This is a genomic window from Maricaulis alexandrii (genome assembly GCF_005871165.1).
Taxonomy (GTDB): Bacteria; Pseudomonadota; Alphaproteobacteria; order Caulobacterales; family Maricaulaceae; genus Maricaulis; species Maricaulis alexandrii.
Window position 1 is genome coordinate 1 of the sequence record NZ_SWKP01000008.1, and the last position, 55,011, is coordinate 55,011.

The window sequence follows — 55,011 nt, forward strand, 5'->3', positions numbered from 1 at the left end:
AAGGTGCCCACGACCCGTCCGACGCCAAGCCTGTCTGGCGGTGGTGCGCCAGACAGGCTGTCCCGGAAGACAGCCCAATCTAGCACCCAACTCACATACAAGGTGCCGCGAAGCGGCGGATGAGGGGCGGCGCGAAGCGCCAGAAAACTCCTAAACCGCCTCAGCGAGCACGGCGAAGCTCGTCGGCATGTAGGCGTTGAGCCGGGTCGCTTCGTCGGACCAGTCATCTTCGTAGAAGCCGATGATGCGGAAACCGGCGCGGATGAGACCGCCGATCTGGGCGTCGAGGCTGTGGGAGAATTCGAGCGCTTCGCCCTGGTCGATGCGGGCCTCGGGATTGTGGTCGAGATCGGAGAAGGGCAGCTTGAAGCGCACTTCCAGCGGGCCGCCCTTGTCCACGTCATCATGGTCGAACAGGAAGAAGGCCGGGTTCATGGCGCCGGTCATCAGCCGGCCGCCGGGACGCAGGACGCGGCGGCACTCGCGCCAGACCGGTTCCAGATCCGGCACGAAGACGGTCGACGCGGGATTGAAGACCCGGTCGAAACTGTCATCAGCAAAGACGGACAGGTCGGCCATGTCGCCCTGCTGCGTGACCAGGTCCAGCCCTTCCTGCTCCGCGACCAGCCGGTCGCGGGCGAGTTGTTCGTCCGAATTGTCGAAACTGGTGACGCGCGCGCCGGCCGCAGCGAGGACCGGAACCTGCTGGCCGCCACCGGAAGCCAGGGCGAGGACATCCCGGCCGCGAATCTCGCCCAACCAGTCCCCCGGAACCGTCCTGTTCGGCGTCAGGATGACGGACCAGTCCCCCGCGCGGGCCTTCTCGATCACCGCGCTGGACACCGGCAAGGTCCACTCGCTTTCACCGGAGCGGGCATAGCCATCCCAGGCGGTACGGTTGTGTGCGACGATATCCATGGCGGCCCCCTTGTGTATTTTGGCGTGCCACGCGCCGATTGAGCGCACAAGCCATGTTGACAGGGCCGGAAGCCTCCAGTATCTCCCGCGCTCCTTTGAATTCGCTTGTTAGACCCTAGAGGCCGAACGATGAAAGTCCGCAGCTCGATCAAATCGCTGAAAAACCGCCACCGCGATTGCCAGGTCGTGAAGCGCCGTGGCCGTATCTATGTGATCAACAAGACCGACCCGCGCTTCAAAGCCCGCGCCGGCTAGTCCGTCGCTGGTTCGGGGCCGAGGTTATTCCCGCCCCGCACGCGCATCGCAATACGCTTGTCGCATAGCCCGTGCACATCGTGCGCGGGTTTTGCGTTATGGAGGAACCGTCATGACGACCCGTGCCGTCCTGTGGGATCTGGGCAATGTCCTGATCGACTGGTCCCCCCGCCGCCTCTACGAGAAACTCTTCCGCACGCCCGAGGAAGTGGACCAGTTCCTGTCCGAGGTCTGCACGATGGACTGGCATGCCGCCCATGATCGCGGCGTGTCGATGGCAGAGAATCGCGAACCGCTGATCGAGGCCCACCCGCATCTGGAAGACGCGATCCGCGCTTGGGAAAGCGGATTTGAAGGCATGGTCGATGGCACGGTCGACGGCACCGCCGAAGTGATGGACGCCCTCGCCGGTCAGGGCGTGCCGCAATATGCGCTGACCAACATGCCGGCCGAATGGATGGAACCGGTCAACCGGCTCTACCCGTCCATGCGCCATATGCGGGATGTGATCGTGTCGGCCCATGAAGGCGTCATCAAGCCGGACCGGAAGATCTACGAGATCACCGCCGCCCGCCTGCCCCACGAACCGGGCGAGGTCCTGTTCTTCGATGATCGCGAGAGCAATGTTCTGGCGGCCCGGGACTTCGGCTTTGATGCCGAGATCTTCACCGGGGCCGACAGCCTGCACACCGCCCTGGCATCCCGCGGCCTGCCGAGCCTGGCCCGCGTCTGAGCCCTGCCGCGCCTGACGGTGCGCAAACCGGCCCCATCACACCCCATACCGCTTTCCCCTAGCGTCAAGCCGGGCTGCGCCGCACTGCCGCACTGAATGCTGCATCTGCGCACTATTCACATCCCCTGCTTTTGGCCTAAATACATACCCAGTCATCGAAACGGTCCGAAACGCCATCAGAGCGGGACCGGGTCGTAGCAGACAAGATGCGGTCGACTAGGGCGCGAGGAGACAGATATGGACCTGAATTACACGCCGGAGGAGGAGGCCTTCCGCCAGGAAGTCCGCGACTTCCTGAAAGAGAACCTTTCCGAGGAACTGGCCACCAAAGTCCGCAATGGACGCGAGCTGAACCGGGACGACATGGTCGGCTGGCACGCCACGCTGCAATCGCGCGGCTGGCTGGCGATGACCTGGCCTGAAGAATATGGCGGCCCGGGCTGGGACGCCGTCCAGCGCCACATCTTTGAAGAGGAATTGGCCCTGGCCAACGCGCCGCGCACTGTTCCCTTCGGTCTGGCCATGCTGGGCCCGGTGCTGATCAAGTTCGGTACGGAAGAACAGAAATCCACCATCCTGCCGCGCATCCTGGACGGCTCCGACTGGTGGTGTCAGGGCTATTCGGAGCCGGGCGCCGGTTCGGACCTGGCCAGCCTGAAGACGCGCGCCGTGCGCGATGGCGACCACTATGTGATCAATGGCCAGAAAACCTGGACCACGCTGGGCCAGTTCGCCGACAAGATTTTCTGCCTCGTGCGCACCTCCACAGAAGGCAAGCCGCAGCAGGGCATTTCCTTCGTGCTGGTCGATCTCGACACGCCGGGCATTGAAATGCGTCCGATCAAGCTGATCGAGGGCGGTTATGAGGTGAATGAAGTCTTCTTCACCGATGTCCGCGTACCGGTCTCCAACCTGGTCGGTGAAGAGAATATGGGCTGGACGATCGCCAAATATCTGCTGGGCCATGAACGCACCAATATTGCCGGCGTGGGCGCCTCTTACGAAGCGCTGAACCAGCTCAAGGCCCTCGCCCGCAAGGTGAAGCGCCATGGCCAGCCGCTGGCCAAGGATCCGCTCTTCGCCGCCAAGGTGGCCGAGGTGGAGATCGACCTGGAAGCCATGCGTCTGACCAATCTGCGCATGCTGTTCGGCTCGTCCGACGCCCAGGGCTCGGTGTCCTCCATGCTGAAGATCAAGGGCACGGTGATCCGCCAGGCGCTCAATGACCTGTCGCGCCGCGCGCTGGGTCCGGCTGCAGCGCCCTTCCCGTCCGAAGAAGTGATCGGCAATTACAGCGTGGCGCCGCCGGAAGCGGCCAGCAATGCCGCCAATTACTTCAACAACCGCAAACTCTCGATCTTTGGTGGGTCGAACGAGATCCAGCGCAACATCATCACCAAAGAAACCTTCGGAGCCTGATCCATGGATTTCACGCCGACAGAAGACCGCCGGATGATCGCGGACAGCTTCCGCCGTTTCCTGGCTGACAAATTCCCGGCCGAACGCCGTAACGAGATCGCCTATGAGGGGGCCTGCCACGATCCGGACGCCTGGGGCGGCCTGGCCGAGCTGGGCATTCTCGGGGCCCTGGTCTCCGAAGAGGATGGCGGGTTCGGCGGTGCCGGTTTCGACATCACGACCGTGTTCGAAGAAGCCGGCCGCGCCCTGTGCCCGGAACCGCTCCTGGGCAATCTCCTGGCCCTTCGCCTCTATGCAGCCCATGGCAAGGCGGATCGTGTCGAGGCCATCATTGCCGGTGCCGAGCGCGCCGCCTTTGCCGTCGACGAGACCGACAGCTTCGGCGATCTGGGCGAAATTTCCGCCAAGGCCGAGGGTGACACGCTGACCGGCCGCAAGACCGTGGTCTATGGCGGTCAGGCCGCCGACTGGATCCTGGTGGCCGCCAAATCGGCCTCCGGCAAGCTGGGCCTCTATGAGGTGAAGGCTTCGGATGCGGAAGTCCTGTCCTACCCGATGATCGATGGTGGCGGTGCTGCCGAGATCGTCCTCGACAAGACCCCGGCCACCTGCCTGTCCGACGATGCCGAAGCGGCCATCGAAGCCGCGCTGGACGCCGGCCGTCTGGCCCTGTGCGCCGAAGCCGTGGGCGCCATGGACGTGCTCAAGGACATGACGCGCGACTATCTCATGCAGCGCCAGCAATTCGGCCGCCCGATCGCGACCTTCCAGGCCCTGCAGCACCGTCTGGTGGATTTCTCCATCGAGATCGAACAGGCCCGGTCCATCGTGATCTATGCCGCCGGCAATCTGGAAACCGGGGACCGCGCCCTGTCCGTGGCCAAGGCAAAGAACCTGATCGGTCGAGCCGGCAAGCTGGTCGCCGAGGAATGCGTGCAGATGCATGGCGGCATCGGCATGACCTGGGAATATGCCGGGTCGCACTATGCCAAGCGCCTGATCATGATCGACCACCAGCTGGGTGATACCGAGGACATGCTGCGCAAGGTGATGGCCCTGACGGACATTTCCGTCGCCGCCTGATCCCGCAGAACACGTCGACAATCGCAACAGGCGCCACCCCCGGGTGGCGCCTGTTCGCATTTGCAGCAAGATTGGGGCTTATCGCAGCGCAGGAATTGGTCTTTTGTGTCGGGTGTGCAGGGACTGTCCAAACCGAGCTCCGACCTGACGAACATTCCGCGTGTCCGGATTGCCATCGCGCTGGGCATCGCCGCGGTGTGTCTCGGCGAGATTTCGGTCTATCTGTCCGTGCCGCCGGACCGGTTCGTGCCGGTCTGGATTGTTGCCGCCCTGGCCGTGACCCTGCCCTGGATCTGGGGCCGCGTGATGGCCCTGCCGCTTGCCCTGGGGACAGGGCTGGTCGGACTGGATCTGTCCCTCCGGCTCTTCCACATGGATTGGCCGCCCGCCCTGATCCTGTCGGCCTGCCTGACGCTCTCCAGCCTGATCCAGTCCGAGCTCGGCCTGCAGCTGCTGCGGCGCAAGGATCGCGGCCGCTACGCGCGGCAGGACCAGCTGAATGACATCGCCCACCTGGTCGGCATTGTCGGGCCCTTGTGCGCCCTGCCCATGGCGGTGCTGTTTCCAGCCGGCGTCGCGCTGGGCCCGCTCGTGCCGGATGCCGGTTATTGGGGCATCGGTTTTCGCAGCTGGCTGTCCAGCTTGCTGGGCATTGTCGCCTTCGCACCGCTGTGCCTGGTCATATTCGGCCCGGCCCCGAATGCCTGGCGCCGGAAGCTCGCTCTCGCCCTGCCCACCGGCATCCTTCTGATCGTGCTGACGATCGTTTTCGCCTTCACCCGCATGGACGGGGTCGGCGACCGGCGCGAAGCCTTCCGGGCCCTTACGGCAGAGGACCGCCAATCCCTGGAGGATGAGCTCAACGGGGTGGAACGGCGCCTGCTGGAACTGGGCGGATTGTTCGAAGCCTCCGAAACCGTGACCGCCGAGGAATTCTCCACTTTCGAGAGCATCGCCTTTGTCGGCCTGCCGCCGGACCGGATTGTCCGCTGGGCGCCGCGCGTGGAGGCGGCCAACGCTCCACAGCATGATTACAGGGTGCCAAGCGGCCCCGGTGACGGCGTGGACGAGCAGGACATTCCGCTGGATCCCTCGTCGGCCTATCCGGCCTTGCGCACCGGTCTGCAGGCGCAAGGCAGCCGGGATCTGGTGACACACGTGGTCAGGACCCGGCAAACCCGGGCCTTGGCGATACCGGCACAGGGTGAGGCGGCGGCGCGGCTGGTCTTGGCGGTCCCCACCGTCCGCCAGACAGCGGACGGTGACAGCGTGCTGTCCGGCGTGGCCAGCGCCGAACTGTCCTGGCCAGACATTTTCCTGCTGGCGACACCGCGCTCCTCCCACGCCTATCGCCTCACCCTGGCCGATGCGAGCCAGTCGCCACCGCGCCTGCTTCTGGGCGGCGCCGCGCCGCTCAACGATGTTCAGGAGAGCTATGCGATCGAGCTGGGCGGACAAACCCTGGTCCTGACCTACAGCGCCACCTACAGCTTCATGTCCGAACACCAGAGCCTGACCGCCTGGTTCGTCCTGGTGTTCGGCCTGCTGTTCGCCGCCCTGCTCAACGCCCTGACCCTGATCAGTACCGGCCGAACGGAATTCGTGCAGCGCCTGGTCGAGCTCAAGACCGAGGAAGCCGAAAGCCTGGCCCGTGACCTGGCCACGATTGTGGAGAGTGCGGCCGACGGCATTTTGAGCCTCGATGCGCAGGGGCGGGTCCGGACAGCCAATTCCGCCGCGGCCCGCCTGTTGGGGCAACCGGTCAGCGCCCTGACCGGACAGCCCGTCCGCGACCTGCTGGGCGATGAATTGCCGGACGGGATCGGCGATGCGGCTGCGGACCGGATCGACAATGCCTATACCCGGTTCGAGCAGGCCGGCGGCCCGGCCTTCCCGGCGGAATTCTCCTGCGCCCCGATTGCCGGTGATGACGGCGCGTCCCAGGGCCAGGTCATCGTCTTTCGCGACATTTCCGAGCGCGAGAACTTCATCGCGGAACTCTCCCGCGCCAATGAGGAGCTGGAGCGCTTCGCCTTTGCCGCCAGTCATGACCTGCAGGAACCCCTGCGCCTGATCGCCAATTTCAATGCCCTTCTGGAGCGGCGCTATGGCGATCGCCTGGATGAGGATGGCCGCACCTTCATCCAGCACTCCATCGACGCCGCGACACGCATGCAGACCCTGATCGCGGACCTGCTGACCTATGGCAAGGTCGAGCACGAAGCCCAGTCGCCAAGGTCCCGCGTCGATCTGGGCGGGGTCATCGCGGACGTGCTGAAAAATCTGGAAAACACGCTGAACACGGCCGAGGGCGAGGTTCGTGTCGGTGAGATGCCCGTGGTGTCGGGGATTCCCAGCCAGCTCAACCAGGTTTTCCAGAACCTGATCGGCAATGCCCTGAAATACCGTCGGCCCGATACCCAACCGGTCATCACGGTGCGCTGCGAGGACGCCGGCGATGACTGGAAACTGGAGGTCTGCGACAACGGAATCGGCATCCAGCCGCAATATGCCGAGATGATTTTCGAACCCTTCAAACGCCTGCATGGGAAGACCGAATTTTCCGGTACCGGCATGGGCCTGGCCATCTGCCGGAAGATCGTCGAGAGCCATGATGGTGTGATATGGGTAGAGGCGAATCCCGAAGGCGGCAGCTGCTTCCTTTTCACATTGCCGAAGGCCGACACGGACTCAGATGCCCCAGAACAAGACCCAGACCAAGCCGCGCATCCTTCTCGTCGAAGACAATGAAGGTGATGAATTCCTGATCCTCGATGCCTTCCAGCATGCCAGCTATCCCTATGAGATCGAAGTGGCGCGCGATGGCGAGGAAGCCCTCAACCGCATCCAGCGCACCAATGGCTTTGCCGACGCGCCCCTGCCTGACCTGATCCTGCTCGATCTCAACCTGCCCAAGGTGGACGGACGGTCCGTGCTGAAAACGGTGAAGACGGATGAAGGACTGATGCAATTGCCGGTTCTGATCCTGACCACGTCCTCGTCCGAGCGGGATATCGAGGAGTGCTATGAACTGCACGCCAACGCCTACATGACCAAACCGTTCAAGGTCGAGGATTACGAGAATATCGTGGAATCGATCGGCTCCTTCTGGTTCCGCGCCGTGAAATTGCCGGCCCACTGATCCGGCCCACTGATCCGGCCCGCCTAAAATCGCCGTCATGTCTGCCGCTGCCTGCTGGACGTGGCGCGCGTTGAAGCTATCCTCGCCGGCATGAGCATGATGAGCCTTCTGGCCCTGGCGGCCCTGCTTTCCGCCCAGGATGCCCCGCCCTCGGAACCGGCCGATCTGACCGTCGCCCCGCAGACCGAATTCCGCACGCCGGAAGAACGGCTGAACGAGCGCCTCGACGCCCTCGCCGAAACGGAAACCATGCGCGAGGCGGCGCCGCTGGTCGACGAAATCCTGGCACTGTGGGCGCATTCCGGATCCGACACGATCAGCCTGCTGATGGACCGCGGCCAGGCCGCCGAAGTGGCGGGCAATGAAGAGATCGCCGCGCGCATGTATGACCATGTCACCCGGCTGGAGCCGGATTTCGCGGAAGGCTGGCTCGCCGCCGGTCGCATGGCTGCCCAGTTCGAGGATTGGGGCTATGCACTGGAAACCCTGAACACGGCCCTGACGCTGGAGCCGCGCCGCTATGACGCCTATCTGACCCTGGGCCGCGTGCTGGAACGGGCGGAGCGCTATGAGGCCGCACTGGAAGCCTATGAGGCCGCCCTCGCCATTTTCCCGGCCCATGAGGATGCGCAGGAAGCCCGCGACCGCATCCGTTCCGCCCTTGCCGGCCGCGCCCTTTGAGTGAGCTGATCGCGTCCCAGCCCGGGCTGGCCGCCGGTATGGCCGGACTCGTCCTGCTGGCGGTTCTGGCGTTGGCCGCCTGGATCAATGTCCGCCGGATTGAAAAGAGCCACCCGCCGGGCGGGGAGTTTGTCACGGTCGACGGCGTCCGCCTGCACTACCGCGCCACCGGCCCGGGCAACGGACCGGTCACGCTGGTCCTGCACGGTGCCGCCTCCAATCTGGAAGAGCCCCACCGGGCCATGGGCGAGGCCTTTGCCGGAGAACGCGTCATCTGGCTGGACCGGCCGGGCCTGGGCTGGTCGCAGCGTCCGCGCGGACCTTGGTCACCCCAGCGCGAGGCCGACCTGATCGCCGCCTTCCTGGATACGCTCGACATCGGGACCGCGACGGTGATCGGCCATTCCTGGGGCGGGGCGATCGCCATGCGGCTCGCCATCGACCATCCCGAGCGCGTGGACGGGCTGGTCCTGCTGGCCCCGGCCCTGTCGGCCTGGATCGGACGCGCCGCGTGGTTCAATGCCGCCAGCTACTGGCCTGTGCTGGGACCTCTCATCACCCGCATCATCGTGCCGCTGGCGGGGCCCTCCCAGGCCCGGAGCGGCGCCGTGGCCGCCTTCCATCCGGAACCCATGCCGCCAGACTATGTCAGCGACACGGCCCTCGGCCTGTTGCTGCGGCCAGCCAACTGGCGCGCCAACGCCTGGGACATGGCCCAGGTCAACATGCACCTGGAAAAACAGGAAGCGCTCTACGAAACATTGGACCATCCGACCGTGGTGATCGCCGGAAAGTCGGACACTGTGCTCTGGTCACACCGGCATGGCGGCCATGTTGCCAAGCGGATGCGGTGCGCCGAGATGCGCTGGATCAGCGGCGCCGGACACAATCTGCATCACCATCACCCGTCGGCGGTCCTGCAGGCGGTCCACGATGTGCGCGACCAACTGCGCGAAACCGGGGCAAAAGCTGGCGCAGCGGGTTGAGGCCCGACGCGCCGGGAATTAGTGTCGCGCCCGGTCCTTCAACGAGGTTTTCGACATGGCTTTCACCGACACTGCGCCCCATTCCGACGGTCCCATCGATCAGTCCGACGCTGTCGGCGGTGCCGCCCGCGAACAGATCAAGGCTTTCGTGGCCCGGATCGAACGCCTGGAAGAAGACAAGGCTGCCGTCATGGCCGACATGAAGGAAGTCTATGCCGAAGCCAAATCCATGGGTTTCGACACCAAGATCCTTCGCAAGGTCGTGTCCCTGCGCAAGATCGACCGCCGCGAGCGCCAGGAAGCCGATGCCCTTCTGGAATTGTACTTGGGCGCTGTCGAAGGCTAATCTGACTGCCTCGGCTTGATGAGGCAGCATGACGCGCAAGATCGACGAGAAAAAGACGAAACGCGCCCTGCGACGGCTTGAGCGTGCGCGAAAGGCGGCCGAGGACTCCGGCACGCCCGAGCGTGAGCTGTCCGAATGGGAAGGCGAATTCCTCGGCTCTCTCGAAGAACGGCTGGAAACCTTCGGCTCGGCCTTTGCCGACCCGGACAAGGGCAATCCGGACGAAGCCCTGTCCGCGCGCCAGGCCATCAAGCTCAAGGAAATCGAGAAGAAGGCCAAGGGCAAAGCCCGCAAGCCCATGTCACGCGGCAAGGGGTTTCGCAGCAAAACGCCCCCGCGTGTCTCGCGCAGCCGCGACATCCATGACGATATCGACGCGGAGGGGCCGGAGGCCCCGCCATCCGCCGCGACACCCCCGGCGGATGAAGCCCCCGAAGCCCGGCGCGCCCGCTTTCACATCGTCCCCGGCACTCCCGCCAAGGATGACTGAGACCGGTCAAGGGCATGCTGTGGAGCACCGCCCCGTCAGCGCGCGCCAAATCGCTGCCAAGCCGAACTCACCCGCCTGCACTCGCCTCTGACCGGTGCATTAGGACAGGATTAAACCTGATACCGGTTCGAGCGCGATCCGGGTCCGCGGATTGGCTATTCTGGTCTTCAACCAGAACCGGAACACGCCATGGCCCGTCATCCCGATTGCCTGAAAAACCTCGAAGCCGAATTGTTCGACGCCCTGGATGCCGCCGAGAAGGCGGGTCTGGACAAACCGGACGGGCATTTTGCCTTTCAGCGCGGCATGACGGCCCTGGACCTGGTGACGCTCGAACGCGCCGAACGGATCTATGAACCCCTCTCCGCCGACCCGGTCACCCGGGATTATGTTGTGCATCTGGACAATCAGCTGCGCGGACTGGTGGAGCGGATCGATGTCCTGCGAACCCGGATCGAGGTGAGTCTGGAAGCCGAGCTGGATGATCGTGCCAGCCTGTCCCGGGAGCTTCACCGCCTGGCCGCGCAATTGAGGGCCCGCTTCCGCCGCGAGGCTGCCCTTCTGCCCGTGTTCAAGGCCTGGCAGGAACGTCAGGACCGGCTCTCCGCCTGAGCTTGACAGCCGCACCCGACTGACTGCTCACTCCGGCCCGGACCGGAGGCGCACATGACACCCGAACAATCAAAGGCCTGGCAGGCCTTCTGCCGGGAGACCGGCCATCAGGGCGATCCGGTCTATGCAGGACCCTTTGGTGACGGGCCGGAACTGGCGGACACGCTGGTGAATCTGATCCTGGCCGATGAGAAGACGGCCACTTGCAGCCGCAAGGCCTGGTATGAGGCGCGGGGGGAACCCCTGCCTGCCGCTGGCGATCTGTGTTTGCTGCTCGATGGGAAGGGCGAGCCCCGCTGCGTGATCGAGACCATCTCGGCACGGATTGCGCCCTTTTCCAGCGGCGATGCGGAATTCGCCCGCGCCGAAGGCGAGGGTGATCTGAGTTTCGAATGGTGGAGCGACGCCCATATCGATTATTTCAGCCGCGAAGCCGCCCGCGAGGGCCGAACCTTCGATATGGACGAGGATATCGTGTTCGAGCATTTCCGCCGGGTCTGGACCTGTCCGGCCGAATGAGAAACGGGCCGGCCCCGAAGAGCCAGCCCGTCCATCCCCGCCCGCTAGTGGAGCGCGGTGCCGTCCCGTGGCAGGGAGGCCGATCTGCTTGTCCGGTCAGCCGGCGGCGCGAACGCCGTCGACATCCAGATCATATTCCCGGACCTTGCGGTAGAGCGTCGAACGTCCGACGCCGAGACGGCGGGCCACTTCACTCATCCGGCCGGCATAGGTCTCGATGGCGAACTCGATCAGATCGCGTTCAATGTCCTCGAGCGAGCGCAGATTGCCGCCCTCGTCCATGATCTCGACCGGTCCGTGGACGCCATTGGCCGCCAAGTCCAGGCCACTGCCCGGCAGCGGCATGACCATGTCCGGCACATCCGTGGCCGCCGGTGCCGCCAGATCCGGCGTCATGCCGGAAATCTGTGGGAAATCCTCCGGCTTCAGCACGTCGCCATCCGACAGGATGACCGCGCGGAACACGGCGTTCTCCAGCTGGCGCACATTGCCCGGCCAGTCATAATTGGACAGCAAGGCATGGGTTTCCGGTGCCGCATCCTGGATCGACTTGTTTTCCTGGGCGTTGAACCGCCCGATGAAATGACGGACCAGGTGCGGAATGTCGTCCTTGCGGGCCCGCAGGGAGGGCACTTCGATCGGAAACACATTGAGACGGTAGAACAGGTCTTCGCGGAAGGCACCGGCAGCGACCTGTTCGGCCAGGTCGCGGTTGGTTGCGGAGATGATCCGCACATTCACCTTCACCGGACGCTTGGAGCCGACCGGATCGACCTCGCCTTCCTGCAGGGCGCGCAGCAGCTTGACCTGCATGTCGAGCGGCAGTTCGCCGATCTCGTCGAGAAAGAGCGTTCCGCCATCGGCTTCCTGGAACTTGCCCATATGCTTGCCGACCGCCCCGGTGAAGGCGCCCTTTTCGTGACCGAAGAGGGTGGATTCCACCAGGTTTTCCGGAATTGCACCGCAGTTCACGGCGACAAAGGGCGCATCGGCACGCTTGGAGGCGGCCTTGATGGAACCGGCCACCAATTCCTTGCCGACACCGCTCTCACCCGTGATCAGGATCGGAATGTCGGACTGCGCGGCGCGTTCACCCAGGCGAACCACTTGCTGCATGGCCGGAGCGCCGGCGATCATGTCGGAGAAGCCCAGCTTGTTGTCCGCCTTCTTGGAGAGGCGTTGCACTTCACCCGACAGGTTCTGCACCTTGAGCGCATTGCGGATCGACACGGCAATGCGTTCCGGAGAGGCCGGCTTCACGAAGAAGTCGCAGGCCCCGCCGCGCATCGCAGCGACGACGGTTTCAATCCCGCCGCTGGCTGTCAGCACAATCACCGGGAGGTCGATCTGCTTGCGCTGGATCGCCTCCAGCGTCTCCATCCCGTCCATGCCCGGCATGATCAGGTCGAGCAGCATGACATCAATCCCCGGCGATGCCACGCGTTCCAGGGCGGCCTCGCCGCTTTCCGCGGTCTCGGCCCGATAGCCCTGTTTTTCAATTACCGCCTGAAGAAGGCGGCGTTGGGTCGGATCGTCATCGACGATCAGAACTGTCTTCACCATCACCCACGCCTTTTCGGTCGCTTCGTTATCCCCGCCGGGCCGTTTTCCGGCCTCACTACCTGTTGCGGTAGAGCGTCTATGCGCACCGTTATGGGACACTCTTCTAAATTTGACGTTTAAGCGTCGGCAACGACCGGTTAAGCATAACGCTCCGAGGGGGAGAGACATGCCGCATTCAGCCACATCCATGGCACGGGCATCCGTGCGCTGGCCGTTCCGGCCACGGGATGTGTTCTATAGCGTGACGGAGCCAGACCACCGTCTGGCGGTCATTCATTCCCTGCCCGGCATGCTGGTCTGGCCGATCCTCCTGATCGTCATCGCCTATGGCTTCCAGTTCGCCATCCTGTCGGCCTGGGTCGAGCTGGGTGGATTTGATCTGCCGGTCAATCCGATGACAGCCAGCTTCGCCGCCATTATCGCCAGCTATGCCTGTTTTGCGCTGATCCTGTGGCATCAGTTCAAACAGTCCGGCATTCATCGCGGGGCGTTTTCCATCCTTCCCCTGCGACCGGGCGAGATCGTGGCCGGCTGCCTGATCCTCGCCTTCATGGTGCTGGCCGGCGGCCCGCTGACGCGGATCCTGCATGACCTCGCCATGGCCGATCCCAGCCTGACCCTGTCCGGCGGGGCCGAGCTGCAGGATGTCACCAATGTCGACGACTTCTCCCAGAGCGGCGCCTCGCTCTGGGCCGTGATCGCCCTCACCCTGATCGCCGCGCCGATCGTCGAGGAAGTCCTCTATCGCGGCTGGATGCTGCCCATGATGATGGCGCGCGGCGTTCCGGCCGCCTTCGCCATCATCCTCTCGGCCGGAGCCTTCGGCCTGCTGCACATCACCCAGGGACTGGGCGTGATGATTTCCACAACCCTTCTCGGCCTGGCCCTGGGTCTCGCCCGCGTCATGACGGGCCGCGTCGCTGCCCCGGTCCTGGGCCATGTCGCGAACAATGTCTGGGCAATCTTTGTCGCTCCGATGCTGATGCAGGCGGGGCCGGGCTGAGGCCGGCCCGAGATTGACCCGTTCGAAGTTCGGGTCTAGCGCTATCTCATGAGTCAGAACGCTGCCGCCTCCCCGCGCCCGCCCGCCCCGCTTGTCCAGTTCTCCGGAGCCAAACCGCCCGCGCCGGACTGGTTCGAAAAAGCGGTGTCCGTGCCCTTCGAACGTGGCCAGAGCGAAGTTGACGGCGCGGCGATCCACTGGAAGGCCTGGGGTGAGCGCGGCCAGCCGGGTCTGGTGATGGTGCATGGCGGTGTCGCCCACAAGGATTGGTGGGACAGTATCGCGCCCTTCCTCGCCCCGACACGGCGGGTCGTTGCCCTGGACCTGTCCGGCATGGGCGACAGTGATCATCGCGAACGCTACCGGATGGAATGCTATGCCCGTGAAGTGCTGGCCGCCGGCCGCGATGGCGGCGCGTTCGATGCTGGCAAACCCTATGTCGTCGGCCATTCCTTCGGCGGTTTCGTGTCGCTGACGACGGCGATGAATCATGGCGAGGAATTGCGCGGCGTGGCCGTGCTCGACAGTCCGATCCGGCCCGCCGAGCAGCAACGCCGCTCCTCGCCGCCCAGCCGGGGCGGGATGAGCTATCCGACTTTCGAGGCGGCGCTGTCGCGCTTCCGTCTTTTGCCGGAACAGGACTGCGCCAATGCCTATCTGCTGGACCATATCGCCCGGCAGAGCCTGAAGCCCACCACACGGCCGGATGGCAGCGAGGGCTGGACCTGGAAGTTCGATCCGAAGCTCTGGGACAAGATGGATTATGACCGGCCGGCCCCGGCCGACCTGGTCGGCGGGCTGAAAACCCGGGTCGCCCTGTTCCGCGGCGAGAAATCGCGCCTGGTCACTGACGAGATCTGGGATTTCATGCGGGAGATTTTCGGGCCGGAAACGACCATGGTGTCGATCCCGGATGCCGAACACCATCTCATCCTCGACCAGCCGATCGCTGTCGGGGCCGCGCTGGAAGTGCTGACCGGACCGGGCTGGGGCGGCTGACGCCCCCTATTCGGGGTGGTTGTCGAGTTCCTCGGCGACATCCATCGGGATGTCAGCCGGCCGCGCGGTGAAAGCCTTGCGCACGGCCGAGATCACGCCGATCAGGATGACCAGGCCGACCCAGATGCCGCCGATCAGGGCTGCCTTGTCCCAGACCGGATCGAAATACCCGAAATCGCGATAGGCCAGGGCGACCATTGCACCATAGGCAGCCAGGGCCAGAACAGCGGACCAAAGGGCAAAGGGTATTCTCATGACAGCACTCCCACTCATGAGAACGCTTAGCAAGTGACGCGCCAGCTCACAACCAGCCCCGCTCCCGCGCCAGCCGGGCGGCTTCGATCCGGTTTGCCGCGCCGAGCTTGGAAATCGCGCTGTGCAGATAATTACGCACCGTGCCGCGGGCGAGGCCTTCCGCCTCGGCAATCGCGGGACTGTCCATGCCGGCTTCGGCCAGACGCAGCAGGCGGCGTTCCGTATCGGTCAGCGGATCCTCTGCACTCCAGGCCTGTTCCGCCAAACCGGGCGCAAGGACGCGCTCGCCAGCGGCAATCCGCCGGACCGCATCCGCCAGCTCGGTGGAGGGCGTGTCCTTGAGCAGATAGCCGCTCACCCCGGCCTCCAGGGCGCGGCGCAGATAGCCGGGCCGGTCGAACATGGTGACGATCAGCGTGCGGGTCGGCAGGCCGTCCCGCTTGATCTGGGCGGCCAGTTCCAGCCCGGTCAGGCCGGGCATTTCGATATCCGTGAGCAGGATGTCGGGCTTGTGCTGACGGACCAGGTCCAGCGCCTCCCGGCCACTGCCGGCCGCGCCCGCAATCTCGATATCGCTTTCCAGCGACAGCAGCGTCGCCAGGGCATCCCGCAGCATGGTCTGGTCTTCGGCAATCGCGACGCGGATCATGACATGCGGCCCTTGTCTGTCTCGCGCGCCGTCAGCCCGGCGCCCTTCCCGTCCAGCCCTTCGCCGAGCGTGAGAACGAGCCCGGCTCCGGCAAGCCGATCCCGCAGACCGTCCAGCCCGCGTCCGGCATAGTGGACACCGCCCTGCCCGTCATCCAGCAAGCGGCCCTCGAGCGCGCCGCCCTGCCGCCGGATATCAATCACCACCCGGCGTGCCCCGGCATGGCGCAGGATATTAGTGGCCCCCTCACGCAGGAACATGGCGAGAGCCTGTTGCAGCCCGTCCTCAAGGTCATCACCCGGTTCCAGGACCAGGCTGACCTCCAGCCCGGCCGAGCGCAGGCGGTCAGCGGTTTCATGGGCGGTCTCGGACAGGGAGCGGTGACGCAGGCCCACTACGGCTTCCCGGACCTCTCCCAGCGCATCCCGGGAAATCGTCTCGATATCCGACAATTCCTGCCGGACACGAGCGGGATCCGTCTCGAACAGGCGCTGGGCGATCTCGGCCTTCAGCGTCACGACGGACAGGGTGTGGCCCAGCAGATCGTGCAAATCGCGGGCGATCCGCTGGCGCTCGGCCTCTACGGCGAGGGCGGCGGCGCGTGCCTGGCGTTCGTCCTGTTGGGCATCCCGGTCCTCGCGCAGGGCCGACCAGGCCGTGGCTGCAGCGACCAGACCGCCAAAGGCCAGGAAACCGGCAGGATAGACCAGGGGCAGTCCCAGAAGGGCTGTACCGGCCACAATGCCCAGCGCCCAGGCGACCAGGCCGCCCTGCATCAGCCGCCTTTGGCGGATGCGGGCGACCATGGCAGCGGCATAGATCAGGAGCACGGCGGCGCCCGGATTGACCGGCATCAGCACGAAGCCGGTCACCATCACCCCGGCCGCCGCCGGCAGGGCCGTCCAGTCCCGCCGGATCATGGCCACGAAGAACAGGACCAGGAAGAAGCCGATGGCGAGCAGGCCGGAGACCAGGTCCGTCCGTTCCGGCGTCCGGTAGAACCAGGGCAGGAAATACAGGACGAGATAGATCAGATAGAGCCAGGGCTGGTTGGGCGAGGCCAGCCGCAGCCAGCGGCGATATCCCGGTTCCGGCTTGCTCATGATTACGCGATGGCCTCTGCACTGCCCTGGATGACACCATCCTTCTTACGGCGCAGGCGCAGGATTTCCCACCGCATACCGGCGGCGGCGAGCAGATAGAGGGCGGCCACGGCCAGCGGCAAAATGTCGAACCGGCCCTCCGGCAGGGCAAACCAGAGCACGCTGACCACGGCCGCACGAACGAAGGCATGCACGATCGCCACCCGGCTGCCATAGGTCCAGCCGATCACCGGCCAATGCAGGGTCATGCCCAGGGCCAGGGTCAGGGGCGCGGCTTCCGGAGCCGCATTGAAGATGACGGCATGCACCGGCCAGAGCAGGTTGATCGAGGCGACCGACAGCATGGCGGCACCGGACAGGGGCGATTTCGCCTTCATGAAGGGCGAGGCCAGCGGCTTCTGGAGCAGCAGGCCGAGCGGGAAGATCATCCCGGAAAAGACGGCGGCAATCATGGCCCAATTGGCCGGATCGAGATAGTTCGACGCCACGGCCAGGCCGATCCAGTAGATTGCTCCGGCGACCGGCAGGGCGATACCGCCACCGGCGGCGACGAAGTAGCGGTGTTTTTCGGCGCGCAATTGCGCGGCAAGATCGAGGGTCATGTCAGCTCTCCAATTCGATGTTGGCAGCAAGCTGACAGAGCCCGGCCGTCCGCGGCAGAAACCGGGGTCACCCTTTTGACATGACACCTGTCATGCTTGCGGCAGTCCGGCATCTTGGCGGGTGGGACGACCCGTGCTATCCGCTTCTCCGCAAATCGCATCTATGACGACAGGGGTTGCAGACATGGCGGCAGATCACGTTCGCGGCGAAATGGATATCTCGCACCACAAGGCCACTTTCGACGGCTTCATGGCTGTCTCGACCTGGGGCGGCCTGCTGACGGCCCTGTCCGTGCTCCTGCTGACCCTGATCTTCGCGGTCGGCATGGACTGGATCGGTGCCCTGATCGCGACCACGGTTGTGAGCATTGTCGCCGGCCTTCTGCTGAAAATGTCGACGGCCTGGTATGTCACGGTCGGCGGACTTTTCGTGTTCACGCTGGTCTGCGGCGGCATTGCCCAACTGGCAGGAATGGCCCTCGCAGGCTGATTTCCGGCACGTTTGGCGCACGCCATCCAGCTTTAAATACTGCACTGCACAAAGATTTTGCCGATCAGGGCTTTCCCTGACGGATGAATTCTAGCATTGTCCCGGCAAAACAGCCGAAACTTGGCGGGACGGATATGCGAATTGCAATTTTGAAAGAACGGCATGCGGGCGAGACCCGCGTGGCGGCCACGCCCGAGACTGTGAAAAAGTTTGTCGGAGCGGGCCATGAAGTCGCCATCGAAAAAGGGGCCGGCCTGACAGCCGCCATCACGGACGAGGCCTTTGCCGAGGCCGGTGCCAAGATCGGCACGGCCGCCGCGACCCTGAAAGGCGCCGACGCCCTGTTCGGCGTGCGCAGCCCGGATGAGGCCACCCTGGCCAAGCTGAAGGGCGTGCTGCTCGTCTGCCATCTGGACCCGCACGGCAATACCGAGAAGGCCGAAGCGCTGGCCAAGGCCGGTGTCGATGCCCTCGCCATGGAATTCGTGCCGCGGATCACACGCGCCCAGGCCATGGACGCCCTGTCGTCGCAAGCCAACCTCGCCGGGTACCGCTCCGTCATCGAGGCCGCCGAACTCTATGGCCGCGCCTTCCCGATGATGATGACGGCCGCCGGCACGGTCGCTCCGGCCAAGACCTTCATCATGGGGGTCGGCGTTGCCGGCCTGCAGGCGATCGCGACGGCCCGCCGCCTTGGTGCCATCGTGACGGCCACCGACGTGCGTCCGGCGGTGAAGGAACAGGTTGCTTCGCTGGGTGCGAAATTCATCGCCGTCGAGGACGAGGAATTCAAGCAGGCCGAGACGGCGGGCGGGTATGCCAAGGAAATGTCCAAGGAATACCAGGCCAAACAGGCCGAGCTGATCGCCTCCCACATCGCCAAGCAGGATGTGGTCATCACCACGGCGCTGATCCCGGGCCGTCCGGCCCCGAAACTCGTCTCCAAGGCGATGGTGGAAAGCATGCGCCCGGGTTCGGTCATCATCGACCTGGCCGCCCCGACCGGCGGCAATTGCGAGCTGACCAAGGCCGACGAGATCGTCGAGCACAAGGGCGTCAAGATCGCCGGCTATGCCAACCTGGCCGGCCGGCTCGCCGCCGACAGTTCCGCGCTCTACGCCAAGAACCTCGCCAATCTCCTGCCCCTCCTCATCGACGAGGACGGCAAGAAGGCACCGCACTGGGATGATGAAGTCATCCAGGGCATGGCGCTGACCAAGGGCGGCGACGTGGTGCATCCGACGCTGGTCAAAGAAAAAGCCTGAGGCACCCGATGATGCCTGCTTTTCGCATACTGGCCGGAACGGCCCTGGCCATGACGCTTGCCCTGATCGGCATCGCCGACGCGCAGATGATCCGGCGGGCCGAGAACGCGAATGTCCGCTTCGCCGTCTCTGCACCGGTCGAGCTGGGCGAGACGGTGACGGTTTCCGATGGCGATACAATCTGGACGGAGACGATGCTGCCGACCCAGGCGGTGCGCCTGATCGATCCGACGCCGGAACGCAATCGCCCCCGTCCGGCCGACGGTATCGAGGCCGGAACGCTCCTGTTCGGAGTAACCCTCTCCGACTCGGTCGCCTACTGCCAGCCGATCGATTACGAAGCGGCCGTGCGCCGGGTGCAGTGCTATCGCGACATTGACGGCAATGGCACGTTCGACGGCACCTATCTGTCGCGCCAGCGCGGCCTGGATGCCCGCTATCTGATTGCCTTTGTCCACGCGCTCACCGCCGCCGGGCAGATCCGCTATGAAGCGGTCTCGCCGGCCGAACTTCCGGCGGCGCCCAGCGCGATCGTGCTGGACATTCACCGCGGTGAGCCGAGGTTCCGCCGCGTCGTGGACGAGGAAATGCTCGATACGCGTTTCGACTGTACGCCCCTTGCGGGTCGTCCGGGCGAATGTGAAGTCTTCGGTGTCCGCCTGGCCATGGAAGAAACCGGCAACAACACCTACGAAATCCGCATCATCGATGCTGCCCCCAATCGCGGCATCGTCGTTGAGATTGGAAATACCGGGCTGTAACAGCCCCAAGAGAGAGCGAGGTTCCCTCATGGAAGCCGTAGATCCTGTCATCTTCCGCCTGGCGATTTTCGTCCTGGCGGTCTTCGTCGGCTATTATGTCGTTTGGTCGGTGACCCCGGCCCTGCACACACCGCTGATGGCTGTCACCAATGCCATTTCCTCGGTGATCATCGTCGGCGCGCTTCTGGCCGCCACGGCGACAGCCGGGGGCGGCGGCGAAGCGGCGGCCGCGGCGGCAGGCGAAGGCGGCGGGGCCGGCTTCTCGCGCCTGCTGGGCTTCATCGCCATCATCCTCGCGAGTGTGAACATCTTCGGCGGCTTCCTGGTCACCCAGCGCATGCTCGCCATGTACAAGAAGAAGGAGCGATAGCATGTCTGCCAATCTTGCAGCCCTTCTCTATCTCGGCTCCGGCATTCTCTTCATCATGGCCCTGCGCGGCCTGTCGAGCCCGGAAACCGCCCGCCAGGGCAATTTCTTCGGCATGGCCGGCATGGCGATCGCCATCGTCACCACCCTGCTCGCCGTGAACCTGGATTTCCTGTCCATCGTGCTGATCATCGGCGGGGTCGCCATCGGCGGCGTGGCCGGTGCGGTGATTGCCAAGCGCATCCCGATGACCGCGATGCCGCAGCTAGTGGCCGCCTTCCACTCCCTGGTCGGCCTGGCCGCCGTGCTCGTGGCCGCTGCCGCGCTCTACGCGCCGGAAGCCTTCCACATCGCCGGACCGCTGGGCAATCTGAAGACCTTGTCCCTGCTGGAGCTGGCCCTCGGCACGGCCATCGGGGCCATCACCTTCTCAGGCTCGGTAATCGCCTTTGCCAAGCTGAACGGCAACATGTCCGGCGCGCCGATCCTGCTGCCGGCCCGACACCTGATCAATATCGGTCTGGGCGTCTTCATCGTCATCATGATCGCCTTCCTGATGGCCTCGGGCGGCGATGCGAAACTGGCCTTTTGGCTGATCACGATCACCGCCTTCATCGTCGGTGTCACCCTGATCATCCCGATCGGCGGCGCCGACATGCCGGTCGTGGTGTCGATGCTGAACTCCTATTCCGGCTGGGCTGCCGCCGCGCTGGGTTTCACGCTGGAGAACACGGCCCTTCTGGTGACCGGCGCGCTGGTCGGTTCGTCCGGTGCGATCCTGTCCTACATCATGTGCAAGGGCATGAACCGCTCCTTCATCTCGGTGATCCTGGGCGGGTTCGGCGAGACCGGTGATGCTGCGGCTGATGCCGGCCCGCAAGGCACGGCCAAGCAGGGCTCGGCCGAGGACGCCGCCTTCGTGATGAAGAATGCCGGCAAGGTCATCATCGTGCCGGGCTATGGCATGGCCGTCGCCCAGGCGCAGCACGCGCTGAAGGAAATGGCCGACATCCTCAAGGAAGAGGGCGTCGACGTGGCCTATGCCATCCACCCGGTCGCGGGCCGGATGCCGGGCCACATGAATGTCCTGCTGGCCGAAGCGCAGGTGCCCTATGACGAGGTCTTCGAACTGGAGGATATCAACTCCGATTTCTCCAATGCCGATGTGGCCTTCGTGATCGGCGCCAATGACGTCACCAACCCGGCCGCCGAGGATGATCCCTCCTCGCCGATCTATGGCATGCCGGTCCTGCAGGTCTGGAAGGCCCGCACTGTCTTCTTCGTGAAGCGGTCCCTGGGCTCCGGCTATGCCGGCGTCGAGAACCCGCTCTTCTTCCGCGACAACACGATGATGTTGCTGGGCGATGCCAAGAAGATGGCGGAGAGCATCGTGAAGTCGCTGGAATAGCGTCGCTTCCAATGGATGACGAGTTCAGGGCCCGGCGATTTCAGCCGGGCCCTTTTTCATGTGCGGTTCAAGAAACCCCGGGCAGACTGGCTCCATGCTGACCGCCCTCGCCCTTCTGGCCACGGACGTTGTCGCCGAGGACTGCACCCTCGACGGCATCCCGCTCTATGGCGAGGTGGAGATCGTCGAGCATTTCGCGGACTTCCAGGTCCAGGTGGTGACGAGCTTCCCGGACCTGAAGGTGGAGACGGTGTCCAGCTTCCCCGATGACTGCGGCGAATGGGAATTCGTCGACAGCTTCCCCGATTTCACGATCGAATTCGTGGAGAGCTTCCCGGATCTCAAGATCGAGTTCGTGGAGAGTTTCCCGGGTCTTCCCTGATCACCGGTCTATTGCGGCGCTGCAGCCGCCACGTCAGACCGGACACGCCATTCACCCGGCGCCGCTTCAATCCAGTGCGCGACATAATGGGCGCTGGCCGTGAAGGCCGGCATGTCCGCGGCCATGGCTTCATTGGGCTGGAAACTCAACTCGCCATATCCCCGTTCGATGGCGGAACCCTGGCAGACCCAGACATCCAGAGCGGTCAGCGCAAACCGCCATTCCCCCAGGGTCGCCAGGCCTTCCCAGTGAGCCTGAATCGCAGCCTGGCCTTCCAGCGGCATGGAATTGGGCGAAACCTGCCAGGCATCCTCCATGAAGACTTGCGCATAGCGCGCCATGTCGCCGGCCTCGAGCGCAGCCTGCACTTCAGCATTCTGCGCCTCAATGGCAGCCAGCGCCTCGGCTTGTGACGCCGCATCACCGCAGCCGCCCAGTTCCGCATCCAAGGCCAGTCCGGCCATCAAAATGGTGATCATCGGCACCCCAACTTGTTTCGAAATCAGACTAAAGCAATCGCTCGCGACCGCCAAACACGGGACCATCAGACCGGTGTGGCGGTGCCGATATAGTCGAAGCCGGAAAAGCGCGGGGAGCCGGGCATGTATTCCGCTTCCATCTCGCGGATGGCGAACCCGCCGCCGACAATCAGCCGATCCATCGGCCGGGCCAGATGGCAGCCGCCGGCAATGCGTTTCCAGACCGGTTCAATCCGCTCCTGCCATCGCACCACGCCGGGGTCCGGAGCCCGCCCGTGCTCGCAGAACAGGAGCTGGCCCTCCGGTTTCAGCACACGGCGCATTTCCCGCATCGCCTGTTCGGCATCCGGAATGGAGCACAGCGTATAGGTCAGCACGATGGTGTCGACGGATGCGTCGTCCAGCGGCAAGGCCTCACCGCCGGCATCCAGGAGTTCATGCGCAATGGCCGTACCTGCGAGCTTTTTCGCGGCCTTGCGGCGCATGCCGGCCGAAGGGTCCACCCCGATCAGCTGCTCCACTTTGCCGCTATCATAGAGTTCCAGGTTCGGGGCGGCACCAATGCCCACTTCCAGGACGCGGCCCCGGGCCTTCGGGACCACTTTGGCCCGCTGCTTCATGATCGCGCCACGCGAGCACACACAGCCGATCAGGTTCGGCAGAATACGTTGGCCATAGAAACCCATTTTCGTCTCCCTTTGACGGGAGATTACCGCATGTTGTCGTAGGGTCGAGCGCGGGCTGTTCTACCGGCGTTGACAGCGCGGGTGAGCCGGGACACCTAACAACCCATGAGCGAGACGATTCCCGATCTTGAATCCGTCCGGGCCAGTCTTCTTGAGGCCCGTCTCTTTCAGCGCCTTTGGGCGTTTGATCCACGCTGGGTCGGATCCATTCCGCTGGACATCCACGGCCCGGATGCGGATGTCGACATTGCCTGCACGGCGGGCGAATTCCTGGACGCATTCAAGGATCATCTGGAAGCCGAGCTGGCCGAGTTCGGGGCCGTGGTCACCGAGAACACCCATGCCGGCGAACCCTCCATCATTGCCCGCCTGGAGCTGGACGGGCTGCCGGTCGAGATTTTTGGCCGGGCGCGGCCGGTTGAAACCCATGAAAGCTATGTCCACTGGCTGGCCGAGGACCGTATCCTGCGGCTCGCCGAAGACCGGTTACGCACCGATATCCGGTCGCTCAAGCTGAGCGGTCTGAAGACCGAGCCCGCCTTTGCCAAGGCGCTGGGCCTGGGCGGGGATCCTTATGTGGAAGTGCTGAAACTGGCCTCACCCAGCGATGATGCGCTGCGCCAGATGATCGAAATGGCCGGATACGCGCTGAACGCCGACGTCTAGCCCGGCCCCGGATCCTCACCCATGCGCAGCCAGCCCGTGATGGACAGGCGCGGCGGCTTCACCTTCTTGGCGACCGGCAGGACTTCATGCTTCTGGGGAACCTTGAACATGGAGAGCGTGTTCGGCCCCGGCACGAAGCGGTCGATCTCTTTGCCCGACGCATCCATGAATTTCAGGGTGCCGCCCCATTCGCGCTTCCACTCCGGCGACAGGGTCAGCACATAGGCGGCGACCCGGTTCTTGCCCTCCACACCATCATCATGGGTGTTCAGGAAATGACCGGTGCGATATCGGGTCAGCTGGGCGTCGGCAAAACTGATGCGCGGCTCGTCCAGCAGGGTGCGCATGGCACCCAGGAAGGCCTCGCCATTGAGCCATTCGAACAGATCGGCCAGGACCGGCACTTCCGGGCGGAGCGTGCCATTGTGCCATTTGTCGTACAGCGGATAGGTCTCGTAGAGGTATTGGAAGCCGGCCTTCGCATCACGCATGACCTGGCGCTCGAACTCGATCCGCTTGGCGGCGGGCAGGTCGTACATGGCCTCGGCATCGAGATCGAGATGGCGGCCGCCCAGACGCGTCACGAGTACCCAGCGCGGCACATCGTCAATGGCCTTGAGGACCTTGGCGTAGTCGGCTTCGTCAAGCAGGCCCGGGATCTGGCAGCGCGTCTGCGTGACCAAGGCCTGGTGGGCGGTTTCCAGATCGATGGACGATCCCAGTTTGAACATCGGCTTCCCCATTTGAGGCCGCACTGTTTCACAGCCGCTCCAGCGGGTTAAGTCTCCATTCTGTCACAGTCCCGGTCAGGCGCAGGCGGCACAGCGCGGTGCGGCCGGGTCGATGGACAGGCGTTTCTCGCCGATCGCCTCGCCGCATTCCACGCACCAGCCATATTCGCCCGCTTCCAGGCGCTGCAGCGCGACCTCGATCCGGCGCAATTCCTGGGTCCGCCGGGCGTCGGCCGCCTTGGCCATGGCCTGGACCTGCAGCGAGTCCTGGCGCGACAACCGGCCCACCGATTGCTGGTCCAGCTCCACCGGCTTGCGGTCCTCGCTGGCCGCGTCCGACAGGGCGAGAAGCTCGTCGCGCAGGGCTTCAAGCCGCGCCCGGGCCGTCTGTTCGTCCATCACGCCTGATCCTGTTTTCCCATGAATTTTCAGCCTAGTGGTCCTGTTGCAGCAGGGCAAACCGGAGCGGGTGGGACGCAGCACTGCGCAATACCGGTGGATCAGGCTGACGCGCCTGACTAGATTCGCCGTCCAGATTGGGAGGGCTTCATGCGCGAGACCATTCTCTCGCTCGACCGGGTATCCAAGACCTATGGCGGCAAGCCGGCGGTGCGGAATGTGAGCCTGAATGTCGAGCGCGGCCAGATCACGGGCTTTCTCGGCCCGAACGGGGCCGGCAAGACCACTTCCCTGCGCATGTCCCTGGGCATTCTCCAGCCCGACAGCGGCACGGTCAGCCTGTTCGGCGGCCCGCCGCGCGCCCAGGCGCTGGACCGGGTCGGCTTCCTGCCGGAGGAACGCGGCATCTATCGCAAGATGAAAGTGATCGATGTCATCGTCTTCTTCGCCCGCCTGAAGGGTGTCGCCCCCGGCACGGCCCGCCAGCGCGGTCTGCAGATGCTGGAAGAATTCGGTCTCGCCGATGTCGCCCAGTCCAAGGTGAAGGAACTGTCCAAGGGCATGGCCCAGAAGGTCCAGATCATCTCCACCCTGATCCACGAGCCGGAATTCATCATCCTGGACGAGCCCTTCTCGGGTCTCGATCCGGTCAACCAGTCCGCCCTAGAACAGGTTGTGCGCAAACAGGCCGAGGCCGGACGGACCATCCTGTTCTCGACCCATGTGATGGAGCATGCAGAACGGCTCTGCGACAAGATCGTGCTGATCGCCAAGGGCCAGAAAGTGTTTGACGGCAGCGTTTCCGAGGCCCTCGCCCGCGTGCCGCGCCGGGTGACTCTGGAAACGGCGTCTGATCGCAGTCTCGGCGAGGTCCTGGCCGGGCTGGGACGTCTGGATCGCGAACTGACCAAGGACGGCACCATCTGGACCGTGGACCTGGCCCCCGATGCCGATGCCCAGGATGTGCTGAAAGCCTGTGTCGAGGCCGATGTGAAACTGACCCGGTTCGAACCGGTGCGGGCCCATCTGCATGATGCCTTCGTCCACCTGGTCGGCCAGGATGAAGCGGAACCGGAAGCGGAGAGCGTCTGATGCGCAATATCTATCTCATCGCCCGCCGCGAATTCCTCTCCTACGTCGCCACCTGGGGCTTCTGGCTGTCCCTCCTCTCCGTGCCCATGTTCATGGCGCTGGGATTCGGCATGCCGATCCTCATCGAGAGCTCCCAGCCCACCCGCTATTACGTGCTGGTGGACGAGACTGGCGGCACGCTGGAACAAGCTGTCTATGACCAGATCGATGCGACGCGGGCGGAACAGGCCGAGCGCATGCGTGAGGTGACGCAGGACATGCTGGGCGACAATCCGCAGGTCCAGGCCGCACTGGAAAGCTCGATGCAGCTCTCCGACGATGATTATATCCGCGTCAGCCCCCCAGAGACGTCGCTGGACGCGCTCCGCCCCTATCTGACGGGGCAGGCCGAACTGGAGACCCAGGACGGCCCGCAGGGCCTGTTCGCGGCGATCTATCTGTCTGAACCCTCACCCGGCCAGATCGAGATCGATTACTGGAGCGCCAATCTGACCGATAGCGGCCTGCGCGCCCAGATCCGCAACGCCCTGCGCGACCACATGCAGCTGGAACACCTGGTGGAGGCCGGTGTGGATCCGGTCCTGATCGAACAGGCCGATGATCTCGCCCCCACCGTGCGCGAGCTCAATCCGCAGCGCAGCGCGGAAACCGCGGAAGTCTCCGAAAATGAGCGCCTGCCGATCTTTGTCGGTGTTGCTACCGCCTTCGGCCTTTGGGTGGTGATCTTCTCGGTCGTGAACATGCTGCTCACGGCCATGATCGAGGAGAAGGGCAATAAGGTGCTAGAAATGATGCTCGCCTCGGCGCGGCATCACGAAATCCTGGTCGGCAAGCTGCTGGGCGTGGCGGCGGTGTCCTTCACCCTGCTTCTGTTCTGGGGTGGACTTGCCTCGACGGGCGGATTCGCCGCCCAGCAATTCATGGCGGCCGCCGACATTCCGGCCGCGGAGATCATGGGCACGCTGTTCAGCCCGGCCCTGATCGGCCCGGCCATCGGCTATTTCATCATCGGCTATCTGATGTATGGCGCCATCTTCCTGGCGGTCGGCTCGCTGTGCGAGACGATCCAGGACGCCCAATCCCTGATGAGCCCGATCATGCTGATCATGATGGTGCCGCTCTTCCTGGTGATGATGGCCATCGATGCGCCGGACAATCCGATCGTGGCCGTCGCCAGCTGGGTGCCCCTGTGGACGCCCTTCATCATGCTGGTGCGCCTGCCGCAGGATATCGGCCTGTTCGAAGTGATCGGCACGACGCTGGGCATGATCGCCATGGCCACCGCCGTGATCTGGGGCGCCGGGCAGCTCTTCCGCATGGGCGCCCTCAACCAGGCCAACCAGGACACGGTGAAGGGCTGGTTCAAGATCGGGAAGAAAAAGTCGATCGGGTGAGGTGGCGGCATTACCCCTCTCACCCATTTTTCCCGGAAGCGCGACAGCGCTGTCCGGGACCTGCGTGAGACCGATCACTCGTACACACGGGCGGTCGGCCCCGGACCTTCGTCCGGGGAAAATGGAGTTTCGCCGGACAACCTCCTCTTTTTGTCATCCCGGATGGATGCCCGGCGCAGGCCATTCGGCCGGGATGACAAAGATTGGGACAGCGAAAATAGCAGCCAGCGTGCAAGCGCGGCTGTTAGACAGGGCATTGCAGACGATCCGGCGGGGAAGTCTGGAAATGTGAAAAGTCGAGATGTCCCGCAGGACCGTCTGCAACCCGGTGAAGCGGATTAAGCGACGGTCCGGCCGGACCCGCCTCAGCGCCACCCTGCCCCGGTCCGGCGAGCTCACCGGGGCCGGGACAGTGGGGAGAGTCTAGGCGGCGTTTGCGAGGGTGGGGATAAGTGGAAGCTTTTCCTCCCCACAGTGTGGAGAGGTGGATTGCCCGAATGGCAAGACGGAGGGGCCGGCGAAGCCGGTTATTCGGCGCCCCGCGCCGCCCCATCGACCCGGCGCTGCGCACCGACCCACTTCCCCATGAAATGGGGAAGAAAGAACCGACGTCGCCACGAACCCCAGACAAACGAAAACGCCGCGCCCTCTCGGGCACGGCGCTTTCGCGAAAATTCATCGTGAGTCTGGCGACCCTTAGCGACGACCGCCACGCTTGGCGATAAGGCCTTCGCGCTGCGCCCGCTTGCGGGCCAGCTTGCGCGCACGGCGAATGGCTTCAGCCTTTTGGCGAGCCTTCTTCTCCGACGGCTTTTCATAATGATTGCGGCGCTTCATCTCGCGGAAAGTGCCTTCCCGCTGCATCTTCTTTTTCAGCGCGCGGAGCGCTTGCTCCACATTATTATCGCGCACAACGATCTGTACGATGGCTCTCTCTCCATTATCTGGACGCGAGAACAATCCTCACGTCGCTAGTTCGCCAGAGGCGGGGCTACTACCAGAGCTGCGACGTCGTGTCCACACTGCCAACACATACTGGTGTGGTGACGATGCCGCCGGTGTGGTCTAGAAAAGCCTCATGACCGACACAGCAACGAAATCCCGCTCTCACAAGTATACCACACGCGAGGCGCTGCTCCAGCCCATGCTGGCACATGCGGCTTTCGACGGCTGGAGCGCCACGAGTTTTGAGGCCGCCCGCAAGGAAGCCGGCATTTCCGCGGGTGATGCGGAGCTGGCCTGTCCGCGCAAGGAACTGGATTTGCTGGCACATTGGTCGCGCAAACTGGATGACGCCGTGCTGGACGCCGTCAAGGCGGCCGACCTGGCCAGCATGAAGATCCGCGAGCGCGTGCGCTTTGGCGTGATGGCCCGGCTAGAAGCCTTGGGCGAACATGAAGAGGCCGCCCGTCGCGCGCGCGCCCGCCTGCTTCTGCCCGATGCCGCCGTGGAAGCCCCGCAACTGCTCTGGGCGACGGCGGACACGATCTGGCGCGCGATCGGCGACACATCCACCGATGTGAACTTCTATTCCAAGCGGACGATTCTCTCCGGCGTCTATGGCTCAACCCTCGCCACCTGGCTGGGCGAGACCGATGCCGAAAAGCCGGAAGCCCAGGCCTTTCTCGACCGTCGCATCCAGAATGTGATGGATTTCGAGAAGACCAAGGCCCAGCTGCAAAAGATGACCGCCGACCTGCCGGACATGGCCGGCCTGCTCGGCAAGCTGCGCTACGGACCGGGGCCGCGGGTCTGAGCCGTCCCTACCCGTCCGGCCCGTTGGTCGGCCAGCGCGGTGAGTTGAACCATTCCTTGTGGGCCGGCACCTGGACGAGCTTTCGCTCGGGCCAGCGCATTGCCGTCAAATGACCACCGAAACAGCACCCCGTATCGATGCACAGGACATTATTGCGCTCGCGCACATCGGGCTCGGCGACATGGCCGTGCACCACCGTGGCCGGGCCGGAATAATTGCGCGCCCAGTCGAGCCGGATCGGCAGGCCATGCTCATCCCGCTCGCCCGTGGTTTCCCCGAACATGGCGAAACTGCGCACTTTCTTGCTGCTCTCCCCATGCATGTGCGCATGCAATCCGGCATGGGCCACGACCAGCCGTCCCCGGTCGAGCACGAGGTGGTCCGGCAGGGCATGGAGGAAATCATTCACCGCGTCGCGGAACTGCCGGGTTTCGCGGGAGAATTGCTCGATCGTGCGTTCGATACCGTGGGACAGAACCACGGAATTCCCGATCAGCCAGCGGCGGAATTTGTCATCATGATTGCCGACCACGGCATGCCCGCGCCCCGTTTCCACCAAGTGCATGGCGATGCGCAGGACGTCCGGCGAACGCGGGCCGCGATCGACCAGATCCCCAAGCAGGACCGGCTTGCGGCCTTGCGGATGCGTGATGTCATAGTCGCGCTGCCCTTCCGGCCCGTCCCAGTCGAGCTGATAGCCCAGCCGTTCCAGCAGGATTTCCAGCTCTCCGGCGCAGCCATGTACATCCCCGATGAGATCGAAGGGACCGGCATCATCAAAATGCGTGTCAGGCGGCAGGGGGGACAAGTCGGACGGCATGCGCCAAGTTTGGACGCAGCCGCGCCGAGATCAAAGCCCTAAAGCGTGGAGAGGCGGTTCACATGGCCCATCTTGCGGCCGGAGCGGACTTCGCGCTTGCCGTATAGATGAAGCCGGGCGGCCGGATCGGCGGCCAGGTCTTCCCAGGCCAAGGCGTCCTCGCCGATCAGATTGGTCATCACGCAGGCGGAATGCGGTGCCGGATCGCCCAGCGGCCAGCCGGCAACGGCGCGCATGTGCTGTTCGAACTGGCCGCAGCCGCAGGCATCCATGGTCCAGTGACCGGTATTGTGGACGCGCGGGGCGATCTCATTGACCACCAGGCCGGCCTCACCCAGATCAAAGAGCTCGACGGCAAACACGCCGACATGGTCCAAGCCATTGCCGATCGCCGTGGCGATCTCCAGCGCCCGGCCTTGCGTGGCGGCATCAATACCGGCGGCCGGTGCCTTGGTCTGTTTCAGGATGCCGTCACCATGGACATTCTCGGCCAGCGGGAAGGCTTTCACCTGTCCGTCGACGGAGCGGGCCGCGACAACCGACAGCTCCCGCGTGAAGGCGGCGGCACCTTCCAGGATGGCCGGCTGTTCCCCGATGGCTACCCAGGCCTTGCGGGCGTCTCCGCTCTCGCGGATCCAGGCCTGCCCCTTGCCGTCATAGCCGAAGCGGCGGGTTTTCAGCACCGCCGGCAATCCGATGGATTCGATCGCCGCTTCCAGACTGTCGATATCGTCGACCTGGGCGAAGGGCACGGTGTCGACACCCGCCCCATTGATGAACGTCTTTTCGATCAGCCGGTCCTGGGTCAGCTCCAGGGATTTGGAGCCGGGGCGAAGCACGGACACCCGGGCGGCCGCTTCCACGGTTTCCACCGGAACATTCTCGAATTCATAGGTGATGGCATCGCAGCGCCGGGCAAAGGCCTCGACCGCGCCGATATCATCCCAGGGCGCGCAATAGGATCGCGCTGCGACACGGCTGGCCGGACAGTCGGGCTCGGGCTCGTAGACATGCGCGTCGAAGCCCAGCGCAGCACCCGCCGTGGCCAGCATGCGGCCCAGCTGGCCGCCACCGAGAATGCCGATCGTGGAACCGGGCGCGAGCGGACCATGTGTCATCAGGTCTAGTCCTCGACCGTCACCGGGACACTGTCCGTCTGGGCCTGGCGCCAGGCCTCCAGACGCTCGGCCAGGGCCGGATCCATCAGGGAGAGGATCGAGGCAGCCAGCAGTCCGGCATTCTTCGCTCCGGCATCACCAATGGCCAGTGTGCCAACCGGGACACCGCCGGGCATCTGCACGATGGAGAGCAGGCTGTCCTGGCCGCTGAGCGCCTTGGACTTCACCGGAACCCCCAGGACAGGCAGCGAGGTCATCGAGGCGACCATGCCGGGCAGATGGGCCGCCCCGCCGGCGCCGGCGATGATCACTTTCACGCCTTGCGCCCGGGCCGACTTGGAAAACTCGACCAGCCGGTCTGGCGTGCGATGCGCCGACACGACCTGGTCGAGATGGGAGACACCCAGCTCGTCCAGCACGGCGGCGGCCTTTTTCATGGTCGGCCAGTCGGAACGGGAACCCATGACAATGGCCACATCGGCCGGGGTCTGGGCAGTAGACGGCGAAAGATCGCTCATGACGCTTCCTGGTCACAAAAAGGAAGCGCGGGACCTTAACTCCAGTCTTGAGCAGGTCAAGATATCCCCGTCAGGCAAGGCTTTTCTTTTCCGGCTTGAGGGTTTCTTAACCACACTTGGCGAGCCTGATCGTGAACAGATTCGAATTGGATCGAGCGATGCGCATCGGCCCCTTGAACACTGGCGGCAATATTTCACGGACCGGGAAGCCGGAGTCCGGGAAATCGTCTGCGAGCAGTTCTGGTGCGCGCAGTGCCGCAGCCCCGCAGGATGCGGCCTCGATCATGGGTGTTCCGGAAAACGAGCTGACGCCGAACGTCCAGCGCGCCCTCCTCTCCCTGATGGGTGAGGTCGACCAGATGCGCAAGGAAACCGAGCGCCTTCGCGGCCGGGTCCGCGAACTGGAATCACTGGCCGATCACGACGTGCTCCTGCCGGTGCTCAACCGCCGAGCCTTCCTGCGCGAAGTCTCCAAGGCCCTCGCCCTGGCCGAGCGCCACAGCGCCCCGTCCGCCCTGGTCTATATGGATCTGAACGGGTTCAAGGCGATCAATGATGCCTACGGGCATGCCGCCGGTGATGAAGCCCTGCACCATGTTTCACGCCTGCTGACGGCCCATGTCCGGGAAACCGATGCGGTCGGCCGGCTCGGCGGGGATGAATTCGGCATCGTGCTGACGCTGACCGCCCAGGATGGCGCGGAAGCCAAGGCCGCCGAACTGGCCGAGATCATTGAAACCTCTCCCTTCATCTACAAGGGTGAGGCCCTGTCGGTCGGCGCAGCCTGGGGCTGCCATCCGCTGCAGGCGGGCGGTCAGGCAGAAGATGCCATGGCCGAAGCCGATGCGGCGATGTATGCGCGCAAACAGGCCCAGAAGGCCGACGCACAGCGCCGTCGCGCCTGATCCGCAGCCGGACCCTAGGCGATGATGTCGGGGGTGATCTGGTCCTCGACCTCGGAAATCAGGTCCTTGATCCGCAGCTTCTCTTTTTTCAGCCGCGCGAATTTCAGCTGGTCCACGACCCCGTTTTCAGCGATCGCATCCACTTCCCGGTTGAGCGCATCATGCTCGGCGCGCAATTCTTCCAGACGTTCAACAAGCGCCTGTTGCTCGGGCGAAACTCCGTCCATTCGAGGGCCGTCTCTTTGTTGTTGCGGACAATGTACCGGTCTGCCGTGCACCGGGATCGGCTAGCAGATCGATGCCGCGGATGCCCTGTAGACGGGGCGCGAACAATAGCGGCATTCGGATCGGGAATAAATGCCCTGAGAGCGCTGCATGTGCGAAGACTGGCGACAAGCCCGCCAGCCTGCCCGTAGGGGGCTAGCGGCGGCCGCCCTCCAGGTCTTCCCCCCAGCGGCGCGTGCTGTCCCAGTCCAGATCAAACAGGTCCAGCGCCCGCCCGACCGACTGGTTGACCAGATCATCGAGGGTTTTCGGCTTGGCATAGAAGGCCGGCAAGGGCGGACAAATGATCGCACCCATCTCCGTCAGGGCCTCCATGGTCCGGATATGACCCAGATGAAACGGCGTCTCGCGCACCATGAGGACCAGACGCCGGCGCTCCTTCAGCACGACATCGGCGGCCCGCGTCAACAGGCTGGACGTCACGCCCGTCGCGATCTCCGACATGGTCTTCACCGAACAGGGCGTGATCAGCATGCCGCGCGTATGGAAGGAGCCGGAGGCGATGGAGGCGCCGACATCGGGCATTTTGTAGACCTGGTCGGCCTTGGCCCGGAAGTCCTTGATGGACATATCCGTCTCGTAATGGAGCGTCATCTCCGCGGCCTTGGAGGCCACCATGTGACTTTCCACGCCGAGATCCCGCAGCGCTTCCAGCGCACGGACCGCATATATCAGGCCGGACGCGCCTGAGACGCCCACAATCAGCCGATCTGGCTTCACCATCCTCTAACCCCGAAACGTTTCGTGAGTAGACATAATGCCGGAATTTGTTTCAATCGAGCTTCCCATACCAGTAGAGGAGACGTTCCATGTCCATCGAAGCCCGCATCCGTGAGCTCGACGCTCGTCATACGCGCCTGGATTCCGAGATCGAAGATCTCAAGAAACATGCGTCCGCGGACTCTCTGGAGGTGGCCCGACTTAAAAAGGAAAAGCTTCGAATTAAGGAGCAGGTCGAGTCGATGCGAATGTCGGCCCAGACCGAATTTGCCGAATAGGCGACACGATCTGCCAAGCATGTCGGGGGCGGCCTTTCAGGCCGCCCTTTTTGCAGGTTAGACTGGCCATTCAAACACGTTGAAGCGTTGAAAGAGAGGAGACCCTGTCATGCGGATGCTCGCTGCCCTGATCGCAACAGCCGCCCTGACCCTGCCGGCCGCTCATGGCCAGAAGGATGACGGCCTCTCCTCCTGTCTCGCGGGCGAGATGGCGCTGCAGGCTGGCGAAACCGCCGCCGCGGCGGATCACTTCGAGACCTGCCTGCAGAGCGAAGATCTCGAACCGCACCAGGAAGTCGGCGTCTATGCCGCCCTGGGCGCCGCCCTGCTCAATGAGGAACGCTATCAGGACGCCCTCAACGCCTATAATTTCGCCTTCGCCATCATCGACACACAGCTGGCCGACGTCGCCGAGCCGACCCTGTGGCGCAATCGCGGCATTGCCCGCCTGGAACTCGGCCAGCAGGAGGCGGCCCTGGAAGACCTGCAGCGCGCCGCCCGGGAATTGCCCGATGATGTGATGACCCAGCTCAATCTGGGCATTCTCTATCAGGACATGGGCCGCACAGCCGATGCCGTGGTGGCCTATGACACCGTCGTGCGCCTGGAACCGGACTGGATGGGCGCCTGGATCAACCGCTCCAGCGCGCTGCTGGATGCGGGCATGACCCGCGCCGCCGTCGAGGATGCCCGCCGCGCTGTGGAACTGGAGCCGGAGAATGGCACGACGCTGAACATGCTGTGCTGGACGCTGATCCAGGATGGCCGCGCCCAGACCGCCCTGCCCCTGTGTGAACAGGCGGTGGCGCTGGAGCCGGAAGTCGGCGCCATCGTGCACTCCCACGCCTCCGCGCTGGAAGCGCTGGGCCGGATGGACGAGGCCCTGCCGCTCTACCGCCGGGCCTGGCAATTGTCGCCAGACGATCCGGAAATCACCGAGGACTATCAGCGCACCCATAATCCGTAAGCAGCGCGCCATTGCCTCGCGGGCAGTGCCATGCAAGGTCTCTGACCGGGCCGGAAACTACAGGACCAGGAAGAGGATCGGATCATGGGTGACAGAGTCGCCATTGTGACGGGCGGTGCCAATGGAATCGGCAAGGCCTGTGCCCGCCGGCTGTCGGAAGACGGCTTCCTGGTCGTGATCGCCGATATCGACCGCGATGCCGGTGCCGCCCTCGCCGACGAGCTGGGCGCCGAGCGCAACAAGGCCCTTTTCGTGGCCTGCGACGTGTCGGACCGCCTGTCGGTGAACAATCTTCTGTCGGAAACCCGGTCCGCCTTCGACCGGCTCGACGTGCTGGTCAACAATGCCGGCATCGTTGCCAAGGGCGATATCCTGGACCTGTCGGAAGCGGATTTCGACAAGGTGATCGGCGTCAATCTGCGCGGCTCCTTCCTGGTCGCCCGCGAAGCGGCACGCCAGATGGTGGAGCAGATCGAGGAAGCCGGCGAACGCACCGAAGATGTCCGCCGCCGCTATGCCATCATCAACATGTCCTCGGTCAATGGCGTGATGGCGATCCCGGACCAGCTGGCCTATTGCGTCTCCAAGGGTGCGATCAACCAGATGACGAAGTCCATGTCGCTCGCGCTGGCCAAATACGGCATCCGCGTCAACGCGATCGGCCCGGGCAGCATCAATACCGATGTCCTCAAATCGGTGAATGACAATCCCGAGGCGATGGCGAAGATCATGTCCCGCACGCCGCTGCAGCGGATCGGCGATCCGGACGAAGTGGCCTCGGTCGCGTCCTTCCTGGCCTCCAAGGATGCCAGCTATATCACCGGCACGACCATCTATGCCGATGGCGGTCGTCTGGCGATGAATTACACGGTCAGTTGACATGAAAAGGCCCCGCCGAAGCGGGGCCTGATCCAGTCTGGCAAGCGTCGCAAACTAGGCCTTGGCCTGGGCGCGCTCGATGGATTCGGTCACGAGCTGACGGGCCTTGGCCGCATCACCCCAGCCGATCACCTTCACCCACTTATTGGGCTCCAGATCCTTGTAGTGCTCGAAGAAGTGCTTGATGCGCATCAGCTGCGCTTGCGGCACGTCGCCATACTCGATGACTTCATCATAGAGCGGGGACAGCTTGTGGTGCGGCACGCAAAGGATCTTCTCATCCATGCCGCTCTCATCTTCCATCATCAGCACGCCAATGGGGCGGGCGCGCACGACGCAGCCCGGCACCAGCGTGGTGTGACCGATGATCATGACGTCGATCGGATCGCCGTCCTCGGACAGGGTGTGCGGCATGAAGCCGTAATTGCACGGATAGGACATCGGCGTGTGCAGGAAGCGGTCGACGAACAACGTCCCGGCATCCTTGTCCATTTCATACTTCACCGGCTGGCCGCCGACCGGGACTTCAATGATGACGTTGATGTCCTCGGGGGCGTTCTCGCCGAGAGAAATTTTGTCGATCCGCATGGGACGCTCCTTGCAGCAATTCTTGCGCCCTCATACGCCGGAAGCGTTTGAGAACCAATGCCCTTGTTGCACTGCAATAGCTGTTTCGTCAGGCGGTACGGCTTTCATTGGCCGGTTGCAGGCGTGTCCGCTCGCGTTTGACCACTTCTGCCCCCCGAAGATGCACGAAGTCTCCACGCACACTATCCCACGCGGCCAGGATGCGGGCGGCGACCACCGATCCCGTAGCCTCTGCATGCGCCTCGATCAGGGCCCGGCAGCGCGCTTCCGCCTCCCCGGCCAGATCGAAGGACAGGACAGTCTCCGGATTGAGGCGGGCTTCAAGCCGGCCGTCCGGATCGTAGACAAAGGCATCACCGCCGGTCATGCCGGCCGCGAAATTATCGCCCACGGAGCCGAGGATCACGGCAGCGCCCCCGGTCATGTATTCGCACCCGTTCGTGCCACAGCCCTCGACCACCGTCTCGGCGCCGGAATTGCGGACCGCGAAGCGCTGCCCGGCCCGGCCGGCCGCGAACAGACGGCCGGATGTCGCGCCATAAAGACAGGTATTGCCGATGATGGAGTGATCCTCATTGGCGGCGCTGGACCCGCCATAGGGGCGCACAATGATCGTCGCACCGGACAGGCCCTTGCCAACATAGTCATTGGCATCGCCATCCAGCTCGATCCGCAGGCCGCGGGCGGAGAAAGCGCCCAACGACTGACCGGCCGAGCCCCGCAGGCGCAGGGTGAGATGGTCCTCACCCAGACCGTCCGCGCCGAAGCGGGTGACGATTTCCGAGGAGGTCCGCGTTCCGACCGTGCGATCGGTATTCTTCACGCCATAGTCCAGCTGCATCTTCTCGCCGCGGTCAAAGGCCGGGGCGGCATCGACGATGATCTGTTCGTCCAGGCTCGGTGTGACCGCATTGCGCTGGGTCCGCGAGGACCGGGCCGGCCGCTCCACGGCGTCCGCCCGCGACATGATCACCGACAGGTCGAGATCGTCGAGCGCTTCGGACCCGCGCGACACCTGGGTGAGGAGGTCGGCGCGGCCGATCACGTCCTCCAGGGACGTGGCGCCCAGACCGGCGAGAATCTCCCGGACATCCTGGGCCAGGAAGGTCATCAGATTGACGACATGGTCCGGGAAACCGCCGAAGCGGGCCCGCAGGTCATCATCCTGGGTACACACACCGACCGGGCAGGTATTGGAATGGCACTGGCGCACCATGAGACAGCCGAGCGCGATCAGGGAGGCCGTGCCGATGCCGAATTCCTCGGCGCCGAGCATGGCCGCAACAACCATGTCCCGACCGGTGCGGATACCGCCATCGGCGCGCAGGGTGACACGGTCGCGCAAACCGTTGAGCGACAGCATCTGGTGCGCCTCGGCCAGCCCCAGCTCCAGCGGACCGCCGGCGAACTTGATCGAGGTCAGGGCCGCAGCCCCGGTACCGCCGACCGAGCCGGAGATATTGATGATATCGGCATTCGCCTTGGCGACACCGGCCGCCACGGCACCGACACCGGCGGCCGCGACCAGCTTCACGCCAACACGGGCACGCGGATTGATCTGTTTGAGATCATAGATCAGCTGCGCCAGGTCCTCGATCGAGTAGATATCATGATGTGGCGGTGGCGAGATCAGGCTGACGCCCGGGGTCGCGTGACGCATGCGCGCGATGAAGTCGGTGACCTTGAAGCCGGGCAGCTGGCCGCCCTCGCCGGGCTTGGCGCCCTGGGCGACCTTGATCTCGAACTCGCGGCACTGGTTGAGATACTCCGCCGTGACGCCAAAGCGTCCGGAGGCGATCTGCTTGACCGCCGAATTCATGTTGTCGCCATTGGGCATGGGCTTGTAGCGGACCGGATCCTCGCCGCCCTCGCCGGACACCGACTTCGCGCCGATCCGGTTCATCGCCACATTGAGCGCGCCATGCGCTTCCGGGGACAGGGCGCCGAGCGACATGCCCGGCGTTACGAAGCGCCGACGGATCCCATTGATCGACTCGACCCGGTCCAGACCGATCGACGGCCCGATGCCGCGCATGTCCATGAGATCACGCAGCTGGATCGGACCCTGCTTCTCGACGGCTTCGCGATAGCGTTTCCAGGCATCGGCATCATTGCCGCGCACGGCAGCCTGAAGCTCGGTAATGACCTTCGCCGACAGGGCGTGGCGATCGCCTTTGGCCCGCTGGCGGTAGAAACCGCCAATCGGCAGTCGCGCCTCGCCGGACCAGGCCTTCTTGTGCAGGTCCAGCGTCCGCGCTTCCAGACCGGGCAGACCAATGCCGGAAATGCGGCTGACCACGCCCGGAAGGTAGGATTCCACCAGCGCCCGGGACAGGCCCAACACTTCGAAATTGCAGCCCCCGCGATAGGAGGAAATGATGGAAATCCCCATTTTGGAGAGGATTTTCAGCAGGCCGCCATCGAGCGCTTCCTTCAGGCGGCGTGCCCGCAGACAGGCCCATTCATCCCCGCCGACGGACTCGCGGCCGGCCGTGATTGTGTCGAAGGCGAGATAGGGGTTCACCGTCGTGGCCCCGAGGCCGATCAGCACGGCGGCATAATGCGAATCGAAGCACTCCGCCGACCGCACATTGAGCGAGCAGAAATTGCGCAGACCTTCCCGGGTCAGCGTGGAGTGCACCGCGCCGGCGACCAGGATCATCGGCAGGCCGATCCGGTCCTCATCCTGACGGTGATCGGTCAGGACCAAATGGGCCGCGCCATCCCGGACGGCGGCAACGGATTGTTCAATGATGGAATCGAGCTGCTTGCGCAGGGCCTGACCATTGCCGGTCGCACCATCGCGGGGCAAGAGGCAGTCGATATCCTTGACCGCGCCGCCCATGTGCTCGCGCCAGCGTTCATAGGCCCCATTGGACAGAATCGGGCTGTCCAGCACCAGAACGGCGGCGCGCTCCTCGCCCTGGGCCAGAATATTGCCCAGATTGCGGAAACGGGTCTTCAGCCCCATCACCCGGCCTTCGCGCAAGGGGTCGATCGGCGGATTGGTGACCTGGGAGAAGTTCTGGCGGAAGAAGTGCGACAGGGGCCGGTAGGTTTCCGACAGCACGGCCAGAGGCGCATCATCGCCCATCGAGCCGACGGCCTCCTTGCCGTCCTCGGCCATGGCGTTGAGCACCAGTTCAATGCCTTCGAAGGAGAAGCCCGCCGCGGCCTGGTGGCGCAAGCGGGTCTCCTCGTCAAAGACCTGCGGTTCGGCACCCGGCCCGATGACCGGCTCGATATCCTCGAGCTCACCCAGCCAACGGGCATAGGGATGCTGCTCGCTCAGCTCGTCGAGGATTTCATGCTCGCGATAGAAGCGGCCTTCCTCGATATCCAGGGCGATCAGACGGCCCGGCGTGATCTGGCCGCGCTCGGTCACATGGTCCTGGTCAATCGGCGCCATGCCGGTTTCCGATCCGGCGACCAGAATGCCGGATTTCGTGATGGCATAGCGCATCGGCCGCAGGCCGTTGCGGTCCATGCCGGCAATGGCCCAGCGCCCGTCAAAGGCGGCAATCGCGGCCGGCCCGTCCCAGGGCTCCATGACCGAATTGCAGTATTCATACATGCGCGCCCAGCCTTCCGGCATCACATCGGAGCGCTTGGACCAGGCCTCGGGGATGAGGATGGTCTTGGTCATCGGCGCAGAGCGGCCCGCCCGCACCAGGATCTCGAAAGCCTGGTCGAGGGCGGCACTGTCCGACGCGCCGGACTGGATCACCGGGCGGACATCGCGCTCATCGCCCGGGAAGGCGGTCTCCGCGATGTGAACCTCATGGCTCCTCATCCAGTTGATATTGCCGCGGATCGTATTGATCTCGCCGTTATGGGCGAGCATGCGGAAGGGCTGGGCCAGCCGCCATTCCGGAAAGGTATTGGTGGAATAGCGCTGGTGGAAGATCGCGAAGGAGGACACGAATTCCGGATCCTGCAGGTCGCGATAGAAGGCATCGATATCCTCGGCGCGGAACAGGCCCTTGTAGATAATGTCACGCGAGGAGAGTGAGCATACGTAGAGGTCGCGCAGGTTTTCCTCGCGGGCCCGGCGCTCGATCCGGCGGCGGACAATATAGAGGATGCGCTCGACGCTCTCGATGTCACGGCCGCGCGGGTCGCGGAACAGGACCTGCTCGATTTCCGGCAGGGTGGCGCGCGCCTTGTCGCCCAGCACGGAAGTGTCAATCGGCGGCTGGCGCCAGCCATAGAAGGCAAAGCCCTCGCGCAGGATTTCCGCCTCGATGATGGCGCGGGCACGCTCCCGGGCAGCGAAATCGGCGCGCGGCAGGAAGACCATGCCGACGATGACATCGCCGCGTTCCGGTTCGTGACCCGTGCGGGAGACGGCCGCCTTGAAAAAGGCCTGGGGCACACCGACACGCAGGCCGGCCCCGTCACCGGTCTTGCCGTCGGCATCCACGGCGCCGCGGTGCCAGACCGCCTTGAGGGCATCAATGGCCAGTTCGACGATTTCGCGGCGTGCCTCACCCTTCATGTCGGCGATCAGGCCGACGCCGCAGGCATCGCGTTCATCCTCAGGTCGCCACAGGCCGGTGCCTTCCAGCGTGTTCAGACCGGCGTGGATCTTGGCGTGATTCCAGGATTGTTGGGTCATTCGGCTGCTCCCAGAACCTGCAGTCGATTGTCGAGATAGGCGGTGATCGAGCGGGCGGCATCCATGCCGTCCCGGATCGCCCACACCACGAGAGAGGCGCCCCGGTGCAGGTCGCCGGCCACGAAGACACCGTCCAGGCTGGTCATCTTGGTGGCATCATCGCCTTCCACACGGCCATCGCGATGGACAGAGAGGTCGGGCGCGGAGAAGGCTTCGGGCAGATCTTCCGGCGTGAAGCCGAGCGCCGAGACCACCATGTCGGCAGGCACGTCGAAGGTGCGGCCCGGCTCCGGTTCCGGCGCGCGGCGGCCGGACGCATCCGGTGCCCCCAGGCGCATGCCCTGCACACGGACCGCGGAGATCGCCTCGCCCTTGGTCAGCACGGCCAGCGGAGAGGCCAGCCATTCAAAGACGACGCCTTCTTCCTCGGCATGTTTCACTTCACGGGCCGAGCCCGGCATGTTCTCGCGGTCACGGCGATAGAGACAGGTCACGGATTTGGCGCCCTGGCGGACCGCCGTGCGGACACAGTCCATCGCCGTATCCCCGCCGCCGATCACGACGACATTCTTGCCTTCGGCATTGAGCGTGGGGTCATTGTCCCGGACATCGTCAAGATCATCGCGGTTGGAGCGGGTCAGATAATCCAGCGCGGCAATCACGCCATCGCCGGACCCCGGACAGGTCAGCTGGCGCGCCGCATAGACGCCCGTCGCCAGCAGGACAGCATGGTGCTTGTCGCGCAGCTCCGGCAGGCTGGCATCGCGGCCAACCTCGAAATTCAGCTTGAACTCGACACCGCCCTCGGTGAGGCGGTCGAGGCGGCGCTGGACCACGGACTTGTCCAGCTTGAAGCCGGGAATCCCGTACATCAACAGGCCGCCGGCGCGGTCGGAGCGCTCATAGACGGTGACATCGAAACCGGTTTCGCGCAGGCGTTCGGCGGCGGCCAGACCGGCCGGGCCGGAGCCCACAATGCCGACACTCGCACCGCGGGCCGGACCCGGCTGCAGCGGTTCGACCCAGCCTTCCTGCCAGGCCGTGTCGGTGATGTACTGCTCCACGGAGCCGATGGTCACGGCGCCGTGTTTGGATTGTTCAATGACGCAGGCCCCCTCGCACAGACGGTCCTGCGGGCAGATGCGGCCGCAGATTTCCGGCATGGTGGAAGTCTCGGCGGAGATCTCATAGGCCTCGCGCAAACGCCCGTCCCCGGCCAGCATCAGCCAGTCGGGAATATTGTTCTGCAGCGGGCAGCCCGACTGGCAGAAGGGAATGCCGCATTGCGAACACCGCGAGGCCTGACCGGCGGCCTTCTGAGGATCGAAGGGGCGATAGATTTCCTTGAAATCCTTGCGCCGTTCCGCCTCAGAACGCTTCTCCGGATAGGCTTGGTCGATGTCTACAAATCTAAGCAATCCGCTCTCCTCCTGGCTCGCGAGCGCGACAATGCAGCACAGTCTTCGCTCCTGCACAAGACAGGCGGCTGCGGTGATATTGGCACATTTTGCCGCAATAGAGACTATAGCAGAATCTATTTGCGTTGATCTGCCTTTGATGTGGCGAGTTCCGCACGAATTATTCTCAGCCGCATCCTTGTATCACCGCGATGCAACACAACAAACCCAGCCAGAAACCGGCCCGGACCGCACAATGTCCCGGATTTGACCGGGTCTTGGAAGGATACTGCCTCGCGCAAACTTGTGCCCGGAGGATCATTTCACCTGCCACGATCACCCCTGCGCAAACCTGCGTGATCGGGCATCGATTTCAGGTCCTGCGGGGTCTAGGTTTGGTCAAACACGCATCCGGCCCCACATGCCGGAAACAGCCATGCCAGGAGACATTCGGTTGGACGGCACGCCCCAGACCGCAAGCCACGCCCCTTTGGTGGATCGCTTCGGACGAGAAATCCGCTATCTGCGCCTGTCCGTCACTGACCGGTGCGATCTGCGCTGCGTCTACTGCATGGCGGAGCGACCGGATTTCCTGCCCAAATCCCGGCTGCTGACCCTGGAAGAATTGAGCGCCATCGGGGCGCACTTCATCGCCCGCGGCGTCAACAAGATCCGCATCACGGGTGGCGAACCCCTGGTACGCCGGGATGTGATCCACCTGATCGAGGCCCTGGGCAAACATATCGGCTACGGGCTGGACGAGCTCACCCTGACCACCAATGCCACGCAGCTGGCCGGACAAGCCGGGCGCCTGGCCCGGGCCGGGGTCAAACGGATCAATGTTTCGCTGGATACCCTCAACCCGGACGCTTATGCCCGGCTGACGCGCGGTGGCCAGCTGGCCACCTGCCTGGCCGGGATCGAGGCCGCCCGCAAGGCCGGGATCGCGATCAAGATCAATGCCGTGGCCCTCAAGGGTGAAAACGAGGACGGGCTGCCCGACCTCATCGCCTGGGCGCATGCACAAGGTTTCGACGCCACGCTGATCGAGGTCATGCCGCTGGGCGAGGTGGCGCAGGACCGGGCGGACCAGTTCCTGCCGCTCAGCGCGGTGCGCGACCGCCTGTCCGAACAGTGGACCTTGACCGATCTGCCGGACCGCACCGGCGGCCCGTCCCGCTATGTCCGCGTCGCCGAGACCGGTGGACGGCTGGGCTTCATCACGCCGCTGACCTCGAACTTCTGCGCCGGCTGCAATCGCGTCCGGCTGACCTGTACTGGCGAACTCTATACCTGTCTGGGTCATGAGGGCGCGATCGACCTGAAGACCGCCTATCGCGAACGTGGCACGGCCGGTCTGGAGGCCTGTCTCGACCGGGCGATGGCGACCAAGCCGGAACGGCATGATTTCGATGTCTCGCGCGGGGCCGCACCGGCCGTGTCCCGCAACATGGCCCGAACGGGAGGCTGATCATGCAGATCACGATCCGCTACATGGCATCCCTGCGTGACCGGATGGGCAAGCGGGAGGACATCCTGGACCTGCCGGACACGATTGCCGACAGCGAGGCCCTGACCGCGCATTTGCAGACCCTCGACCCCGCTGCGAACGCGCTGGCGCATCCGGCGATCCGCCTGATCCTGAATGATGCCATCGTGCCGCGGCCGAGCGCCGTGAAAGACGGCGACACGCTGGCCTTTTGCCCGCCCTTCACCGGAGGCTGAGATGGCGACTATCTCCATTACCGTGTCCCATGATCCAATCGACAGCGGCGCCCGGCTCGACGCGCTCGCCGGCGCCGATCCGGACTGCGGCGGGCTGGCCAGTTTTGTGGGACAGGTCCGTGAAGAGCCGGGCCTGGTCGCGCTGGAACTGGAGCACTACCCCGCCGTCACCGAAAAGGCCCTGCAGACCATCGCCGAGACCGCCGCGCGGAAATGGGATTTGCACCGGGCCGTGATCCACCACCGGGTCGGCCGGATGGAGATCGGCGAAGTGATTGTTTTCGTGGCCGCAACCGCGCCGCACCGACGCGCCGCCCTGGACGCGGTGGGCTATATGATCGACCTCCTGAAAACCGAGGCCCCGTTCTGGAAACAGGTCCACTCGAACAAGGGCTCACATTGGGTCGAAGCGCGGGACACCGACCGGGATGCCGCGGATTACTGGACCGACCAGATCGCCAGCGAGGATGCATGATGACGGACACACTGGGCTTTGCGGTCCTGACCATTTCCGACACACGGGATGAAAGCACGGACCGGACCGGCCCCTGGCTGCGCGAACAGATCGCTGAGGCCGGTCACACGGTCCGGGCACACGCCATCATCGCCGATGATGCCCCCAGCATCCGCAAGGCCTGTGAAGATCTGATCGCCGACCCGGGCATCCATTGCATCATCACCACGGGCGGGACCGGCCTGACCGGGCGTGATGTCACGCCGGAAGCCGTCCGGCCCTTGCTGGACAAGGAAATCGACGGGTTCAGCGTGGTCTTCCACATGATCAGCTATCAGTCGGTGGGCGTGTCGACCCTGCAGTCGCGGGCCCTGGCCGGAATTGCTGGCGGCACTTATCTGTTTTCGATCCCCGGTTCGATGGGGGCGGTGAAGGATGCCTGGAATGGCGTGCTGAAAGCCGAATTCGATGCGTCCCACAAACCCTGCAACCTGGTGGAAATCCTCCCCCGTCTGACGGAGCATCTGGCATGAGCGGACTGACCCACCAGGACGAAGAAGGCCGGGTGCGCATGGTGGATGTCGCCGACAAGCCGGCGACCCGGCGCCGGGCCGTGGCGACGGCGCGTATCTCCATGAATTCACAGGCCTTTGAAGCCATCCGTGACGGTGTCGGCCCGAAGGGCGACGCCCGGCAGACCGCCGAACTGGCGGGGATCATGGCGGCGAAACAGACGTCCAGCCTGATCCCGCTCTGTCACCCCCTGCCCCTGACCAAGGTGAAAGTCGCAATCGAACCCGTAACTTCCGGGGTTTTCGAAGTGCGGGCGGAAGTCCGGACGGACGGCAAGACGGGTGTCGAGATGGAAGCGCTGACAGCGGCTTCGGTGGCGGCCCTGACGCTCTATGACATGGCGAAAGCCCTGGACAAATCCATGCAGATCGACGCGGTCCGGCTGGAGGAAAAGCAGGGCGGACAATCGGGCGATTATCAACGGGCCGACCCATGATCCCGCTCGCCGAGGCGCAAGCCATCCTGGCGCAGGACTTGTCACCCCTGCCGGCGATTGCGGTCGGACTGGACCAGGCCTGCGGGAAAATTCTCGCCGAACCGGTCCGCGCCGCCCTCACCCAGCCGCCCTTCGCGGCCTCGGCCATGGATGGCTATGCCGTCCGCTCGGCCGATCTGGGGGATACGGTCTCCCTGCGACTGATCGGCGAGGCTGCGGCCGGTCATGCCTTTGACGGCAAAATCGGACCGGGTGAGGCCGTGCGCATCTCCACCGGCGCGGTGGTTCCGGACGGGGCCGACCAGGTCGTGATCCAGGAAAACACGCAGTGCCACGGTGATCGCGTCAGCACGGATCAGCCCGCCGGGGCAGGCCAGCACATCCGCCGAGCGGGTCAGGACTTCGAGGCCGGACAGGTCCTGCTGGAGGCCGGACACCGGCTGACACCGGACGCGCTGGCCCTGATCGCGGCCGCCGGACATGACCGGGTCCCTGTGTCCCGGACACCGCGCATTGGCGTCCTGGCCAGCGGGGACGAATTGGTGGAACCGGGCGAAACACCCGCACCGGGACAGATCGTCAATTCGATCACCAGCGGGCTGATGGCGCTGATCCGGCAATGGGGCGGTGAGCCGGTCTATCTGGGCATTGCCCGCGATACCGAAGCCGACATCGCCACCAAGCTCGATGCGGCCCCGGCGCTGGACCTGCTGGTTCCGGTGGGCGGGGCCTCGGTCGGCGAGCACGACCATATGCGCCGGGTTATCGTGTCCCGGGGCGGGTATATCCGCTTTGCCAAGATCGCCGTGCGGCCGGGAAAACCGACCTGGTTTGCGCGCCTGCCGGAGGGGCAGCCAGCGCTGATCGGCCTGCCGGGCAATCCGGTTTCGGCCCTCGTCATGGCCCGCCTCATCCTGCGCCCGGCGCTGCAGACCCTGCGCGGGGAGACCGCGCAAACATCGCGCATTCGTGTGAATTTGGGGTCTGAAATGGCACCAAACGGGGATCGCGAAACGTATGTGAGAGGTGTGTGGAACGATCAGGACGGTATCGTCACAGCGCTCTCCCGGCAGGACAGCGCCATCCTGACAACCCTGGTGACGGCCAATGCGCTGATCCGGCGCCCGGTGGGTGCCGAAGCGGCTCAAGCGGGCGATCAGGTGGAGATCATTCCGCTGGACTGATCACACGCCGATTGCGTGACACGGGTCCGGCCAGACGATAGCCTGAACACCTGTTTTGGGGTCAGGAGTCTTGTCCATGAAATCCGGTTTGATCTGGCGCGCGGCCGCCTGTGCGCTTTCGCTGTCCTTTGTCCCGTCCGCCCTGGCCGATGACTGGTCGGACGCCACGGACGATCTGGAACGCCGGGACGGTTTCCTGCCCCTTCAGATCGATGAAACGGATGGCCGGGTCCTGGTGGAGCTGGCGCCGCAGGATGACGGCTCGCTGGGCCGGATGATCTACACGGCGCGCCTGACCTCCGGTCTCGGCTCCAATCCGGTCGGTCTGGATCGCGGCCTGGGGACGAGCTCCCAGATCCTGCGCTTCTTCCGGGTCAATGATCAGGTCTTCGCCGAGTTCGAGAATACCGGCTATCGCGCCATCGGCGCCGATGCGGACGAAGCCAATGCGACGCGGCAATCCTTTGCCCGCTCGGTGATCTGGAACACGGATATTGTCGCCGAGGATGACGGCCGGGTGCTGATCGACCTGTCCGGCTTCCTGACCCGTGATCCGATCGGCACGGCCGCCCAGTTGTCGGACACCGGCCAGGGCAGTTTCTCGATCGATGCCGGCCGCAGCGCCCCGCTGACCGACGCCGCCCTCTCCTTCCCGGAGAATGTCGAGATCGATGCCCTCCTCACGCTGCAATCGAGCAATCCGGGTTCCGAAGTCCGGGCCGTGGCGCCCGATCCGCAATCGGTGACCCTGACCGTGCACCATTCCTTTGTGGCCCTGCCGGAAGACGGGTTCGAAATCCGCGAAGCCGATCCGCGTTCGGGGAGTTTCGGGGTCGATTTCTACGACATGGCCTCACCGCTGAGCGATCCGGTCCGCCGGTCCTACGCCTTGCGCCACCGGCTGGAGCGGGTCGATCCGTCGGCCGAGAGCGGGCCGGTGGTGGAGCCGATCGTCTATTATCTGGACCGGGGCACCCCGCCGCAGATCCGCGACGCCCTGATCGAGGGCGGGAACTGGTGGGCCCAGGCTTTCGAAGCGGCCGGCTATGAAAACGCCTTCCGGGTCGAGCTTCTGCCGGAAGGCGCCCATCCGCTGGACGTTCGCTACAACATCATCCAATGGGTGCACCGCCAGACCCGCGGCTGGTCCTATGGCGCCTCGGTCGCCGACCCCCGCACCGGCGAGATCATCAAGGGCCATGTCATCCTGGGCAGCCAACGCGTCCGCCAAGACCGGATGATCTTTGAAGGCCTGCTGGGGGTTTCGGAGACCGGCAGTGGCACGGCGGACGACCCGCTGGAGATTGCCCTGGCCCGCATCCGCCAGCTCTCCGCCCACGAGATCGGCCATACGCTGGGCATCGCCCACAATTTCGCCGCCAGCATTTCCGACCGCGCCTCGGTGATGGATTATCCCGCCCCGCTGGTCAGTCTCGACGCGTCCGGCGCCTTCGACCTGTCCGACGCCTATGACACCGACATCGGGGAATGGGACCAGGTCGCCATCCGCTGGCTCTATGGCGAGTTCGGCGACGGTGAAGAGGAAGCCGCCGCACTGGACGCCATCCTGGCCGAAGCGCAGGCGGACGGCCTGCACTACATCACCGACCGGCATGCGCGCGGCAATGATTCCGGCCATCCGCTGGGCAATCTCTGGGACAATGGATCCGATCCGTCGGCCATGCTGACCGAGACAATGGCGATCCGCCGGGCCGCGCTGGACCGGTTCGGTCCGCACGTCCTGGCCGAAGGGCAGCCGACCAGCGCCCTGCGCGACGTGTTCTCACCGCTCTATCTCTATCACCGCTACCAGGTGGAAGCCGCGGCCAGCGCGCTGGGCGGGGTGGACTTCGCCTATGAGCGCAATGGTGAGCCCGGCCGGGGCATCACCCCGACCGATGCGGCCACACAGCGTGCCGCCCTGACCGCCCTCCTGGCGACGCTGGAACCGGAAGCACTGGACATTTCCGACGCCAATCTGGCCCTGATGGCGCCCGCGCCCTTCGCCGATTATGACGCGGCTGCCACGCGGGAATTGTTCGATTCGCCGGCCTATCCGGCCTTCTCGCGGACCACGGCCGCGGGTGCCGCCGCCCGTATCTCGCTGGACGCCATGCTGTCGCCGGGCCGGATGGCCCGGCTGGCCGACCAGAGCGCCCGCAACCCGGAACAGCTTTCGGCCATCGAGGTGCTCGATGCGGTCGAAGCCGTCCTGTTCGACGCACCGCGTGACGAGGCCGACCGGCTGCAGCCGGTGCGCGCTGCCATCCAGACGGAATATGCCGATCAATTGCTGGACCTCGTCGCCCAGGGCTCGCCGATCGTGTCCGGCCTAGCCCGTCAGCGCCTGGAAGCCATGGCCGGCAATCTGCCCGGCCGCCGCGCCAGCGGACCGGCCGCCGCGCACCAGCTCTGGCTGGCGCGGGCCATTGTCGCCGGACTGGACCGGATCGATCAGGGAGAGACGCCGGAACTGGCTGACACGCCGATCCCGCCGGGCAGCCCGATCGGTGCCGACAGCTGCTGGCATTGCGACAGCGCCGTCCTGCTGGGTCTGGACCGTTGAGCCGCCGCCTTCTCGCCACAGCCTCACTGCTCGCTGGCCTGGCCGCCTGCAGCCCGCCGGCCGACCCGCTGGCCGGGATCACGCTGGAGGAGCAGGCCAGTGGTGTGACGTCCAGCCTGCGGGGGCTCGCCGTGGTCAGCGATGACGTGGTCTGGATCGGCGCACCGGGCGGGCAGGTCCTGCGCACGGTGGATGGGGGCGCGCATTGGGACGTGCTCACCATCGACGCGGCCGAGGGCGCAGACCTGCGTTCGGCGCACGGTTTTTCGGCGGATCGCGCCCTTTTCTTCACTGCGGGTCAGCCCGCCCGCCTGTTCCTGACCGAGGATGGCGGGGCCAGCTTCCGCACTGTGTGGGAGGATCCGACCGGCAATGCCTTCTTTGATTCCCTGGTGTTCTGGAACAGCGAGATCGGTATCGCCTTTTCCGACCCGATTCCCGGCGGTTTTCTGGTCCTGGGAACCCAGGATGGCGGCGAGAGCTGGACCCGGATTCCGGGCCTGCCGGAACCGCTGGAAGGCGAGGCCGGGTTTGCCGCCTCCGATTCCTCAATCGCCACGGCCCCGAATGGCTGCGCCTGGATCGGTACGGGCGGCGGTGAAACGGCGCGCGTCCTGCGGACCTGCGAGTTCGGGGCGGAATGGGATTTTGTCGACACGCCGATGGCGGCCGGCACGCCCGGCTCCGGGATTTTCGCCCTGGCCTATACGGGGGAAAAACTGATCGCAGCGGGCGGCAATTACGAACAGGCAGACGCGACAGACGGCAATCTGGCCTGGTCGGATGATGGCGGGACGAGCTGGGAATTGCCCATCGCGGCGCCAGCTGGCTATCGCTCGGATGTGGCCGTCTTGCCGCTGGGTGACAACAGCCTGGTCGCGACCGGTCCGAACGGGACCGACATTTCCCGCAATGGCGGGGAAATCTGGACGCCCTGGCCGGACCTGCCGGGCCATCACGCCATCGCCTTCTCACCCTCAGGCCGGACCGGCTGGGCGGTGGGCTCGGACGGACGCATCACCCGGATCACTTTGCCACCACGAAACTGACCGCGCTCCGGTCAGGTGTCAGCCAAACGAAACCGGGCCCGGCATGACTGCCGGGCCCGGATACGCGTACGCAACACACTCACTCGGAGCGGGTCAGGTGGCGAGATCAGCCACCGAAGGATTGCGAGAAGGTCACGAAGAACCCGTCATCACCACCATTGGTGGCCTTGTAGTAACGCAGGTCCCAGCCGACATTCTCGAGCACCGTGCCGGACACACCGATCTGGTAGTCTTCATAGTCGGCCGCCGGCAGGTCGTCGAAGGAGCTGGAGCCGACGCGGGCATCCACGGTCACCGGACCGAATTCGACGGCGGCACCGGTGTTGAGGTAGAGGCCCTCACCGATCTCACCATAGAATTCCGGCGAGAAGGCCACGCCCGCATCCCAGGCAATCGGGCCGAATTGACGGCTCACACCGCCATAGACTTCCACGAAGTTCTGGCCGTCCGGGCTGTCCGGATAGGCGTAATAGATCACGCCCGTGTCAAAACCCCAGCCATAGGCTTCCCAGCCATAGCCGGCATAAACGTCCAGCTCCATCGTGGTGTCGTCGGAGAAGTCCACGCTGGACCCCCAGACACCGACATAAAGACCGGATTCGGTGGCGACATCGAAACCGCCGGAGATGGCGGCCGCATCACCCGTCTGGGAGATGCCGCGGAAGACGTAGTTGCTGGTGATGGCTACATTGCCTTCGACCTGGGCAGCGACCGGGGCCGTCATGGCACCGGCGGCCACCAGGGCAAGTGTAAGGATCTTGGCTTTCATAACTTCACTCCTCGTTTGATCCTGGCGCCTTTGAGAGGCGTCGACCGGTCGGTTTTGAGCGCCGTCTTTCCGGGGCGCGCAGTTGGACCGGTTGTGATTTCAATCCCGGGCTCGGGCTGGGTTTGGACCGTCTCGTCCTGCCCGGCTTGTCTGCATGCTTGGTGTCTTCAAGCGGTTTCTGGGGTTCGTCTGGACCGGCCCCGGGTTGGCCGGCCGGTGAGGCTGGAAGCTCCGCTCCCGCAACACCGGCCGTCATCCCCGTTGTTTGGCCGGGGCCTACGCCTTTCCCTCGGAAGGGGAGGCGAAGATGGAGCCCGCAGGTGCGCCCAGTTCGGACAGGTCACCGCCGACCACTTCAGCATCCGGCGAAAGGCGGACACCCAGGGTGATCTTCAGGACCAGCCACACCACGAAAGAGGTGACGAAGACGAAGGCACCGATGGCACCGACACCGACGGCCTGACCGAAGAAGGTCGCGTCGGAATTGGTGAGCGGAACCGCCATCGTGCCCCAGATACCGGCGAACAGGTGGACCGGGATGGCACCGACGACATCGTCGATCCGCACGGCTTCCAGCAGTTTCGCACCGAAGGTGGCGATCACGGCACCCACCGCACCGATGGCGATGGCTTCCATGATGGTCGGCGTCAGCGGCTCGGCGGTGATGGACACCAGGCCGGCCAGGGCACCGTTCAGGCAGTAGGCGAGGTTGGCCTTGCCGCCGCCCAGGACGAGCGAGAGCAGGTAGGCCGTCACGACACCGGCCGCAGCGGCCATGTTCGTATTCGCGAAGATCTGCGAGATGGCGACCGCGTCAGCGGCGGACCCCATGGCGAGTTGCGAGGCACCGTTGAAGCCGAACCAGCCGAACCACAGGATGAAGGTACCCAGCGTGGCCAGCGGCAGCGAGGACGGCACCATCGGCGTGGCGTTCGGACCGAAACGGCCGGAGCGGGCACCGATCAGGATGGCACCGGCCAGAGCCGCCCAGCCACCGGTGGAGTGCACCAGGGTGGAACCGGCGAAGTCGGAGAAGCCGAACTCGGAGTCGAGCCAGCCGCCACCCCATTCCCAGGAGCCCTGGATCGGGTAGATGAGGGCCGTCAGCACGACGACGAAGAGGAAGAAAGAGCCCAGCTTGACGCGTTCGGCGACCGTGCCGGACACGATCGAGGCCGCGGTGGCCACGAACACCATCTGGAAGAACCAGTCGGAGGCGGCCGCATAACCGGTCTCCAGCGAGATGGCTTCATCGCTGGCCAGTTCGGACGGACCCCAGATCGCCGGGATGCCGAAATAGGGCGTCTCGCCGCCATACATGACCTGATAGCCCACCAGGTAGAACATCAGACCGGCGATGGAATAGAGCGCGATGTTTTTCAGGCAGATCGCCGCAGCGTGCTTGGTGCGCACGAAGCCGACTTCCAGCATCGCGAAACCGGCGGCCATCAGCATCACGAGGAAGCCGCCGATCAGGAAAAGAAGTGTGTTGAACACGAAGGCGGTCTCTTCCGACACTTCGGCATGAGCCGAGCCGGATACCAGCGCCCCCGTTGCAAGCGCGATCAGCGCGCCCCCCAAAAGTTTTTGTCGCATGTTCGTCTTGCCAATCATTGGGATCTCCCGCTCTGGCAACTCGTCCCTAAGAACCCGCAGATGCGCACGCACACCCCAGGCGGAGCCCCCCAGCCGGGATGCCCACTTATGTTCAGTTTTGAGGATCAAATGAGCGCGCACGAAATGTGCACAAAACGGCCGAAAATCCTTTCGGCAAACACCACCTGACCCGCATCGCCTTTTGACGATGACGGACCCAATCATTGCGCTCTGCGGACGGCCGCCTCGTGGCAGCTCTTGATTTGACGACTCTATGACAGCCCCTGTTGCACTGCAACAAATTTCTCAGCGGCCATAAAACCGGGAAGCTTTCGCTACTTTCGACGGAATTTACGCCGCTTCGTGCAACAAACTTCCAATTTCGGAGAAAAGAGCTGGCGACCGAAGCCGCCAGCAGTTCAATCCACAGAGTCGCGACATGATCGGATGCCGCGGGAAAATCTCCGGACCCGGGCCGTGGATGGGTCAACCGGATTCCTGCATATTTTTACCGCCCCGACGGGCTTGCTCGATATTGAGACAATTTGCTCGAATTCAGGGCAAACTGAATCCGGCCTCAGCTTTCCGGGTCCGCCGGACCATGCGGGCGAGTCAGGATAAAACAGGCCGCCGCGCCCATGCACAGGGCCTGCACGCCGATCAGACGCCAGGACAGACCGATCAGCACACTGAGCAGGAGCGCCGCCAGCATGACGAGGACGGCACCGATCTTCACCCGTGGCCGGATTGCCCCATGATCCCGCCAGTGGCGGATCAGGGGCCCGAAGCGCGGATGGGTCACCAGCCAGTGATGCAGCCGGTCCGAGCTCCGTGCGAATCCGTAGCAAGCGAGCAGGAGGAAGGGTGTCGTCGGTACGAGCGGCAGGAGGATCCCGACCACCGCAAGTGCGAAGAAGACCCCGCCGAAGGCCAACCAGAAGAGCCGGATCAGCCCCATTTCACGCCCCGCAGGCAGACGGGTTCGACCCCGGGCAAAACAGGCGCTGGAATAAGCATGCTCAAACTGACCTCATGCGGTGGATTTTTGCCACGAAATTCACTTAATGCAGCGCCGCTGCAGTAATTTTCCAAAACGGGGGTTGCAATCTTTACCATCTCCGTTCACGTTGCAGCGCAATAGGAACACGGACACACCGTCATGCCGACCAACGCGATCACCCAGCTGGCCACGCCGGCCGCCGCCCCGAAGGGCGTGCGGGTGCTCGAACTCGGCCTCCTCCTTCTCGTACTCGTACTTCTTATTACCAGCTCCATAACGGGAGTGGCGTAAGCGCCTGCCAAAAAAGGACCGAACGTCCGGCAGACACGAAAAAGCCCCGCTCCCTGACAGGAGCGGGGTTTTTCGTTTTGCCTCCACGGATTTCTGATGACTGACACACCGAAGAAAATCTCTGACGCCATCACACGGGGCCCGGCTCGTGCCGCTGCCCGGGCCATGCTGCGCGCGACCGGCATGGATGATGCCGATTTCGACAAGCCGATGATCGGCGTGATCAATACCTGGACGACGGTGACGCCGTGCAACATGCACCTGGCCGATCTGGCGGCCCCGGTGCGCGACGCGGTGCGCGAGGCCGGCGGTCACCCGGTCGACTTCAACACGGTGGTCGTCTCGGACGGCATCTCCATGGGCTCGGAAGGCATGCGGGCCTCGCTGATCTCGCGGGAAGTCATCGCCGACTCCATCGAGCTGGCCACGCGCGGCCACTGCCTGGACGGTGTCGTCATCCTGGTCGGCTGCGACAAGACCATCCCCGCCGCCGCCATGGCGCTGGCGCGCATGGATGTGCCCGGCTGCATCCTGTACGGCGGCACGATCATGCCCGGCCGCCTGGGCGAGAAGGATCTGTCCATCCAGGACGTGTTCGAAGCGGTCGGTGCCCATGCCGCCGGCACGCTGGACGATGCCGGCCTGAAGGATGTCGAGAAGGCCGCCTGCCCCGGCGCCGGGGCCTGTGGCGGCCAGTTCACGGCCAACACGATGGCCACCATCCTGTCCGTGATGGGCTTCTCGCCGATGGGCGTGAATGACATCCCGGCCCCACACCCGGACAAGCCGGCCGCCGCCGCGCGCTGCGGCAAGCTGGCCGTCGAACTGGCCAAGTCGGGCACCCGGCCGCGCCAGTACGTGAGCCAGGCCTCGCTGCGCAATGCGGCGATCGCGGCCTCGGCCTCGGGCGGGTCGACCAATGCCATCCTGCACCTGGCCGCCATCGCTGCGGAAGCCGGACAGCCCTTCTCCATCGACATTTTCGACGAGGTCTCCGCGACCGCGCCGGTGATCACCGATCTGAAGCCGGGCGGCCGTTTC

At 64.7% G+C, this 55,011-nt stretch carries 59 protein-coding genes (1 of these 59 only partly in view); 37 read left to right on the forward strand and 22 right to left on the reverse strand.

Translation table 11 applies throughout. The features are described from left to right. Positions 1-150: 150 nt before the first annotated feature. Complete coding sequence (locus FCS99_RS11130) at positions 151-918, reverse strand: class I SAM-dependent methyltransferase (RefSeq protein ID WP_138512536.1); 768 nt, start codon at positions 916-918, stop codon at positions 151-153. Between the two features lie 129 nt (positions 919-1,047). Here FCS99_RS11130 and ykgO point away from each other — a divergent pair, with 129 nt between their 5' ends. The 12 genes from ykgO (at position 1,048) to FCS99_RS11190 (ending at position 11,184) form a co-directional block, all read left to right on the forward strand. Beyond that, positions 1,048-1,173, forward strand: coding sequence for a type B 50S ribosomal protein L36 (ykgO, locus tag FCS99_RS11135; protein ID WP_075188610.1), 126 nt, complete (start codon positions 1,048-1,050; stop codon positions 1,171-1,173). Positions 1,174-1,285: 112 nt separating this feature from the next. Continuing rightward, on the forward strand, positions 1,286-1,906 hold the full coding sequence (locus tag FCS99_RS11140) for an HAD family hydrolase (RefSeq protein ID WP_138512538.1): 621 nt from the start codon (positions 1,286-1,288) through the stop codon (positions 1,904-1,906). Positions 1,907-2,143: 237 nt separating this feature from the next. Next, on the forward strand, positions 2,144-3,325 hold the full coding sequence (locus FCS99_RS11145) for an acyl-CoA dehydrogenase family protein (RefSeq protein WP_138512540.1): 1,182 nt from the start codon (positions 2,144-2,146) through the stop codon (positions 3,323-3,325). Between the two features lie 3 nt (positions 3,326-3,328). After that, positions 3,329-4,408, forward strand: a complete 1,080-nt coding sequence (locus FCS99_RS11150) for an acyl-CoA dehydrogenase family protein (protein WP_138512542.1) — start codon at positions 3,329-3,331, stop codon at positions 4,406-4,408. Positions 4,409-4,513: 105 nt separating this feature from the next. After that, positions 4,514-7,159 (forward strand): ATP-binding protein, encoded by a 2,646-nt coding sequence (locus FCS99_RS11155; protein WP_138512544.1) that lies wholly within the window; start codon positions 4,514-4,516, stop codon positions 7,157-7,159. Further along, the gene (locus FCS99_RS11160) at positions 7,104-7,550 is read left to right on the forward strand and encodes a response regulator (protein ID WP_138512546.1); all 447 of its coding nucleotides are present in this window, start codon (positions 7,104-7,106) and stop codon (positions 7,548-7,550) included. Before FCS99_RS11155 ends, FCS99_RS11160 begins: the two co-directional genes overlap by 56 nt. Before the next feature lie 90 nt (positions 7,551-7,640). Continuing rightward, positions 7,641-8,231 (forward strand): tetratricopeptide repeat protein, encoded by a 591-nt coding sequence (locus FCS99_RS11165; protein ID WP_138512548.1) that lies wholly within the window; start codon positions 7,641-7,643, stop codon positions 8,229-8,231. Beyond that, the gene (locus FCS99_RS11170) at positions 8,228-9,217 is read left to right on the forward strand and encodes an alpha/beta fold hydrolase (RefSeq protein ID WP_233352778.1); all 990 of its coding nucleotides are present in this window, start codon (positions 8,228-8,230) and stop codon (positions 9,215-9,217) included. Before FCS99_RS11165 ends, FCS99_RS11170 begins: the two co-directional genes overlap by 4 nt. 55 nt (positions 9,218-9,272) lie before the next feature. Further along, positions 9,273-9,563, forward strand: coding sequence for a DUF2312 domain-containing protein (locus FCS99_RS11175; protein WP_138512550.1), 291 nt, complete (start codon positions 9,273-9,275; stop codon positions 9,561-9,563). Positions 9,564-9,591: 28 nt separating this feature from the next. Further along, positions 9,592-10,053: a hypothetical protein gene (locus tag FCS99_RS16290; RefSeq protein WP_233352779.1), complete on the forward strand. Its 462-nt coding sequence runs from the start codon at positions 9,592-9,594 to the stop codon at positions 10,051-10,053. A gap of 189 nt (positions 10,054-10,242) precedes the next feature. Next, positions 10,243-10,665 carry a hypothetical protein gene (locus tag FCS99_RS11185; protein WP_138512552.1) on the forward strand — a complete coding sequence of 141 codons (423 nt, stop codon included), beginning with the start codon at positions 10,243-10,245 and terminating at the stop codon, positions 10,663-10,665. A gap of 54 nt (positions 10,666-10,719) precedes the next feature. Further along, complete coding sequence (locus FCS99_RS11190) at positions 10,720-11,184, forward strand: ASCH domain-containing protein (RefSeq protein WP_138512554.1); 465 nt, start codon at positions 10,720-10,722, stop codon at positions 11,182-11,184. Positions 11,185-11,280: 96 nt separating this feature from the next. Here the strand turns inward: FCS99_RS11190 and FCS99_RS11195 are convergent, their stop codons facing one another. After that, a complete protein-coding gene (locus tag FCS99_RS11195) occupies positions 11,281-12,747 on the reverse strand; it encodes a sigma-54-dependent transcriptional regulator (protein WP_138512556.1) in 1,467 nt (488 codons plus the stop codon). Positions 12,748-12,988: 241 nt separating this feature from the next. Between FCS99_RS11195 and FCS99_RS11200 the strand changes: the two genes are divergently transcribed. Beyond that, positions 12,989-13,750 (forward strand): CPBP family intramembrane glutamic endopeptidase, encoded by a 762-nt coding sequence (locus FCS99_RS11200; RefSeq protein WP_171036346.1) that lies wholly within the window; start codon positions 12,989-12,991, stop codon positions 13,748-13,750. Between the two features lie 48 nt (positions 13,751-13,798). After that, on the forward strand, positions 13,799-14,749 hold the full coding sequence (locus tag FCS99_RS11205; RefSeq protein WP_138512560.1) for an alpha/beta fold hydrolase: 951 nt from the start codon (positions 13,799-13,801) through the stop codon (positions 14,747-14,749). A 6-nt stretch (positions 14,750-14,755) separates the two neighbouring features. Here the strand turns inward: FCS99_RS11205 and FCS99_RS11210 are convergent, their stop codons facing one another. The 4 genes from FCS99_RS11210 to FCS99_RS11225 are packed head-to-tail and all read right to left on the reverse strand — an operon-like array spanning position 14,756 to position 17,358. Next, the gene (locus FCS99_RS11210) at positions 14,756-15,004 is read right to left on the reverse strand and encodes a hypothetical protein (RefSeq protein WP_138512562.1); all 249 of its coding nucleotides are present in this window, start codon (positions 15,002-15,004) and stop codon (positions 14,756-14,758) included. A 46-nt stretch (positions 15,005-15,050) separates the two neighbouring features. Next, positions 15,051-15,653 carry a response regulator transcription factor gene (locus tag FCS99_RS11215; protein WP_138512564.1) on the reverse strand — a complete coding sequence of 201 codons (603 nt, stop codon included), beginning with the start codon at positions 15,651-15,653 and terminating at the stop codon, positions 15,051-15,053. After that, positions 15,650-16,756: a histidine kinase gene (locus FCS99_RS11220; protein ID WP_138512566.1), complete on the reverse strand. Its 1,107-nt coding sequence runs from the start codon at positions 16,754-16,756 to the stop codon at positions 15,650-15,652. The genes FCS99_RS11215 and FCS99_RS11220 overlap by 4 nt, the downstream gene beginning before the upstream one ends. A gap of 2 nt (positions 16,757-16,758) precedes the next feature. After that, positions 16,759-17,358: a DUF7010 family protein gene (locus FCS99_RS11225; protein ID WP_138512568.1), complete on the reverse strand. Its 600-nt coding sequence runs from the start codon at positions 17,356-17,358 to the stop codon at positions 16,759-16,761. A gap of 184 nt (positions 17,359-17,542) precedes the next feature. Between FCS99_RS11225 and FCS99_RS11230 the strand changes: the two genes are divergently transcribed. The 6 genes from FCS99_RS11230 (at position 17,543) to FCS99_RS11255 (ending at position 22,031) form a co-directional block, all read left to right on the forward strand. Further along, on the forward strand, positions 17,543-17,848 hold the full coding sequence (locus tag FCS99_RS11230) for an aa3-type cytochrome c oxidase subunit IV (protein WP_171036347.1): 306 nt from the start codon (positions 17,543-17,545) through the stop codon (positions 17,846-17,848). A gap of 134 nt (positions 17,849-17,982) precedes the next feature. Beyond that, positions 17,983-19,113: a Re/Si-specific NAD(P)(+) transhydrogenase subunit alpha gene (locus FCS99_RS11235; protein WP_138512571.1), complete on the forward strand. Its 1,131-nt coding sequence runs from the start codon at positions 17,983-17,985 to the stop codon at positions 19,111-19,113. Positions 19,114-19,121: 8 nt separating this feature from the next. Continuing rightward, on the forward strand, positions 19,122-19,874 hold the full coding sequence (locus tag FCS99_RS11240) for a hypothetical protein (RefSeq protein WP_138512573.1): 753 nt from the start codon (positions 19,122-19,124) through the stop codon (positions 19,872-19,874). Positions 19,875-19,902: 28 nt separating this feature from the next. Then, on the forward strand, positions 19,903-20,244 hold the full coding sequence (locus FCS99_RS11245) for a proton-translocating transhydrogenase family protein (protein ID WP_138512575.1): 342 nt from the start codon (positions 19,903-19,905) through the stop codon (positions 20,242-20,244). 1 nt (position 20,245) lies between these two features. Beyond that, entirely contained in the window at positions 20,246-21,649 is a 1,404-nt protein-coding gene (locus FCS99_RS11250; protein ID WP_138512577.1) for an NAD(P)(+) transhydrogenase (Re/Si-specific) subunit beta, read from the forward strand. Positions 21,650-21,743: 94 nt separating this feature from the next. Next, on the forward strand, positions 21,744-22,031 hold the full coding sequence (locus FCS99_RS11255) for a hypothetical protein (RefSeq protein ID WP_138512579.1): 288 nt from the start codon (positions 21,744-21,746) through the stop codon (positions 22,029-22,031). Between the two features lie 8 nt (positions 22,032-22,039). On the opposite strand, the gene FCS99_RS11260 is transcribed toward FCS99_RS11255, so the two are convergent. After that, the gene (locus tag FCS99_RS11260; RefSeq protein WP_171036348.1) at positions 22,040-22,510 is read right to left on the reverse strand and encodes a YybH family protein; all 471 of its coding nucleotides are present in this window, start codon (positions 22,508-22,510) and stop codon (positions 22,040-22,042) included. A gap of 65 nt (positions 22,511-22,575) precedes the next feature. Continuing rightward, entirely contained in the window at positions 22,576-23,196 is a 621-nt protein-coding gene (locus FCS99_RS11265) for a class I SAM-dependent methyltransferase (protein WP_138512583.1), read from the reverse strand. Between the two features lie 105 nt (positions 23,197-23,301). On the opposite strand from FCS99_RS11265, the gene FCS99_RS11270 reads away from it, so the two are divergent. Then, complete coding sequence (locus FCS99_RS11270) at positions 23,302-23,862, forward strand: DUF4269 domain-containing protein (protein WP_138512585.1); 561 nt, start codon at positions 23,302-23,304, stop codon at positions 23,860-23,862. Here FCS99_RS11270 and FCS99_RS11275 read toward each other — a convergent pair. Together FCS99_RS11275 and FCS99_RS11280 are read right to left on the reverse strand one after the other, a co-directional pair. Continuing rightward, a complete protein-coding gene (locus tag FCS99_RS11275) occupies positions 23,859-24,593 on the reverse strand; it encodes a 2OG-Fe(II) oxygenase (RefSeq protein WP_171036349.1) in 735 nt (244 codons plus the stop codon). The two genes, FCS99_RS11270 and FCS99_RS11275, sit on opposite strands and share 4 nt — an antisense overlap. A 75-nt stretch (positions 24,594-24,668) precedes the next feature. Beyond that, positions 24,669-24,992, reverse strand: coding sequence for a TraR/DksA family transcriptional regulator (locus FCS99_RS11280; RefSeq protein WP_138512589.1), 324 nt, complete (start codon positions 24,990-24,992; stop codon positions 24,669-24,671). A 150-nt stretch (positions 24,993-25,142) separates the two neighbouring features. Between FCS99_RS11280 and FCS99_RS11285 the strand changes: the two genes are divergently transcribed. Continuing rightward, positions 25,143-26,084 (forward strand): ABC transporter ATP-binding protein, encoded by a 942-nt coding sequence (locus tag FCS99_RS11285; RefSeq protein ID WP_138512591.1) that lies wholly within the window; start codon positions 25,143-25,145, stop codon positions 26,082-26,084. Further along, positions 26,084-27,478 (forward strand): ABC transporter permease, encoded by a 1,395-nt coding sequence (locus FCS99_RS11290; protein WP_138512593.1) that lies wholly within the window; start codon positions 26,084-26,086, stop codon positions 27,476-27,478. The genes FCS99_RS11285 and FCS99_RS11290 overlap by 1 nt, the downstream gene beginning before the upstream one ends. Before the next feature lie 696 nt (positions 27,479-28,174). Here FCS99_RS11290 and rpsU read toward each other — a convergent pair. Continuing rightward, positions 28,175-28,438: a 30S ribosomal protein S21 gene (rpsU, locus tag FCS99_RS11295; RefSeq protein ID WP_138512595.1), complete on the reverse strand. Its 264-nt coding sequence runs from the start codon at positions 28,436-28,438 to the stop codon at positions 28,175-28,177. A 118-nt stretch (positions 28,439-28,556) separates the two neighbouring features. On the opposite strand from rpsU, the gene FCS99_RS11300 reads away from it, so the two are divergent. Next, positions 28,557-29,234 (forward strand): COQ9 family protein, encoded by a 678-nt coding sequence (locus FCS99_RS11300; protein ID WP_138512597.1) that lies wholly within the window; start codon positions 28,557-28,559, stop codon positions 29,232-29,234. Positions 29,235-29,241: 7 nt separating this feature from the next. Here FCS99_RS11300 and FCS99_RS11305 read toward each other — a convergent pair whose 3' ends face one another. From FCS99_RS11305 to purE, 3 genes are read right to left on the reverse strand one after another with little or no spacing between them, the layout of a single operon-like run. Then, a complete protein-coding gene (locus FCS99_RS11305) occupies positions 29,242-30,054 on the reverse strand; it encodes a metallophosphoesterase (RefSeq protein WP_138512599.1) in 813 nt (270 codons plus the stop codon). A gap of 38 nt (positions 30,055-30,092) precedes the next feature. After that, positions 30,093-31,172 (reverse strand): 5-(carboxyamino)imidazole ribonucleotide synthase, encoded by a 1,080-nt coding sequence (locus FCS99_RS11310; RefSeq protein ID WP_138512601.1) that lies wholly within the window; start codon positions 31,170-31,172, stop codon positions 30,093-30,095. A 5-nt stretch (positions 31,173-31,177) separates the two neighbouring features. Beyond that, positions 31,178-31,690, reverse strand: a complete 513-nt coding sequence (purE, locus tag FCS99_RS11315) for a 5-(carboxyamino)imidazole ribonucleotide mutase (RefSeq protein ID WP_138512603.1) — start codon at positions 31,688-31,690, stop codon at positions 31,178-31,180. Positions 31,691-31,974: 284 nt separating this feature from the next. Between purE and FCS99_RS11320 the strand changes: the two genes are divergently transcribed. Next, entirely contained in the window at positions 31,975-32,595 is a 621-nt protein-coding gene (locus tag FCS99_RS11320; protein WP_233352783.1) for a GGDEF domain-containing protein, read from the forward strand. Between the two features lie 14 nt (positions 32,596-32,609). Here FCS99_RS11320 and FCS99_RS11325 read toward each other — a convergent pair whose 3' ends face one another. Beyond that, positions 32,610-32,822 carry a YdcH family protein gene (locus FCS99_RS11325; RefSeq protein WP_138512607.1) on the reverse strand — a complete coding sequence of 71 codons (213 nt, stop codon included), beginning with the start codon at positions 32,820-32,822 and terminating at the stop codon, positions 32,610-32,612. 193 nt (positions 32,823-33,015) lie between these two features. Next, a complete protein-coding gene (locus tag FCS99_RS11330) occupies positions 33,016-33,603 on the reverse strand; it encodes a UbiX family flavin prenyltransferase (RefSeq protein WP_138512609.1) in 588 nt (195 codons plus the stop codon). 86 nt (positions 33,604-33,689) lie between these two features. On the opposite strand from FCS99_RS11330, the gene FCS99_RS11335 reads away from it, so the two are divergent. The 3 genes from FCS99_RS11335 (at position 33,690) to FCS99_RS11345 (ending at position 35,724) form a co-directional block, all read left to right on the forward strand. Further along, the gene (locus tag FCS99_RS11335) at positions 33,690-33,878 is read left to right on the forward strand and encodes a YdcH family protein (protein ID WP_138512611.1); all 189 of its coding nucleotides are present in this window, start codon (positions 33,690-33,692) and stop codon (positions 33,876-33,878) included. 109 nt (positions 33,879-33,987) lie between these two features. Beyond that, entirely contained in the window at positions 33,988-34,845 is an 858-nt protein-coding gene (locus FCS99_RS11340; RefSeq protein WP_138512613.1) for a tetratricopeptide repeat protein, read from the forward strand. An 84-nt stretch (positions 34,846-34,929) separates the two neighbouring features. Continuing rightward, a complete protein-coding gene (locus FCS99_RS11345) occupies positions 34,930-35,724 on the forward strand; it encodes an SDR family NAD(P)-dependent oxidoreductase (RefSeq protein WP_138512615.1) in 795 nt (264 codons plus the stop codon). Positions 35,725-35,778: 54 nt separating this feature from the next. Here the strand turns inward: FCS99_RS11345 and ppa are convergent, their stop codons facing one another. From ppa to FCS99_RS11360, 3 genes are all read right to left on the reverse strand, one after another. After that, positions 35,779-36,312 carry an inorganic diphosphatase gene (gene ppa, locus FCS99_RS11350; protein WP_138512617.1) on the reverse strand — a complete coding sequence of 178 codons (534 nt, stop codon included), beginning with the start codon at positions 36,310-36,312 and terminating at the stop codon, positions 35,779-35,781. 88 nt (positions 36,313-36,400) lie between these two features. Next, positions 36,401-40,930, reverse strand: a complete 4,530-nt coding sequence (gene gltB / locus FCS99_RS11355; protein WP_138512619.1) for a glutamate synthase large subunit — start codon at positions 40,928-40,930, stop codon at positions 36,401-36,403. Further along, positions 40,927-42,348, reverse strand: a complete 1,422-nt coding sequence (locus tag FCS99_RS11360) for an NAD(P)-dependent oxidoreductase (RefSeq protein ID WP_138512621.1) — start codon at positions 42,346-42,348, stop codon at positions 40,927-40,929. The genes gltB and FCS99_RS11360 overlap by 4 nt, the downstream gene beginning before the upstream one ends. A gap of 415 nt (positions 42,349-42,763) precedes the next feature. Between FCS99_RS11360 and moaA the strand changes: the two genes are divergently transcribed. The 8 genes from moaA (at position 42,764) to FCS99_RS11400 (ending at position 50,314) form a co-directional block, all read left to right on the forward strand. Further along, positions 42,764-43,798: a GTP 3',8-cyclase MoaA gene (gene moaA / locus FCS99_RS11365; protein WP_138512622.1), complete on the forward strand. Its 1,035-nt coding sequence runs from the start codon at positions 42,764-42,766 to the stop codon at positions 43,796-43,798. A gap of 2 nt (positions 43,799-43,800) precedes the next feature. Next, positions 43,801-44,052 (forward strand): MoaD/ThiS family protein, encoded by a 252-nt coding sequence (locus FCS99_RS11370; protein ID WP_138512624.1) that lies wholly within the window; start codon positions 43,801-43,803, stop codon positions 44,050-44,052. Between the two features lies 1 nt (position 44,053). Further along, positions 44,054-44,527 carry a molybdenum cofactor biosynthesis protein MoaE gene (locus FCS99_RS11375; RefSeq protein ID WP_138512625.1) on the forward strand — a complete coding sequence of 158 codons (474 nt, stop codon included), beginning with the start codon at positions 44,054-44,056 and terminating at the stop codon, positions 44,525-44,527. Beyond that, entirely contained in the window at positions 44,527-45,039 is a 513-nt protein-coding gene (locus FCS99_RS11380) for a molybdenum cofactor synthesis domain-containing protein (RefSeq protein ID WP_138512627.1), read from the forward strand. The genes FCS99_RS11375 and FCS99_RS11380 overlap by 1 nt, the downstream gene beginning before the upstream one ends. After that, positions 45,036-45,515, forward strand: coding sequence for a cyclic pyranopterin monophosphate synthase MoaC (moaC, locus tag FCS99_RS11385; protein ID WP_138512629.1), 480 nt, complete (start codon positions 45,036-45,038; stop codon positions 45,513-45,515). The genes FCS99_RS11380 and moaC overlap by 4 nt, the downstream gene beginning before the upstream one ends. Beyond that, positions 45,512-46,699, forward strand: a complete 1,188-nt coding sequence (locus FCS99_RS11390) for a molybdopterin molybdotransferase MoeA (protein WP_138512631.1) — start codon at positions 45,512-45,514, stop codon at positions 46,697-46,699. Before moaC ends, FCS99_RS11390 begins: the two co-directional genes overlap by 4 nt. A 76-nt stretch (positions 46,700-46,775) precedes the next feature. After that, entirely contained in the window at positions 46,776-49,265 is a 2,490-nt protein-coding gene (locus tag FCS99_RS11395; RefSeq protein WP_138512633.1) for a zinc-dependent metalloprotease, read from the forward strand. Further along, positions 49,262-50,314: a WD40/YVTN/BNR-like repeat-containing protein gene (locus FCS99_RS11400; protein ID WP_138512635.1), complete on the forward strand. Its 1,053-nt coding sequence runs from the start codon at positions 49,262-49,264 to the stop codon at positions 50,312-50,314. Before FCS99_RS11395 ends, FCS99_RS11400 begins: the two co-directional genes overlap by 4 nt. Before the next feature lie 106 nt (positions 50,315-50,420). Here the strand turns inward: FCS99_RS11400 and FCS99_RS11405 are convergent, their stop codons facing one another. The 3 genes from FCS99_RS11405 to FCS99_RS11415 form a co-directional block, all read right to left on the reverse strand. Further along, positions 50,421-51,083: a TorF family putative porin gene (locus FCS99_RS11405; protein ID WP_138512637.1), complete on the reverse strand. Its 663-nt coding sequence runs from the start codon at positions 51,081-51,083 to the stop codon at positions 50,421-50,423. A gap of 276 nt (positions 51,084-51,359) precedes the next feature. Further along, positions 51,360-52,697: an ammonium transporter family protein gene (locus tag FCS99_RS11410; protein WP_171036350.1), complete on the reverse strand. Its 1,338-nt coding sequence runs from the start codon at positions 52,695-52,697 to the stop codon at positions 51,360-51,362. A gap of 559 nt (positions 52,698-53,256) precedes the next feature. Next, positions 53,257-53,637, reverse strand: coding sequence for a YbaN family protein (locus FCS99_RS11415; RefSeq protein ID WP_138512639.1), 381 nt, complete (start codon positions 53,635-53,637; stop codon positions 53,257-53,259). 429 nt (positions 53,638-54,066) lie between these two features. Between FCS99_RS11415 and ilvD the strand changes: the two genes are divergently transcribed. Continuing rightward, a protein-coding gene (ilvD, locus tag FCS99_RS11420) for a dihydroxy-acid dehydratase (protein ID WP_138512641.1) crosses the window boundary here: on the forward strand, positions 54,067-55,011 show its 5' portion. It continues 789 nt past the right edge of the window; 945 of the gene's 1,734 nt are visible here — the first part of the coding sequence; the start codon lies at positions 54,067-54,069; the stop codon falls past the right edge of the window.

Bases quoted from the DNA above. Each gene is read 5' to 3' on its own strand.
- FCS99_RS11130 (WP_138512536.1), bottom strand. From the start codon at position 918: ATGGATATCGTCGCACACAACCGTACCGCCTGGGATGGCTATGCCCGC.
- ykgO (WP_075188610.1), top strand. From the start codon at position 1,048: ATGAAAGTCCGCAGCTCGATCAAATCGCTGAAAAACCGCCACCGCGAT.
- FCS99_RS11140 (WP_138512538.1), top strand. From the start codon at position 1,286: ATGACGACCCGTGCCGTCCTGTGGGATCTGGGCAATGTCCTGATCGAC.
- FCS99_RS11145 (WP_138512540.1), top strand. From the start codon at position 2,144: ATGGACCTGAATTACACGCCGGAGGAGGAGGCCTTCCGCCAGGAAGTC.
- FCS99_RS11150 (WP_138512542.1), top strand. From the start codon at position 3,329: ATGGATTTCACGCCGACAGAAGACCGCCGGATGATCGCGGACAGCTTC.
- FCS99_RS11160 (WP_138512546.1), top strand. From the start codon at position 7,104: ATGCCCCAGAACAAGACCCAGACCAAGCCGCGCATCCTTCTCGTCGAA.
- FCS99_RS11165 (WP_138512548.1), top strand. From the start codon at position 7,641: ATGAGCATGATGAGCCTTCTGGCCCTGGCGGCCCTGCTTTCCGCCCAG.
- FCS99_RS11175 (WP_138512550.1), top strand. From the start codon at position 9,273: ATGGCTTTCACCGACACTGCGCCCCATTCCGACGGTCCCATCGATCAG.
- FCS99_RS16290 (WP_233352779.1), top strand. From the start codon at position 9,592: ATGACGCGCAAGATCGACGAGAAAAAGACGAAACGCGCCCTGCGACGG.
- FCS99_RS11185 (WP_138512552.1), top strand. From the start codon at position 10,243: ATGGCCCGTCATCCCGATTGCCTGAAAAACCTCGAAGCCGAATTGTTC.
- FCS99_RS11190 (WP_138512554.1), top strand. From the start codon at position 10,720: ATGACACCCGAACAATCAAAGGCCTGGCAGGCCTTCTGCCGGGAGACC.
- FCS99_RS11195 (WP_138512556.1), bottom strand. From the start codon at position 12,747: ATGGTGAAGACAGTTCTGATCGTCGATGACGATCCGACCCAACGCCGC.
- FCS99_RS11205 (WP_138512560.1), top strand. From the start codon at position 13,799: ATGAGTCAGAACGCTGCCGCCTCCCCGCGCCCGCCCGCCCCGCTTGTC.
- FCS99_RS11210 (WP_138512562.1), bottom strand. From the start codon at position 15,004: ATGAGAATACCCTTTGCCCTTTGGTCCGCTGTTCTGGCCCTGGCTGCC.
- FCS99_RS11215 (WP_138512564.1), bottom strand. From the start codon at position 15,653: ATGATCCGCGTCGCGATTGCCGAAGACCAGACCATGCTGCGGGATGCC.
- FCS99_RS11220 (WP_138512566.1), bottom strand. From the start codon at position 16,756: ATGAGCAAGCCGGAACCGGGATATCGCCGCTGGCTGCGGCTGGCCTCG.
- FCS99_RS11225 (WP_138512568.1), bottom strand. From the start codon at position 17,358: ATGACCCTCGATCTTGCCGCGCAATTGCGCGCCGAAAAACACCGCTAC.
- FCS99_RS11230 (WP_171036347.1), top strand. From the start codon at position 17,543: ATGGCGGCAGATCACGTTCGCGGCGAAATGGATATCTCGCACCACAAG.
- FCS99_RS11235 (WP_138512571.1), top strand. From the start codon at position 17,983: ATGCGAATTGCAATTTTGAAAGAACGGCATGCGGGCGAGACCCGCGTG.
- FCS99_RS11240 (WP_138512573.1), top strand. From the start codon at position 19,122: ATGATGCCTGCTTTTCGCATACTGGCCGGAACGGCCCTGGCCATGACG.
- FCS99_RS11245 (WP_138512575.1), top strand. From the start codon at position 19,903: ATGGAAGCCGTAGATCCTGTCATCTTCCGCCTGGCGATTTTCGTCCTG.
- FCS99_RS11250 (WP_138512577.1), top strand. From the start codon at position 20,246: ATGTCTGCCAATCTTGCAGCCCTTCTCTATCTCGGCTCCGGCATTCTC.
- FCS99_RS11255 (WP_138512579.1), top strand. From the start codon at position 21,744: ATGCTGACCGCCCTCGCCCTTCTGGCCACGGACGTTGTCGCCGAGGAC.
- FCS99_RS11260 (WP_171036348.1), bottom strand. From the start codon at position 22,510: ATGATCACCATTTTGATGGCCGGACTGGCCTTGGATGCGGAACTGGGC.
- FCS99_RS11265 (WP_138512583.1), bottom strand. From the start codon at position 23,196: ATGGGTTTCTATGGCCAACGTATTCTGCCGAACCTGATCGGCTGTGTG.
- FCS99_RS11270 (WP_138512585.1), top strand. From the start codon at position 23,302: ATGAGCGAGACGATTCCCGATCTTGAATCCGTCCGGGCCAGTCTTCTT.
- FCS99_RS11275 (WP_171036349.1), bottom strand. From the start codon at position 24,593: ATGTTCAAACTGGGATCGTCCATCGATCTGGAAACCGCCCACCAGGCC.
- FCS99_RS11280 (WP_138512589.1), bottom strand. From the start codon at position 24,992: ATGGACGAACAGACGGCCCGGGCGCGGCTTGAAGCCCTGCGCGACGAG.
- FCS99_RS11285 (WP_138512591.1), top strand. From the start codon at position 25,143: ATGCGCGAGACCATTCTCTCGCTCGACCGGGTATCCAAGACCTATGGC.
- FCS99_RS11290 (WP_138512593.1), top strand. From the start codon at position 26,084: ATGCGCAATATCTATCTCATCGCCCGCCGCGAATTCCTCTCCTACGTC.
- FCS99_RS11300 (WP_138512597.1), top strand. From the start codon at position 28,557: ATGACCGACACAGCAACGAAATCCCGCTCTCACAAGTATACCACACGC.
- FCS99_RS11305 (WP_138512599.1), bottom strand. From the start codon at position 30,054: ATGCCGTCCGACTTGTCCCCCCTGCCGCCTGACACGCATTTTGATGAT.
- FCS99_RS11310 (WP_138512601.1), bottom strand. From the start codon at position 31,172: ATGACACATGGTCCGCTCGCGCCCGGTTCCACGATCGGCATTCTCGGT.
- purE (WP_138512603.1), bottom strand. From the start codon at position 31,690: ATGAGCGATCTTTCGCCGTCTACTGCCCAGACCCCGGCCGATGTGGCC.
- FCS99_RS11320 (WP_233352783.1), top strand. From the start codon at position 31,975: ATGGGTGTTCCGGAAAACGAGCTGACGCCGAACGTCCAGCGCGCCCTC.
- FCS99_RS11325 (WP_138512607.1), bottom strand. From the start codon at position 32,822: ATGGACGGAGTTTCGCCCGAGCAACAGGCGCTTGTTGAACGTCTGGAA.
- FCS99_RS11330 (WP_138512609.1), bottom strand. From the start codon at position 33,603: ATGGTGAAGCCAGATCGGCTGATTGTGGGCGTCTCAGGCGCGTCCGGC.
- FCS99_RS11335 (WP_138512611.1), top strand. From the start codon at position 33,690: ATGTCCATCGAAGCCCGCATCCGTGAGCTCGACGCTCGTCATACGCGC.
- FCS99_RS11340 (WP_138512613.1), top strand. From the start codon at position 33,988: ATGCGGATGCTCGCTGCCCTGATCGCAACAGCCGCCCTGACCCTGCCG.
- FCS99_RS11345 (WP_138512615.1), top strand. From the start codon at position 34,930: ATGGGTGACAGAGTCGCCATTGTGACGGGCGGTGCCAATGGAATCGGC.
- ppa (WP_138512617.1), bottom strand. From the start codon at position 36,312: ATGCGGATCGACAAAATTTCTCTCGGCGAGAACGCCCCCGAGGACATC.
- gltB (WP_138512619.1), bottom strand. From the start codon at position 40,930: ATGACCCAACAATCCTGGAATCACGCCAAGATCCACGCCGGTCTGAAC.
- moaA (WP_138512622.1), top strand. From the start codon at position 42,764: ATGCCAGGAGACATTCGGTTGGACGGCACGCCCCAGACCGCAAGCCAC.
- FCS99_RS11370 (WP_138512624.1), top strand. From the start codon at position 43,801: ATGCAGATCACGATCCGCTACATGGCATCCCTGCGTGACCGGATGGGC.
- FCS99_RS11375 (WP_138512625.1), top strand. From the start codon at position 44,054: ATGGCGACTATCTCCATTACCGTGTCCCATGATCCAATCGACAGCGGC.
- FCS99_RS11380 (WP_138512627.1), top strand. From the start codon at position 44,527: ATGACGGACACACTGGGCTTTGCGGTCCTGACCATTTCCGACACACGG.
- moaC (WP_138512629.1), top strand. From the start codon at position 45,036: ATGAGCGGACTGACCCACCAGGACGAAGAAGGCCGGGTGCGCATGGTG.
- FCS99_RS11390 (WP_138512631.1), top strand. From the start codon at position 45,512: ATGATCCCGCTCGCCGAGGCGCAAGCCATCCTGGCGCAGGACTTGTCA.
- FCS99_RS11395 (WP_138512633.1), top strand. From the start codon at position 46,776: ATGAAATCCGGTTTGATCTGGCGCGCGGCCGCCTGTGCGCTTTCGCTG.
- FCS99_RS11405 (WP_138512637.1), bottom strand. From the start codon at position 51,083: ATGAAAGCCAAGATCCTTACACTTGCCCTGGTGGCCGCCGGTGCCATG.
- FCS99_RS11410 (WP_171036350.1), bottom strand. From the start codon at position 52,697: ATGATTGGCAAGACGAACATGCGACAAAAACTTTTGGGGGGCGCGCTG.
- FCS99_RS11415 (WP_138512639.1), bottom strand. From the start codon at position 53,637: ATGGGGCTGATCCGGCTCTTCTGGTTGGCCTTCGGCGGGGTCTTCTTC.